Source organism: Pseudomonas sp. NBRC 111139, from assembly GCF_001753955.1.
Taxonomy (GTDB): Bacteria; Pseudomonadota; Gammaproteobacteria; order Pseudomonadales; family Pseudomonadaceae; genus Aquipseudomonas; species Aquipseudomonas alloputida.
In genome coordinates, this window is sequence record NZ_BCBP01000027.1 from 57,672 (window position 1) to 111,917 (window position 54,246).

The 54,246-nt window shown below is 62.1% G+C and carries 56 protein-coding genes (2 of these 56 running past the window's edge); 22 read left to right on the forward strand and 34 right to left on the reverse strand.

The window, feature by feature from the left end:
• Positions 1-940, forward strand: the end of a protein-coding gene (locus BJQ17_RS10050) for a molybdopterin-dependent oxidoreductase (RefSeq protein WP_070095978.1). It extends 1,169 nt beyond the left edge of the window; 940 of the gene's 2,109 nt are visible here — the last part of the coding sequence; its start codon lies off the left edge, out of view; it ends in the stop codon at positions 938-940.
• A gap of 91 nt (positions 941-1,031) precedes the next feature.
• Positions 1,032-1,367 carry a Grx4 family monothiol glutaredoxin gene (gene grxD / locus BJQ17_RS10055; RefSeq protein ID WP_003254949.1) on the forward strand — a complete coding sequence of 112 codons (336 nt, stop codon included), beginning with the start codon at positions 1,032-1,034 and terminating at the stop codon, positions 1,365-1,367.
• A gap of 57 nt (positions 1,368-1,424) precedes the next feature.
• Here grxD and bfr read toward each other — a convergent pair whose 3' ends face one another.
• The gene (gene bfr / locus BJQ17_RS10060; protein WP_003254948.1) at positions 1,425-1,898 is read right to left on the reverse strand and encodes a bacterioferritin; all 474 of its coding nucleotides are present in this window, start codon (positions 1,896-1,898) and stop codon (positions 1,425-1,427) included.
• Between the two features lie 199 nt (positions 1,899-2,097).
• Entirely contained in the window at positions 2,098-2,316 is a 219-nt protein-coding gene (locus BJQ17_RS10065) for a bacterioferritin-associated ferredoxin (protein ID WP_003254947.1), read from the reverse strand.
• Between the two features lie 224 nt (positions 2,317-2,540).
• Here BJQ17_RS10065 and BJQ17_RS10075 point away from each other — a divergent pair, with 224 nt between their 5' ends.
• The gene (locus tag BJQ17_RS10075) at positions 2,541-3,143 is read left to right on the forward strand and encodes a peroxiredoxin (protein WP_003254945.1); all 603 of its coding nucleotides are present in this window, start codon (positions 2,541-2,543) and stop codon (positions 3,141-3,143) included.
• Between the two features lie 97 nt (positions 3,144-3,240).
• On the opposite strand, the gene rnt is transcribed toward BJQ17_RS10075, so the two are convergent.
• Together rnt and pyrC are read right to left on the reverse strand one after the other, a co-directional pair.
• Complete coding sequence (gene rnt / locus BJQ17_RS10080) at positions 3,241-3,852, reverse strand: ribonuclease T (protein WP_010952252.1); 612 nt, start codon at positions 3,850-3,852, stop codon at positions 3,241-3,243.
• A 59-nt stretch (positions 3,853-3,911) separates the two neighbouring features.
• Positions 3,912-4,958: a dihydroorotase gene (gene pyrC, locus BJQ17_RS10085; RefSeq protein ID WP_003254943.1), complete on the reverse strand. Its 1,047-nt coding sequence runs from the start codon at positions 4,956-4,958 to the stop codon at positions 3,912-3,914.
• Positions 4,959-5,088: 130 nt separating this feature from the next.
• On the opposite strand from pyrC, the gene BJQ17_RS10090 reads away from it, so the two are divergent.
• Positions 5,089-6,030, forward strand: coding sequence for an OmpA family protein (locus tag BJQ17_RS10090; protein WP_070095979.1), 942 nt, complete (start codon positions 5,089-5,091; stop codon positions 6,028-6,030).
• Between the two features lie 448 nt (positions 6,031-6,478).
• Complete coding sequence (locus tag BJQ17_RS10095; protein WP_003254941.1) at positions 6,479-7,696, forward strand: argininosuccinate synthase; 1,218 nt, start codon at positions 6,479-6,481, stop codon at positions 7,694-7,696.
• 67 nt (positions 7,697-7,763) lie between these two features.
• Here BJQ17_RS10095 and BJQ17_RS10100 read toward each other — a convergent pair whose 3' ends face one another.
• Positions 7,764-8,246: a hypothetical protein gene (locus BJQ17_RS10100; protein ID WP_003254940.1), complete on the reverse strand. Its 483-nt coding sequence runs from the start codon at positions 8,244-8,246 to the stop codon at positions 7,764-7,766.
• Between the two features lie 368 nt (positions 8,247-8,614).
• Here BJQ17_RS10100 and BJQ17_RS10105 point away from each other — a divergent pair, with 368 nt between their 5' ends.
• The gene (locus BJQ17_RS10105; protein ID WP_003254939.1) at positions 8,615-9,238 is read left to right on the forward strand and encodes a response regulator transcription factor; all 624 of its coding nucleotides are present in this window, start codon (positions 8,615-8,617) and stop codon (positions 9,236-9,238) included.
• A gap of 70 nt (positions 9,239-9,308) precedes the next feature.
• On the opposite strand, the gene BJQ17_RS31615 is transcribed toward BJQ17_RS10105, so the two are convergent.
• The 7 genes from BJQ17_RS31615 to metG all read right to left on the reverse strand — a co-directional run bounded on the left by BJQ17_RS31615 (position 9,309) and on the right by metG (position 15,011).
• Complete coding sequence (locus BJQ17_RS31615) at positions 9,309-9,485, reverse strand: PA3496 family putative envelope integrity protein (RefSeq protein WP_003254937.1); 177 nt, start codon at positions 9,483-9,485, stop codon at positions 9,309-9,311.
• A 104-nt stretch (positions 9,486-9,589) separates the two neighbouring features.
• Positions 9,590-10,228: an endonuclease III gene (nth, locus tag BJQ17_RS10110; RefSeq protein WP_003254935.1), complete on the reverse strand. Its 639-nt coding sequence runs from the start codon at positions 10,226-10,228 to the stop codon at positions 9,590-9,592.
• Positions 10,229-10,232: 4 nt separating this feature from the next.
• The gene (locus BJQ17_RS10115; RefSeq protein WP_003254934.1) at positions 10,233-10,757 is read right to left on the reverse strand and encodes an Rnf-Nqr domain containing protein; all 525 of its coding nucleotides are present in this window, start codon (positions 10,755-10,757) and stop codon (positions 10,233-10,235) included.
• Positions 10,750-11,352, reverse strand: a complete 603-nt coding sequence (locus BJQ17_RS10120) for an RnfABCDGE type electron transport complex subunit G (RefSeq protein WP_003254931.1) — start codon at positions 11,350-11,352, stop codon at positions 10,750-10,752. The genes BJQ17_RS10115 and BJQ17_RS10120 overlap by 8 nt, the downstream gene beginning before the upstream one ends.
• Entirely contained in the window at positions 11,349-12,320 is a 972-nt protein-coding gene (locus BJQ17_RS10125) for an RnfABCDGE type electron transport complex subunit D (protein ID WP_060546245.1), read from the reverse strand. Before BJQ17_RS10125 ends, BJQ17_RS10120 begins: the two co-directional genes overlap by 4 nt.
• Positions 12,317-12,865, reverse strand: coding sequence for an Rnf-Nqr domain containing protein (locus BJQ17_RS10130; RefSeq protein WP_003254927.1), 549 nt, complete (start codon positions 12,863-12,865; stop codon positions 12,317-12,319). Before BJQ17_RS10130 ends, BJQ17_RS10125 begins: the two co-directional genes overlap by 4 nt.
• Positions 12,866-12,971: 106 nt before the next feature.
• Positions 12,972-15,011, reverse strand: coding sequence for a methionine--tRNA ligase (metG, locus tag BJQ17_RS10135; protein ID WP_070095980.1), 2,040 nt, complete (start codon positions 15,009-15,011; stop codon positions 12,972-12,974).
• A gap of 158 nt (positions 15,012-15,169) precedes the next feature.
• On the opposite strand from metG, the gene apbC reads away from it, so the two are divergent.
• Positions 15,170-16,264 (forward strand): iron-sulfur cluster carrier protein ApbC, encoded by a 1,095-nt coding sequence (apbC, locus tag BJQ17_RS10140; RefSeq protein WP_003254924.1) that lies wholly within the window; start codon positions 15,170-15,172, stop codon positions 16,262-16,264.
• A 251-nt stretch (positions 16,265-16,515) separates the two neighbouring features.
• On the opposite strand, the gene BJQ17_RS10145 is transcribed toward apbC, so the two are convergent.
• The gene (locus BJQ17_RS10145; protein WP_003254922.1) at positions 16,516-16,725 is read right to left on the reverse strand and encodes a cold-shock protein; all 210 of its coding nucleotides are present in this window, start codon (positions 16,723-16,725) and stop codon (positions 16,516-16,518) included.
• Positions 16,726-17,052: 327 nt separating this feature from the next.
• On the opposite strand from BJQ17_RS10145, the gene dcd reads away from it, so the two are divergent.
• Positions 17,053-17,619 (forward strand): dCTP deaminase, encoded by a 567-nt coding sequence (gene dcd, locus BJQ17_RS10150; protein ID WP_003254920.1) that lies wholly within the window; start codon positions 17,053-17,055, stop codon positions 17,617-17,619.
• 94 nt (positions 17,620-17,713) lie between these two features.
• On the forward strand, positions 17,714-17,941 hold the full coding sequence (locus BJQ17_RS10155; RefSeq protein ID WP_003254918.1) for a hypothetical protein: 228 nt from the start codon (positions 17,714-17,716) through the stop codon (positions 17,939-17,941).
• Between the two features lie 6 nt (positions 17,942-17,947).
• Here the strand turns inward: BJQ17_RS10155 and pdeM are convergent, their stop codons facing one another.
• The 7 genes from pdeM to BJQ17_RS10190 form a co-directional block, all read right to left on the reverse strand.
• The gene (gene pdeM, locus BJQ17_RS10160) at positions 17,948-18,598 is read right to left on the reverse strand and encodes a ligase-associated DNA damage response endonuclease PdeM (RefSeq protein ID WP_003254916.1); all 651 of its coding nucleotides are present in this window, start codon (positions 18,596-18,598) and stop codon (positions 17,948-17,950) included.
• Positions 18,595-21,045, reverse strand: a complete 2,451-nt coding sequence (locus tag BJQ17_RS10165; RefSeq protein WP_003254914.1) for a ligase-associated DNA damage response DEXH box helicase — start codon at positions 21,043-21,045, stop codon at positions 18,595-18,597. The genes pdeM and BJQ17_RS10165 overlap by 4 nt, the downstream gene beginning before the upstream one ends.
• 67 nt (positions 21,046-21,112) lie before the next feature.
• Positions 21,113-22,228 (reverse strand): succinylglutamate desuccinylase/aspartoacylase family protein, encoded by a 1,116-nt coding sequence (locus BJQ17_RS10170; protein WP_004576221.1) that lies wholly within the window; start codon positions 22,226-22,228, stop codon positions 21,113-21,115.
• A 113-nt stretch (positions 22,229-22,341) separates the two neighbouring features.
• On the reverse strand, positions 22,342-24,000 hold the full coding sequence (locus tag BJQ17_RS10175) for an ATP-dependent DNA ligase (RefSeq protein WP_070095981.1): 1,659 nt from the start codon (positions 23,998-24,000) through the stop codon (positions 22,342-22,344).
• Entirely contained in the window at positions 23,997-25,013 is a 1,017-nt protein-coding gene (locus BJQ17_RS10180; protein ID WP_012051409.1) for a ligase-associated DNA damage response exonuclease, read from the reverse strand. Before BJQ17_RS10180 ends, BJQ17_RS10175 begins: the two co-directional genes overlap by 4 nt.
• Before the next feature lie 126 nt (positions 25,014-25,139).
• A complete protein-coding gene (locus BJQ17_RS10185; protein WP_070095982.1) occupies positions 25,140-27,581 on the reverse strand; it encodes a penicillin acylase family protein in 2,442 nt (813 codons plus the stop codon).
• A 103-nt stretch (positions 27,582-27,684) separates the two neighbouring features.
• On the reverse strand, positions 27,685-29,025 hold the full coding sequence (locus BJQ17_RS10190; protein WP_070095983.1) for a PLP-dependent aminotransferase family protein: 1,341 nt from the start codon (positions 29,023-29,025) through the stop codon (positions 27,685-27,687).
• A gap of 172 nt (positions 29,026-29,197) precedes the next feature.
• On the opposite strand from BJQ17_RS10190, the gene BJQ17_RS10195 reads away from it, so the two are divergent.
• The 4 genes from BJQ17_RS10195 to BJQ17_RS10210 are packed head-to-tail and all read left to right on the forward strand — an operon-like array spanning position 29,198 to position 32,803.
• Positions 29,198-29,911 carry a serine O-acetyltransferase gene (locus tag BJQ17_RS10195; RefSeq protein WP_003254905.1) on the forward strand — a complete coding sequence of 238 codons (714 nt, stop codon included), beginning with the start codon at positions 29,198-29,200 and terminating at the stop codon, positions 29,909-29,911.
• Entirely contained in the window at positions 29,908-30,696 is a 789-nt protein-coding gene (locus BJQ17_RS10200) for an alanyl-tRNA editing protein (RefSeq protein WP_004576216.1), read from the forward strand. The genes BJQ17_RS10195 and BJQ17_RS10200 overlap by 4 nt, the downstream gene beginning before the upstream one ends.
• On the forward strand, positions 30,693-31,904 hold the full coding sequence (locus BJQ17_RS10205) for an MFS transporter (RefSeq protein WP_019750615.1): 1,212 nt from the start codon (positions 30,693-30,695) through the stop codon (positions 31,902-31,904). Before BJQ17_RS10200 ends, BJQ17_RS10205 begins: the two co-directional genes overlap by 4 nt.
• Positions 31,901-32,803 (forward strand): pyridoxal-phosphate dependent enzyme, encoded by a 903-nt coding sequence (locus BJQ17_RS10210; protein ID WP_070095984.1) that lies wholly within the window; start codon positions 31,901-31,903, stop codon positions 32,801-32,803. The genes BJQ17_RS10205 and BJQ17_RS10210 overlap by 4 nt, the downstream gene beginning before the upstream one ends.
• Before the next feature lie 167 nt (positions 32,804-32,970).
• Here the strand turns inward: BJQ17_RS10210 and BJQ17_RS10215 are convergent, their stop codons facing one another.
• From BJQ17_RS10215 to BJQ17_RS10230, 4 genes are read right to left on the reverse strand one after another with little or no spacing between them, the layout of a single operon-like run.
• Entirely contained in the window at positions 32,971-33,168 is a 198-nt protein-coding gene (locus BJQ17_RS10215) for an SEC-C metal-binding domain-containing protein (RefSeq protein WP_003254900.1), read from the reverse strand.
• 7 nt (positions 33,169-33,175) lie between these two features.
• Positions 33,176-33,649 (reverse strand): LEA type 2 family protein, encoded by a 474-nt coding sequence (locus BJQ17_RS10220; RefSeq protein ID WP_003254899.1) that lies wholly within the window; start codon positions 33,647-33,649, stop codon positions 33,176-33,178.
• A gap of 2 nt (positions 33,650-33,651) precedes the next feature.
• Positions 33,652-34,128 (reverse strand): YchJ family protein, encoded by a 477-nt coding sequence (locus BJQ17_RS10225; protein ID WP_004576212.1) that lies wholly within the window; start codon positions 34,126-34,128, stop codon positions 33,652-33,654.
• 2 nt (positions 34,129-34,130) lie between these two features.
• Positions 34,131-34,625, reverse strand: coding sequence for a DUF6231 family protein (locus tag BJQ17_RS10230; protein ID WP_004576211.1), 495 nt, complete (start codon positions 34,623-34,625; stop codon positions 34,131-34,133).
• Positions 34,626-34,784: 159 nt separating this feature from the next.
• Here BJQ17_RS10230 and BJQ17_RS10235 point away from each other — a divergent pair, with 159 nt between their 5' ends.
• The 3 genes from BJQ17_RS10235 to BJQ17_RS10245 all read left to right on the forward strand — a co-directional run bounded on the left by BJQ17_RS10235 (position 34,785) and on the right by BJQ17_RS10245 (position 36,660).
• Positions 34,785-35,477 carry an OmpA family protein gene (locus BJQ17_RS10235; protein WP_003254894.1) on the forward strand — a complete coding sequence of 231 codons (693 nt, stop codon included), beginning with the start codon at positions 34,785-34,787 and terminating at the stop codon, positions 35,475-35,477.
• An 89-nt stretch (positions 35,478-35,566) separates the two neighbouring features.
• On the forward strand, positions 35,567-36,286 hold the full coding sequence (locus tag BJQ17_RS10240; protein ID WP_070095985.1) for an OmpA family protein: 720 nt from the start codon (positions 35,567-35,569) through the stop codon (positions 36,284-36,286).
• Between the two features lie 98 nt (positions 36,287-36,384).
• The gene (locus BJQ17_RS10245; protein ID WP_003254892.1) at positions 36,385-36,660 is read left to right on the forward strand and encodes a DUF1145 domain-containing protein; all 276 of its coding nucleotides are present in this window, start codon (positions 36,385-36,387) and stop codon (positions 36,658-36,660) included.
• A gap of 122 nt (positions 36,661-36,782) precedes the next feature.
• Here BJQ17_RS10245 and BJQ17_RS10250 read toward each other — a convergent pair whose 3' ends face one another.
• Positions 36,783-37,247, reverse strand: coding sequence for a CopD family protein (locus tag BJQ17_RS10250; RefSeq protein WP_003254890.1), 465 nt, complete (start codon positions 37,245-37,247; stop codon positions 36,783-36,785).
• A 98-nt stretch (positions 37,248-37,345) separates the two neighbouring features.
• Here BJQ17_RS10250 and dinG point away from each other — a divergent pair, with 98 nt between their 5' ends.
• The 5 genes from dinG to pdxH all read left to right on the forward strand — a co-directional run bounded on the left by dinG (position 37,346) and on the right by pdxH (position 44,827).
• Positions 37,346-39,490: an ATP-dependent DNA helicase DinG gene (gene dinG, locus BJQ17_RS10255; RefSeq protein ID WP_003254889.1), complete on the forward strand. Its 2,145-nt coding sequence runs from the start codon at positions 37,346-37,348 to the stop codon at positions 39,488-39,490.
• 79 nt (positions 39,491-39,569) lie between these two features.
• The gene (locus tag BJQ17_RS10260) at positions 39,570-41,804 is read left to right on the forward strand and encodes a beta-galactosidase (protein ID WP_060538669.1); all 2,235 of its coding nucleotides are present in this window, start codon (positions 39,570-39,572) and stop codon (positions 41,802-41,804) included.
• A 133-nt stretch (positions 41,805-41,937) separates the two neighbouring features.
• Positions 41,938-43,083 carry an EstA family serine hydrolase gene (locus BJQ17_RS10265; protein WP_003254887.1) on the forward strand — a complete coding sequence of 382 codons (1,146 nt, stop codon included), beginning with the start codon at positions 41,938-41,940 and terminating at the stop codon, positions 43,081-43,083.
• Positions 43,084-43,182: 99 nt separating this feature from the next.
• The gene (locus BJQ17_RS10270) at positions 43,183-44,160 is read left to right on the forward strand and encodes an OmpA family protein (RefSeq protein WP_003254886.1); all 978 of its coding nucleotides are present in this window, start codon (positions 43,183-43,185) and stop codon (positions 44,158-44,160) included.
• A 19-nt stretch (positions 44,161-44,179) separates the two neighbouring features.
• Positions 44,180-44,827 (forward strand): pyridoxamine 5'-phosphate oxidase, encoded by a 648-nt coding sequence (gene pdxH / locus BJQ17_RS10275; protein WP_003254885.1) that lies wholly within the window; start codon positions 44,180-44,182, stop codon positions 44,825-44,827.
• Between the two features lie 39 nt (positions 44,828-44,866).
• Here the strand turns inward: pdxH and BJQ17_RS10280 are convergent, their stop codons facing one another.
• Positions 44,867-45,100, reverse strand: a complete 234-nt coding sequence (locus BJQ17_RS10280; RefSeq protein WP_003254884.1) for a hypothetical protein — start codon at positions 45,098-45,100, stop codon at positions 44,867-44,869.
• A gap of 147 nt (positions 45,101-45,247) precedes the next feature.
• Here BJQ17_RS10280 and BJQ17_RS10285 point away from each other — a divergent pair, with 147 nt between their 5' ends.
• Positions 45,248-45,712: a glycine zipper 2TM domain-containing protein gene (locus BJQ17_RS10285; protein WP_003254883.1), complete on the forward strand. Its 465-nt coding sequence runs from the start codon at positions 45,248-45,250 to the stop codon at positions 45,710-45,712.
• A gap of 69 nt (positions 45,713-45,781) precedes the next feature.
• Here BJQ17_RS10285 and nhaA read toward each other — a convergent pair whose 3' ends face one another.
• From nhaA to BJQ17_RS10325, 8 genes are all read right to left on the reverse strand, one after another.
• Positions 45,782-46,975: a Na+/H+ antiporter NhaA gene (gene nhaA / locus BJQ17_RS10290; RefSeq protein WP_029380530.1), complete on the reverse strand. Its 1,194-nt coding sequence runs from the start codon at positions 46,973-46,975 to the stop codon at positions 45,782-45,784.
• Between the two features lie 293 nt (positions 46,976-47,268).
• Positions 47,269-48,876: an NAD(P)/FAD-dependent oxidoreductase gene (locus BJQ17_RS10295; protein WP_003254881.1), complete on the reverse strand. Its 1,608-nt coding sequence runs from the start codon at positions 48,874-48,876 to the stop codon at positions 47,269-47,271.
• A gap of 103 nt (positions 48,877-48,979) precedes the next feature.
• Positions 48,980-49,654 carry a COG3650 family protein gene (locus BJQ17_RS10300; RefSeq protein WP_070095986.1) on the reverse strand — a complete coding sequence of 225 codons (675 nt, stop codon included), beginning with the start codon at positions 49,652-49,654 and terminating at the stop codon, positions 48,980-48,982.
• Positions 49,655-49,742: 88 nt separating this feature from the next.
• Positions 49,743-50,444 carry an ABC transporter ATP-binding protein gene (locus tag BJQ17_RS10305; protein ID WP_003254879.1) on the reverse strand — a complete coding sequence of 234 codons (702 nt, stop codon included), beginning with the start codon at positions 50,442-50,444 and terminating at the stop codon, positions 49,743-49,745.
• Positions 50,445-51,212, reverse strand: a complete 768-nt coding sequence (gene livG / locus BJQ17_RS10310) for a high-affinity branched-chain amino acid ABC transporter ATP-binding protein LivG (protein WP_003254878.1) — start codon at positions 51,210-51,212, stop codon at positions 50,445-50,447. It abuts the gene before it with no gap.
• Positions 51,209-52,465 carry a high-affinity branched-chain amino acid ABC transporter permease LivM gene (locus BJQ17_RS10315; protein WP_003254877.1) on the reverse strand — a complete coding sequence of 419 codons (1,257 nt, stop codon included), beginning with the start codon at positions 52,463-52,465 and terminating at the stop codon, positions 51,209-51,211. The genes livG and BJQ17_RS10315 overlap by 4 nt, the downstream gene beginning before the upstream one ends.
• Positions 52,462-53,385, reverse strand: a complete 924-nt coding sequence (gene livH / locus BJQ17_RS10320; RefSeq protein WP_008097482.1) for a high-affinity branched-chain amino acid ABC transporter permease LivH — start codon at positions 53,383-53,385, stop codon at positions 52,462-52,464. Before livH ends, BJQ17_RS10315 begins: the two co-directional genes overlap by 4 nt.
• A 185-nt stretch (positions 53,386-53,570) precedes the next feature.
• Positions 53,571-54,246, reverse strand: partial view of a branched-chain amino acid ABC transporter substrate-binding protein gene (locus tag BJQ17_RS10325; RefSeq protein WP_070095987.1) — the 3' portion only. The gene runs 440 nt beyond the window's last position; 676 of the gene's 1,116 nt are visible here — the last part of the coding sequence; its start codon lies off the right edge, out of view — the gene reads right to left on this strand; its stop codon occupies positions 53,571-53,573.

Below are 54,246 nucleotides of genomic sequence, written 5' to 3' on the forward strand. Positions count from 1 at the left end.
CGTTGCCGGTAACCCTGTGTTGTCCACGCCTAACGGCCGCCAGTTGGATACGGCGCTGGAGGGGCTGGAGTTCATGCTCAGTATCGATCTCTACATCAACGAAACCACCCGCCATGCCGACTTGATCCTGCCCTCCACCTCAGCGCTGGAGAACGACCATTACGACAGCACCTTCAACTTGCTGGCAGTGCGCAATGTCACGCGCTTCAACCGGGCGATCCTGGCCAAGCCGGAGGGGGCACTGCATGACTGGGAGATCTTCGTCGGCCTGGCCCAGGCGTTTGCCAAGCGTGCCGAGTTGGCGTTGAAGCCGACCTGGTCGCCTGCGCAGATGATTGACCAAGCCCTGCGCAAAGGGCGCTATGGTGAAGCAACGCCTTGGCAGCTCTCCCTGGCAACACTGGACGATCACCCGCACGGGCTTGACCTGGGGCCGTTACGCAGCAACCTCGCTGGACGCTTGACGACCGTCAGCAAGGCTGTCGAAGCAGCTCCTCAGGTCTTGCTGGACGACTTGCACCGCCTGGCGCAAATGACGCCCCCAGTGCCGGGCGAGCTGCTGCTGATCGGGCGCCGCCATGTGCGCAGCAACAACTCGTGGATGCACAACTTCCATCGCCTGGTGAAAGGCAAGCCACGGCATCAGTTGTTGATGCACCCGCAAGATTTACAGCAGCGGCAACTGCAGGATGGCCAGCGCGTGCGCATCCGTTCGCGTACTGGCTCACTGGAGGTCGAGGTGCAGGCCTGCGAGGACATGATGCCCGGTGTGGTCAGCTTGCCCCATGGTTATGGTCATGGTCGTCACGGCGTGCACCTGCAGATCGCCCAGGCGCAACCCGGCGTGAGTGCCAATGACCTGACCGATGAGCGCTTTCGGGACCAGGTTTCCGGGAACGCTGCGCTCAATGGCGTACCCGTGCAGGTCGAGGCCGCTTGAGGAACGGCAAGGCCGAGCACGGCGCTCGGCTTTCCGATACAATGCGACACCGTGCCGACGACTGTGTCGGATAGTTCAGCCGAGGTGCTACATGGATATCATCGAAACGATCAAAGAGCAGATTGCCAACAACACCATTCTGCTTTACATGAAAGGCTCGCCGAATGCCCCGCAGTGCGGCTTCTCTGCGCGTGCATCGCAGGCCGTGATGGGTTGTGGCGAAAAGTTCGCCTACGTCGACATCCTGCAGAACCCGGAAATTCGCGCCAACCTGCCAAAATACGCCAACTGGCCGACCTTCCCGCAACTGTGGGTAGCCGGTGAGCTGGTTGGCGGCAGCGACATCATGCTGGAAATGTTCGAGAAGGGTGAGCTGCAAACCCTGATCAAGGAAGCGGCTGCCAAGGCCAAGGCTTCTGAAGCCTGATCTTCCGGCAAGCATAAAAAAACCCGCGATCAGCGGGTTTTTTTATGGGGCGAATAGTTACTCTTCGCCCATCTGCGACTGCAGGTAGTTCTCGATACCGATCTTGTCGATCAGCCCCAGTTGGGTTTCCAGCCAGTCGATGTGTTCTTCCTCGGACTCGAGGATATCTTCGAGCACGTCACGCGAGCCGAAGTCGCCAGCGGTTTCACAATGGGCGATGGCGGCCTTCAGGTCGACCAGGCCTTGCTGTTCAATCTTCAGGTCACACTCGAGCATTTCCTTGGTGTGCTCGCCGATCAGCAGTTTGCCCAGGTCCTGAACGTTAGGAATACCTTCGAGGAACAAAATACGCTTGATCAGTTTGTCAGCGTGCTTCATTTCATCGATGGATTCTTTGTACTCGTGCTTGCCGAGTTTGTTCAGCCCCCAATCTTCGTACATGCGTGCGTGCAGGAAGTACTGGTTGATCGCGACCAGCTCGTTTCCGAGGATCTTGTTGAGATGCTGGATGACGCTTACGTCGCCTTTCATGTCGGGTTCCTGCCCTGTAGAAGTGTGTCAATCCACTGAAGTTTGAGCCCGATACTTAGGTGTGTCAAACCTAAGTTCTTGAATACTAAGTGAAAATTAATAGGAATAAGAATGTTTGTGAACCGCGTTGCAACGCTAACTTGTTGAATTGCGGGCATAAAAAAACCGGACACCAGGTCCGGTTCTTGAAATTCTGCGTTCAGGCAGCGGTAAATTCGACGGGGTAGGGCAAGGCCGCCTGGCTGACCTGAAGCTCGGTCAGGGTCTCGCGGACCACCTGCTTGGCCACGCAGGCGCATTTCCCACACTGGCTGGCGACATTGGTGGCGGCTCGCACTTCCTTGTAACTGCAGCATCCTTCATAGATCGCATCGCGGATCTGTCCGTCGGTAACGCCGACACAAAGACACACATACATAAGGGCTGACCATCGCTGGTTGGGTCGATGGGTTGGAGCTTAATGTTAATGAGAATGCTTGTCAAAGATCTTTCTGAGGGTGCTGTGCTTGAGCGACCGGTGGTCGCTTTGTCGACGGAGTCGGCCTGTCATGAGAAGCCGTGTATGATGGTCGGCCTTTGTTGGATGTCGGGCAAGCCCGTCTGGCCCGGCAAACGGTTTTTCACCCTCATCAGGAGATTACAATGAGCGTACTCGTTGGTAAGAAAGCCCCCGATTTCACCGTTCCGGCCGTGCTGGGCAATGGCGAGATCGTCGATAGCTTCAACCTGGCCTCGGCCATCAAGGGCAAGTACGGCCTGGTGTTCTTCTACCCGCTGGACTTCACCTTCGTCTGCCCGTCCGAGCTGATCGCCCTGGACAACCGCATCCCTGACTTCCAGGCGCGCAACGTGGAAGTGATCGGCGTGTCGATCGACTCGCACTTCACCCACAACGCCTGGCGTAACACCCCGGTCAACAACGGCGGCATCGGTCAGGTGAAGTACACCCTGGCTGCCGACATGACCCACGAAATCTGCAAAGCCTACGACGTCGAGTCCGAAGGCGGCGTGGCCTTCCGTGGTGCCTTCCTGATCGATACCAACGGTGTTGTCCGTTCGCAGATCGTCAACGACCTGCCACTGGGCCGTAACATGGACGAGCTGCTGCGTCTGGTCGACGCTCTGCAGTTCCACGAAGAGCACGGCGAAGTGTGCCCTGCCAACTGGAAAAAAGGCGACAAGGGCATGAACGCTTCGCCTGAAGGCGTTGCTGCCTACCTGAGCGAGAACGCTGGCAAGCTGTAATTGCTGCGTGCATGAAAAAACCGGCCTTCGTGGCCGGTTTTTTTATGCCTCACTGTGCAGGTCTCTTACGGACGCGCTCGCGAATGCTTTTGGCAGATCAATCGTTGAAATCGCGCCAGCCGCCCATTTCTTTCCAGCGGTTGACGATGCCGCAGAACAGCTCAGCGGTTTTCTCGGTGTCATAACGTGCCGAGTGCGCCTCACGCCCGTCGAAATCGATGTCAGCGCTCTGGCAGGCTCGTGCCAGCACGGTCTGGCCATACGCCAGGCCCGCCAGGGTGGCGGTGTCGAAGCTGGAGAACGGGTGGAACGGGTTGCGCTTCAGGTCATTGCGCGCCACTGCTGCATTGAGGAAACCCAGGTCGAAGCTGCTGTTGTGGCCGACCAGAATCGCCCGCTTGCAGCCGTTGGCCTTGAGTGCCTTGCGCACGCCGCGGAAGATGTCGGTCATCGCGCTTTCCTCGCTGACCGCCATGCGCAGCGGGTGGTCCAGCTTGATCCCGGTGAACTCAAGTGCGGCCGGCTCGATGTTGGCGCCCTCGAACGGCTCCACGCGGTGGAAGTAGGTATGTTCGGGGAACAGGAAGCCTTTCTCGTCCATGCCGATGGTGACGGCGGCAATTTCCAGCAATGCATCGGTAGCGCTGTTGAAACCACCGGTTTCAACATCCACCACGACCGGCAGATAGCCGCGGAAGCGCTCGGCCATCGGATGGCGAGGACCGCTGCTGCCTTGGGTGTCCAGGTCGTCTTCGTAAAGGTCTTCGCTCACGCGTTTTTCTCCAGCAGGCGCCAGCGCAGTTTTTCGCCAGCGCGCAGCGGGACTACGGTTTGCTCGCCAAATGGCAGGCTTTCCGGAGCGGTCCATTCTTCGCGGACCAGGGTAATGGTGTCGGTGTTCGCCGGCAGGCCATAGAAGGCCGGGCCGTGCAGGCTGGCGAAGCCTTCCAGCTTGTCCAGCGCGTTACGCTGCTCGAACGCTTCGGCGTACATCTCGATGGCCGCATAGGCGGTGTAGCAACCCGCGCAACCGCAGGCTGCTTCCTTGGCGTGACGGGCATGAGGTGCCGAGTCGGTGCCGAGGAAGAACTTCGGATTGCCGCTGGTGGCTGCGTCCAGCAAGGCCACCTGGTGGGTGTTGCGCTTGAGGATCGGCAGGCAGTAGAAGTGCGGGCGAATGCCGCCGACCAGCATGTGGTTGCGGTTGTACAGCAGGTGCTGGGCGGTGATGGTCGCACCCACGTTGGCCGGGGCCTCGGTGACGAACTGCGCGGCATCGCTGGTGGTGATGTGTTCGAACACCACTTTCAGCGTCGGGAAGCGCTCGACCACACGGCGCATGTGCTCGTCGATGAAGCGCTTCTCGCGGTCGAACACGTCGATCTCGCTGCGGGTCACTTCGCCATGCACCAGCAGCGGCATGCCCACTTCCGCCATTGCCTCTATGGCCGGGAAGATGTTGTCGATGCTGGTCACGCCGGAATCGGAGTTGGTGGTGGCGCCGGCCGGGTACAACTTGGCGGCGTACACGAAACCGCTGGCCTTGGCCGCGCGGATGTCCTCGGGGCTGATGTTGTCGGTGAGGTACAGCACCATCAGCGGCTCGAAGCGGCTGCCAGCCGGGCGGGCAGCCAGAATGCGCTCACGGTAGGCGCCGGCCTCGGTGGCATTGCGCACCGGCGGCACGAGGTTGGGCATGATGATGGCACGGGCGAAGGTACGCGCCACGTCGCCAACGGTGTGGGGCAGGACGGCACCATCGCGCAGATGGATGTGCCAGTCGTCGGGGCGCAGGAGGGTCAGGCGATCGGACATTGGGGATTCCAGGCGGGTCGAACTCAAGCCCCAATCCTACCGGAAAACCCCGGGGCGAGCACGGCTATCAAGTTTTCCGGACAGCGTCCGATAGCCTGCAGGTAAGCCGTCAGAATTTGTGGAGCCGCCCGTGCGCCAGCGTTACCTAGCCCTGTTGACCCTGTTCGCCAGCCTGCCGGCCGGCGCACTGACTTTCCAGACGCGCATGGAGAACATTGCCTGGAAGGTCGAGGGTGACCAGTTCGAGTGCCGTCTGAGCCAGCCGATCGAAGGTTTCGGCAGCGGTACGTTCGTGCGTCGGGCAGGCGAGCAGCCGGTGTTTCAGCTGCGGTCGGACAGCAACGCACTGGGTGCCGGCACCGCCAGCCTGCTGGCTGCGGCAGCGCCGTGGCAACCTGGGCGTGGCGATATCAACCTGGGCAATGTGCGTATGGCCCGCAGTGGCGTGCTGTTCAGCTCCTCCCAAGGGCAGGCCAGCCGGCTGATCAACGGCTTGCTCGACGGGCGTAGCACCGTCGTGCGCAACTACACCGGTGAGGCGGGCAGGCCGATGGAAGTGCGTGTGCTGCCGGTCAGCTTCGCCAAAGCCTACAATGACTATCAGGTCTGTGCTGGCAAGCTGTTGCCGATGAACTACGACCAGGTGCGCCAGACCCAGGTGGGTTTCCCCGGGGGCGGTATCGAGCTGGATGCAGCAGCCAAGGCGCGGCTGGACGTGATCCTCGATTACATGAAAGCCGACCCGACGGTGAATCATGTCGAGCTCAATGGGCATTCCGACAACAGTGGCAACCGCCTGGCCAACCGCGACCTGTCACGCCGCCGTGCATTGGCCGTTGCCGATTACTTCAAGGCTAACGGTGTGCCGGAGGAGCAGATCACTGTGCGCTTCCATGGCGAACGTTATCCGCTCGCGAAGAACAACAGTGCGTCGAATCGGGCGCGTAATCGGCGGGTGAATATCGAGCTGGATCGGGTAGCGGTGGTTGAGAAACCGGTGGAAAAGCCGGTTGAGCAAGCGGCGCCGGTTGTTGCACCTGCCTCGGGCGTCCCGGGGGCGAAGGCGCCCTGATATCTGGTCGGTGCATGTCATGGGCTCGCATCAAGGCCACCAGGGGTTCGTCACAACATTTTCAGCGCCTGTGAGATCGAGCGCCGCCCGCGCGGCGCTCGATCTCGCAGGCGCAGAATGTGTCGAGGCGGACACCTGGCGGCGCTCGGTCTCACAGGCGCAGAATGTGTCGAGGCGGACACCTGGCGGCGCTCGGTCTCACAGGTGCAGAATGTGTCGAGGCGGACACCTGGCGGCGCTCGATCTCACAGGCGCTGAACTCCTCAAGGCATGCACGCTGCGGCTCGACGCCCCTCCATGGTCCTCATGCCACATCCCGCAACCGACCGCCCGTCGCCCCTACGAAAGTTCCTGTCGCTTTGTCGTCAGAAGCTGTCGCCCCACTGTAAATTTATCCGCAACGCCGGTAGAATCGGTCCCTTTCCGTACAACCCCGTGGAGTGATGGCATGGCGGACGTAAAAAAGGTCGTACTGGCGTATTCCGGCGGCCTTGATACTTCGGTGATTCTCAAGTGGCTGCAGGATACCTACAACTGCGAAGTGGTGACCTTCACCGCTGACCTGGGGCAGGGCGAAGAGGTCGAACCGGCCCGTGCCAAGGCCCAGGCAATGGGCGTTAAAGAGATCTACATCGACGACCTGCGCGAAGAATTCGTGCGTGATTTCGTGTTCCCGATGTTCCGCGCCAACACCGTCTACGAAGGCGAGTACCTGCTGGGTACTTCCATCGCCCGTCCGCTGATCGCCAAGCGTCTGATCGAAATCGCCAACGAAACCGGCGCTGACGCCATTTCCCATGGCGCCACCGGTAAGGGTAACGACCAGGTGCGCTTCGAGCTGGGTGCCTATGCCCTGAAGCCAGGCGTCAAGGTCATCGCCCCATGGCGTGAGTGGGACCTGCTGTCCCGCGAAAAGCTGATGGACTACGCCGAGAAGCACGGCATCCCGATCGAGCGCCACGGCAAGAAGAAGTCGCCGTACTCGATGGACGCCAACCTGCTGCACATCTCCTACGAAGGCGGTGTCCTGGAAGATACCTGGACCGAGCACGAAGAAGACATGTGGCGCTGGAGTGTCTCGCCTGAGAACGCCCCGGACCAGGCTACCTACATCGAGCTGACCTACCGCAATGGTGACATCGTTGCCATCGACGGCGTCGAGAAATCCCCGGCCACCGTCCTGGCAGACCTGAACCGTATCGGTGGTGCCAACGGCATCGGCCGTCTGGACATCGTCGAAAACCGTTACGTCGGCATGAAGTCGCGCGGTTGCTACGAAACGCCTGGCGGTACCATCATGCTCAAGGCACACCGTGCCATCGAGTCGATCACCCTGGACCGCGAAGTCGCTCACCTGAAAGATGAGCTGATGCCAAAGTATGCCAGCCTGATCTACACCGGCTACTGGTGGAGCCCGGAGCGTCTGATGCTGCAGCAGATGATCGATGCTTCGCAGGTCAACGTGAATGGTGTAGTGCGCCTGAAACTGTACAAGGGCAATGTGACCGTGGTTGGCCGCAAGTCGGACGATTCGCTGTTCGATGCCAACATCGCCACCTTTGAAGAAGATGGTGGTGCCTACAACCAGGCAGATGCTGCTGGCTTCATCAAGCTCAATGCACTGCGTATGCGCATTGCCGCCAACAAGGGCCGTTCGCTGCTCTGATTGCTGGTGTGTGCGAAAACCCCGGCTCAGTCCGGGGTTTTTTTATGCCCGCGCAAAGGTGGGTCGTTCAACTTCGATGGCTCGCATCATCGCCCTCAAGTGCGCTGATCGAAAGCTGCGCACATTGACGTCTGTCCAGATTACAAAAGCGCCAGACTCGCGTTGGCTCGGGCGGTTGGGCAAGTGCGTGCAAGAGTTGCTGCTCCATCATGCGATAGGCGTCTGGGCCGGAGAACATGAACGTGACAGGCTCGCCCTGTACCGCCTCACGGGCATCATTGGAAATCGCGGGTGTGGCCACACTGTTCAGTGCTGGCGTGTTGGGCTGTGCTGTGCTGTCGGGTAGCGGGTTGTAGAACGACTTGTAATTGAAGTTGAGCGTCAGAAAGAACAGTGCCGTCAGAAAGAATGGAAAGCCTACCAGGAACCAGGTGTAGAGCTTTTGGCTGGACTCGCCGAGAAATGGCAGTGTGGCAAGGGCGGAGGCTTCGATGATCCCCGCGAAGATGGCAATGATCGTCAGCGGGGCGACAGGTTGTGCTTGGGTCATATGGGCCGTCTCCAGCGGTTTTGTCCATCTTTACCTTACTGCTGTACTCAACTAAAGGCTGGATTGTTTCCCGGGGGAGGAATGATCGTCAGAGAACCTCGTTGTATGGCTTTTTCAACGTGTTTGAATCGGAAGTTTTCCTCTGCTCAAGATCAGTATTCAACTGGTACGTTTATGTCTGTGGGTGGTACCGTTTCTTTCGGTAATAAGTAATTTGTTTGTTACAACCCTAGTCATTATGTGTAGGAAGTTTCTGTAAGTTCTGTAGGCTTTTTCTGTCCATCGCTTTCGCTGGTAAATCGCCGCGCCAGCAAGCGTCCTGTCGGTTATCGTGGCGTGCCAAAGCAACAACAATGTATGGATATCGCATGAATAAAGTGCTTATCGTGGATGATCATCCGGTCATACGCCTGGCCGTACGCATGCTGATGGAGCGGCATGGGTATGACGTTGTGGCGGAGACTGACAATGGGGTAGCTGCGCTGCAGCTGACGCGGCAACACCTGCCGGATATTGTGGTGCTGGATATCGGTATCCCGAAGCTGGATGGCCTGGAGGTGATCGCCCGCATGGCGACATTCAGCCCGGGTAGCAAGGTACTGGTGCTGACGTCGCAGGCCCCCGGCAACTTTTCGATGCGCTGCATGCAGGCAGGGGCGGCGGGTTACGTGTGCAAGCAGCAGGAGCTTACCGAACTGCTCAGCGCTATCAAGGCTGTGTTGTCGGGTTACAGCTACTTCCCCAACCAGGCCTTGCATGCGTCACGTGGCAGGGGGGCGGGCAGCGAGACGGATATGGTGAATCGCCTGTCTGCGCGAGAAATGACGGTGCTGCAACAACTGGCGCGAGGGCGTTCGAACAAGGAGATTGCCGACAGCATGTACCTCAGTAACAAGACGGTCAGTACCTACAAGTCACGGCTGCTGCTCAAGCTCAATGCACGGTCATTGGTTGACCTGATCGAGCTGGCGCAACGGCAAGGTCTGAACTGATCGCCAAGCCTTGAAGCCTCCAGCCAGGAGGCTTTGCCAGGGCTATCGGTCCTTGACTACGGGACCCGCACTACAGGTCGTAATCGAAATCGGCCAACTGCTTTTGCAGGCGCCGTTCTTCCAGCATGTTGTCGATGGTGCGGCGTTTGCTCAGGTTGGTTTTTGCTGTTTCAACCTGTGGCTCCGCGTCATCGTCTGCGGCAACAAAATCATCATCGATCGACAGGTCGTCTTTATCGGTACTCATGAGTCGCTCCAAGCCAAGGGGCCATTGGCCGTCCTTATAACCAGAAAGCAGACGCTGGTAAAAAAGATTTTTTCAATCGACGTGAGTGGTTTTTGGCAATCGGCTCAATCGTCGGAGGTTTTGTGCTTGTACTCGCACAAATCTTCGATCCTGCAGCTGCCGCACCTTGGCTTGCGCGCCTGGCATACGTAGCGCCCGTGCAGGATCAGCCAGTGGTGGGCGTCGAGCAGGTAGTCCTTGGGTACAAACTTGACCAGTTTCTTTTCCACTTCCAGCACCGTTTTGCCTGGCGCGATGCCCGTGCGGTTACTCACCCGGAAAATATGAGTATCCACGGCCATGGCCGGTTGGCGAAACGCCGTGTTAAGCACCACATTGGCGGTTTTGCGGCCGACGCCGGGTAGCGCCTCCAACGCTTCGCGGGTTTGCGGTACCTGGCTGTCGTGGCGCTCGATCAGCAGCCGGCACGCTTCTATGACATTCTTGGCCTTGCTGTTGTAAAGCCCGATGGTCTTGATGTATTCGCTGAGGCCTTCAACGCCCAGGGCATAGATGGCCTCGGGGGTGTTGGCGACGGGGAACAGGCGGGCAGTGGCCTTGTTGACGCCGACGTCGGTGGATTGCGCGGACAGTGTCACGGCGACCAGCAGTTCAAACGGGGTCGTGTAGGCCAGTTCGGTCTTGGGGTCGGGGTTGTCTTCGTGCAGCCTGCGAAAAATCTCCAGGCGTTTGGCGGCATTCATGAAATCAGGGCTTTCCTTGACGATGTGGGTGGGCAGGGCCCGGAAGCAGGCGATTGTACAAGGCCAACAGCAGTCCCAGCAGCAGTAGCGCACCAGGGGCGAGGCTGGCCAGGTGCAGCTCGGCATGGTCAGCCAGCCATTGGCGGCTGGCGCCCAGCAGCAGGCAACTGGCAAAGACAGCGCCGAGGTGCGTTGCGAGCAGGCGCCAGCGGTGTTGGTCAGGCAACAGGTGGTCACTGGCCAGGCATTGCAGGCACAACAATGCGGGATAGTGGCCCAGGGCAATGGCCAGCGGTAGCAGCCAGGCCCGCATGGCCAACTGCAGGCAACTGGCCAAGGCTGCCAGCAGCAGCAGGCTAGCCAGTACATAGGCCCAGCTGGCCATGTGTTTACGCAGTGGCGCCAGCAACAGTTGGTGCAGGCACCCCATCACTACTGCGCACAGGCCGATGGCCGCGCCTTCAGCCAGCGTTCGGGTGGCACCCAGCAGTGGCGCCAGGCTCATGGCCAGCAGGCAGAACCTATTCATGGGTGGTGCCCTCCAGCAATACACTACGCTGCTCGTCGAAATAGCTCAGCGCATCCTGCAATGCGGCGATCACCGCTCGCGAGGTCACGGTTGCGCCGGCCAATTGGTCAAAGTCACCCTGGTCCCGCTTCAGTGCCCAGTGATCGCCCTGATCGCGGTTGTTGAACTGACTCAGCCAGTGCAATCGCGGATCTCCCAGGCGGTCGCCCAGCCCGGGGCTTTCCTGTTGTTCGACAACCTGGCTGCCGATCAGCCGGCCGTCCGTGGTGATGGCGACGCTCAGTACGATCGGCCCGGCATACCCCTGGGTCTGTGTGATCAGGATAATGGCGCTTGGCTTACCTGCCAAAGTGGCACGGTAAGCCGCCAGGATACGGCTGTTGGGCCGCTGTGCGGCGGGCCTTGGCAGCGGGCTTTCCAGCGGCTGGTTGTCATAGCTACCGTCGGGCAGCACGGCCAGCCGCTGGCGGCTTTGCAGCTGCTTTTCAGCGCCTGCGATGGCCGGACCGGTCCACTGCCGCCAGGCCAGGGTGGCAGACACTGCCAATACTCCAGTCAGCAGCAGCAGGCCCACATCCCGAACCCCGCGCTTCATCGGGCTGCCTGCTGACGCCGCACAGCCATACGATCGAGCGCCGGTGCCAAAAGGTTCATCAGCAGGACGGCGAACGCGGTGCCATCCGGGTAGCTGCCCCAGGTACGAATCAGGTAGATGAGCACCCCTGTCCCCACGCCGAAGCACAGCTTGGCCCAGTCGTCTCTGGGGCCGGACACTGGCTCGGTCGCAATGAAGAAGGCTGCCAGCATGGTCGAGCCGGAAAACAGGTGCAGCAAAGGCGAGCCATTGGAGTCCGACCCCGAACCGTTCCAGCCCAACAGGCTGAATACCACTAGCCCTGCCAGCAAACCTGCCGGCGCATGCCAACTGATCACCTTGCGTTGCATCAAGAACAGGCCGCCAAGCAGGAATGCCAGGTTGACCCATTCGCTGCCTGCCCCGCCAATGTTGCCAAAGCCTGGATGGCTGGCGAACAGCTCGTCGATGGTCAGGCTGCGGTTGTGGCGCAAGCCGTCGAGCAATGTCGGACGGGCCCAGGCATCGATCTGTTCGCCCCCAGCGAACACCTGCTGCACGCTGTCGAGCAGGCCTGGGGCCTGCCCAGGCCAATGGTTCATCTGCAACGGGAAGCTGAGCAGCACGAAGGCATAACCCACCATGGCCGGATTGAACAGATTTCGCCCGACCCCACCGTAGGCCTGCTTGCCGATACCGATCGCGACACTTGCCGCGATGACCGGCAGCCACCATGGCGCCAAGGTGGGCAGGGCGGCCGCCAGCAGCACGGCGGTCACCAGTGCGCTGCCGTCGTTTAGCGCCTGGCTAAGTGATTGGCTGCGCAGTGCCAGCAGCAATGCCTCGCACAGCAGCGCGGCGCTGGCGCACAGCAACAGGTTCAGCATCATGCCCCAGCCATGCAGCCAAAACAGCGCCAGCAGTCCAGGCGTGCAGGCGAGCAAGACCAGGCGCATGCTGGTGCGTAGGCGCGGATCGGGGCTGCTCATTGGCCAAACATTCCGTTGAAACCGGAAAACGCCATGGCCATTACCCCGGCGCCGATCAATTCGATGGGCAGGCCGCGCAGCGCGTTGGGAATATCCGCGTGGGCGCTGCGCTGGCGCAGGTCGGCGAACACCATCAGCGCCAGCCAGAAGCCGCCCCCGGTCAGCAAGCCTTGGAGCAGCATGGTTGGCCAGGTGCCGTCGTCGCTTGTCTGTTGCAGGGCCAGCCCAAGCACTGCTGCATTGCTCAACAGCAACGCTGGCAACCCCACTACAGGCCAGGCCGGGCGCCACTTGGCCAATAGCCACGGCAGGCCCCAGGCGAGCAAAGCCAGCCAGGGCAATAGCAGAAACAGGGCAAGATCGTGGATGTGCAACGGGGCAAGTACCGCGTGCACCAGCAACTGCGCGCCGATTACGCCCAGGGCGATGCACAGGGCGCAGGCCAGGCCGTGCACCTGCAGTTGCAGCCCGGAGAGTGGCTGTCGGAGCAGGCACAGGTGATTGATCAGTGCGGCGCTGATCAGGACCAGGATGTAGTCATTCATGAGATGACGATAGCCGGGAATCGGGCCGATTGTCCGGGTTTGGCATGAAGGGGCCTGCGTAATTGTGGGAGCGGGCAGGCCGCTCCCACAATGGCCCGCAGGGCGGTTACTTGATGCGCTGGCCTGGCTTGGCGCCGCTGTCCGGGCTCAGCAGGTAGATTTCTTCACCGCCAGGGCCGGCAGCCATGACCATGCCTTCGGACACGCCAAAGCGCATCTTCCGGGGTTTGAGGTTGGCTACCATCATGGTCAGGCGGCCTTCCAGCTTGGACGGGTCTGGGTAGGCTGACTTGATGCCGGAGAACACGTTGCGGCGCTCGTCACCAATGTCCAGGGTCAGTTGCAGCAACTTGTCGGCACCCGCCACGGCTTCAGCCTTGACGATCAGCGCCACACGCAGGTCGACGGCATTAAAGGTATCGAACTCGATCTCTGCCGACAGCGGGTCCTTGGCCAGCTCGCCATTGCCCGCCGGGGCCTTGGCTTCGGCAGCCAGCAGGTCTTCCTTGCTGGCAGCGACCATGGCTTCGACCTTGGCCGGCTCGATACGGCTCATCAAGGCCTTGAACGGGTTAAGCGCGTGGTTTTCCAGGCGTGTCAGGTGGTCGTTCCAGGTCAGCGGGGCCACGTTGAGGAAAGCCTCGGCGTCAGCGGCCAGCACCGGCAGTACCGGTTTGAGGAAGATCACCAGCTGGCGGAACAGGTTGATGCCTTGGGCGCAGATGGCCTGGACTTCATCCTGCTTGCCTTCCTGCTTGGCCAGTGACCACGGTGCCTTGTCGGCGATCCAGGCGTTGGCGCGGTCGGCCAGTGCCATGATTTCGCGCATGGCGCGGCCAAAATCACGGGCTTCATAGGCTTCGGCGATGGAAGGTGCGGCAGCCAGGAAGGCTTCGGTCAGCTCAGGCGCGGCATCACCGCTTACCATCACACCTTCGTTGCCCTTGTGGATGAAACCGGCGCAGCGGCTGGCAATGTTGACGACCTTACCGACCAGGTCGGAGTTGACCTTCTGCACGAAGTCTTCCAGGTTCAGGTCCAGGTCGTCGACGCCACGGCCCAGCTTGGCCGCATAGTAGTAACGCAGGTATTCCGGCTGCAGGTGATCCAGGTAGGTGCGGGCCTTGATGAAGGTACCGCGCGACTTGGACATCTTGGCGCCGTTGACCGTCAGGTAGCCGTGCACGTTGACCGCGGTCGGCTTGCGGAAGCCGGCGCCTTCGAGCATGGCAGGCCAGAACAGGGCGTGGAAGTTGACGATGTCCTTGCCGATGAAGTGGTACAGCTCGGCCTTGGAGCCTTCGTTCCAGAAGGCGTCGAAGTCCAGCTCCGGGCGGCGTGCGCAGAGGTTCTTGAAGCTGGCCATGTAGCCGATTGGCGCATCCAGCCATACGTAGAAGTATTTGCCAGGCTCACCCGGGATTTCGAAGCCGAAGTACGGCGCGTCGCGGGAGATGTCCCACTCCTGCAGGCCGGAGTCCAGCCATTCAGCCAGCTTGTTGGCTACCGCGTCCTGCAGGGTGCCGCTTCGGGTCCACTGCTGCAGCATGGCCTGGAAGTCTGGCAGCTTGAAGAAGAAGTGCTGGGAATCACGCAGTACCGGGGTGGCACCGGAGATCGCTGACTTGGGGTTCTTCAGCTCGGTGGGTGCGTAGGTGGCGCCGCATTTTTCGCAGTTGTCGCCGTACTGGTCTTCGGCCGCGCACTTCGGGCAGGTGCCCTTGATGAAGCGGTCGGCAAGGAACATGCCTTTTTCCGGGTCGAAGTACTGGGTCACCGAACGGGTGGCGATGTGCCCGGCTTCACGCAGGCGCGAGTAGATCAGGCTCGACAGCTCGCGGTTCTCTTCGCTATGAGTGGAGTGGAAATTGTCGAAGTCCACCAGGAAGTCGGCGAAATCGCTGCTGTGCTCGGCCTGGACGTTGGCGATCAGCTGTTCCGGGGTGATGCCTTCCTTTTCGGCACGCAGCATGATGGCCGAACCGTGGGCGTCGTCGGCGCAGACATAGATGCACTGGTTGCCGCGCAGCTTCTGGAAGCGCACCCACATGTCCGTCTGGATGTACTCCAGCATATGGCCGAGATGGATCGATCCATTGGCATAGGGCAGGGCGCTGGTGACGAGAATCTGGCGTGGCTCGGACATGGTGGCTCGGCTACTTATCTGGCTACGGGGTAAAAATGAGGGTGATCGGCCACTATAAAGGGCTGGCGAAGATATTTCACCCCGCAAGCGCATCTGCTGACGATTGACGGGTTAGGATAGGCGGCTGTTTTACATTCAGTTTGCCAATGGGAGTCTCCATGAGTGCCGTCACCCGTGCCGCCGTTGAAGGCGTGCTTCGCCAGTACACCGACCCCTACCTGAACCAGGACCCGGTCAGCGCCGGCTGCGTGCGCGCCATCGATATCCAGGGCGGGCAGGTCAGCGTGCAGTTGCAGTTGGGTTATGCCGCAGGGCTGTTCAAGAACGGCTGGGCCCAGGTGCTGCAGACCGCCATTGGCAGCCTCGAGGGAGTCACTGGCGCCCAGGTTTCGATCGATTGCGTGGTGGCTGCGCACAAGGCCCAGGCCCAGGTGCCAGCCATGGCCAACGTCAAGAACATCATCGCCGTGGCCTCGGGCAAGGGCGGTGTGGGCAAGTCGACCACCGCTGCCAACCTGGCCTTGGCCCTCGCCCGTGAAGGTGCGCGGGTAGGTATTCTCGATGCCGATATCTACGGCCCCAGTCAGGGGGTGATGTTCGGCATCGCCGAGGGTACCCGTCCACAGATTCGTGAGCAGAAGTGGTTCGTGCCGATCAAGGCCCACGGCGTGGAAGTCATGTCCATGGCCTTCCTCACCGACGACAACACGCCGATGGTATGGCGTGGCCCGATGGTCTCTGGCGCGCTGCTGCAACTGGTCACCCAGACCGCCTGGGATGACCTGGATTACCTGGTGATCGATATGCCGCCGGGTACCGGTGACATCCAGCTGACCCTGGCACAAAAGGTGCCGGTGGTCGGTTCGGTGATCGTCACCACGCCACAGGACCTGGCGCTGCTGGATGCCAAGAAGGGCGTGGAAATGTTCCGCAAGGTCAACATTCCGGTGCTGGGTGTGGTCGAGAACATGGCCGTGCATATCTGCTCGAATTGCGGCCATGCCGAACACCTGTTCGGTGAAGGTGGTGGCGAGAAGCTGGCCAGCCAGTATGGCGTCGACCTGCTGGCGTCGCTGCCGTTGTCGATGCTGATACGTGAGCAGGCCGACAGCGGCAAGCCGACGGCGATCGCCGAGCCGGAAAGCCAGATTGCCATGGTTTACCAGGAACTGGCCCGCCAGGTGGGCGCGCGGATCGTGCTGCAGGAAGCTGCGGCGCCGGCAATGCCCAGCATTACCATCAGCGAAGACTGACGCATTCCCTGTGGGGCAACTGTCTTGCTCAATTTCTAAAAGCTGGCGCGATCCCTGTGGGAGCGGCCTGGCGTCGCGAAAGGGCCGCGCAGCGGCCCCAGGATCTCGGCATAATGCTTAGATTGCTGGGGCCGCTTTGCGGCCCTTTCGCGACACAAGGCTCCACACACTTGCAATGCATGGCCTTCAGACAGGCATAAAAAAACCCGCCAGAAGGCGGGTTTTTTTGAAAGCTAGGAAGCTAGATCGACTTAGGCGATCTGAACTTCTTCAGCCTGCATGCCTTTCTGGCCGCGGGTAGCGACGAAAGTAACAGCCTGGCCTTCTTTCAGGGTTTTGAAGCCGTCAGCTTGGATGGCTTTGAAGTGCACGAACAGGTCATCGCCCGACTGAGGGGTGATGAAGCCGTAGCCTTTCTCATCGTTGAACCACTTAACAACACCGGATTGACGGTTGGACATTTTTCTGTCTCCTTGGACAATTTGATAACGGTCAGGAAAAACCCTGCCCGGGACTGAGCGCAAAGAGAGCAGAAAATTCAGCGATGGGCCGATCAGGATCGTGCATCAAACTAGAGATTCTCGGTGTCACGTGCAGCACAGTGGCAACACCTTACCCCACTTTCCGCAACCTGCCAATGGTCAGAAGACGCTTTAGGCAAATTCGGATCGGCGGCGGCTGCAGCCCCCACCCGGCGCGGGATGTGGGATGGAACTTTAACCTGGGCGCCGGGACCGGTAATATGCGCGTCACGATTTTCACCTCGCAACTCTTCAGGACACCCCGCCATGAGCATCAAATCGGACAAGTGGATTCGCCGCATGGCGCAGGAACACGGCATGATCGAGCCGTTCGTCGAGCGCCAGGTGCGCGGCGAGCAGGACAACCGCGTGATCTCCTTCGGCGTCTCCAGCTACGGATACGACGTACGCTGCGCCGACGAATTCAAGGTGTTCACCAACATCAACTCGGCCACCGTCGACCCGAAAAATTTCGATGCTGGCAGCTTCGTCGATATCAAGAGCGACGTGTGCATCATCCCGCCAAACTCTTTCGCCCTGGCGCGTACTGTCGAATATTTCCGCATTCCCCGTGACGTGCTGACCATTTGCCTGGGCAAGAGCACCTACGCCCGGTGCGGCATCATCGTCAACGTCACGCCGCTCGAGCCCGAGTGGGAAGGCCACGTGACGTTGGAGTTCTCCAACACCACCACGCTGCCGGCGAAGATCTACGCCAACGAAGGCGTGGCGCAGATGCTGTTCTTGCAGTCCGACGAAGAGTGCGAAGTGTCGTACAAGGACCGTGGCGGCAAATACCAGGGCCAGCGCGGCGTCACGCTGCCGCGTACCTGAGCCGACAAGCGCGGGGAATTACCCGCGCCTTTGGCACTCCAACGAAGTAACGCCGGTGTGCATGATGTACATCGGCTTTCGTCAGGAGCAGCCAATGAAACTCCATCCCGCAATCAGTGCCAAGCTGGCAGGCCTGCAGCCCAATCACGTAGGGTTGTTGCCCTGGTCACTGCTGGCGCACCCGCTGCCCATGCAAGCGGGGGGCGTGCCCCATCAACCTGACCCCGATACCCCGCAACCGCCGGAACCCGGTGAGACGCCTCCCATGGAGCCGGGTGAACCGACCTTGCCGGACGAGCCGCCTCCCGCCCCTGTCGCTTAAGCGTCGCTAAAGCGGCCAGACGCGGTCAGCGCCAACCAGGTACAGCCGGCTGGCGCTGGCGGGGGTGATTTCCCATCCTCCGGTGAACTCACCGAATGCAGGTAGCAGGCTGACTTGCTCATCGATCACGAAGCAAGGCAGGCGCAAGCGCTGACGGGCCTTGCCGCGCAGGACGAAGACGGGGTGTACGTGGCCCGCCAGTACCGGGTGTGTGTGGTGGGGCTGCGGCTCGTGCTGCAGGGCAAAGGGCTCCAGAACCCAAGGCTCGTCCACGACCTGAATATCGAGCGAGGCGGGTGGATCGCCGGCGTTGCGGTCATGATTGCCGCGTATCAGCACTATTTTCAGTTCATTGTGCCGCTTGCGCCAATCATCCACTTTGGCCAGCGTTGCCGGTGCACGGGCCGCGCGGGCATGCAGAAAGTCGCCCAGGATGATCAGTTGCTCACAGTCCTGTGCGGCCAGCAGGCGATCGAGCCTGGCGAGTGTCGCCTCAGTCGTTCCACGTGGCACCGGTTGATGCAGGGCGCGGTAGCTGGCGGCCTTTCCGATGTGCACGTCAGCCACCAGCAAGGCGCGGCGGGCGGGCCAGTAGATGGCTTTGTCGGCAAGCAGCCAGAGCGCCTGCCCCCGGTGTTCGATGGGTTGGTAATTCATCCCGCGTTCGCCGCTTGTTCCAGTTCCGCCACCATCCGCGCAATGCGGTCTGCCAGCTTCTCGGTGCTCAATGTCTCGCGCATGCCTTCCACCAACAAGGCAAACGCCAGTGGCCCTGGCCGCTCCAACGCCCGCAGGTCCAGTTGCAACTCACTCATTTTTAGCAGTTGCCGATGCAGCCGTTCGATTTCCAGCTCTTCGCTCAAGACTTCATCCCGCGCCTGGCCAAGCAGCAAATTCCCCGCGTCATGCTTGCGAAACACCTCATAGAACAGCCCGCTGGAGGCCTGGATTTGCCGCGTGCTCTTCTGCGCGGCGGGATAGCCACCAAACACCAGCCCGGCAATCTGGGCAATTTCGCGAAAGCGCCGCAGTGCCATTTCCCCGGCATTCAGGCTGGCCAGCACATCTTCCAGCAGGTCCGTGGTGCCGAGCGCTTGTGGCAAGTGCCTGGCCCAGTCCACCTGGGCAGGGCTGAGGAGTTCGAATCCGTAGTCATTGACGGCAATCGATACCGACAGTGGTTGTGCGCGGCTAACCCGCCAGGCAATCAGATTGGCCAAGCCCAGGTTGGCCATGCGCCCGGCAAAGGGATACAGGAACAGGTGCCAGCCCTGGCGGGATTTGAAGGTCTCGGCCAGCAGTGTGCCTGTGGTGGGTAAGGCTGACCACTGCGCCTGAAGCGCAAGCAGCGGGCGTACTGCCCGCATTTCCGGCCCGTCAAAGCGTTCATGGGCGGCAGCATCGAGCTGCTCGACCAGCGCCTCGGCCAGTTCGCTCGAGAGCGGCATGCGCCCGCCGTTCCAGCGCGCTACCGCAGCCTTTCGCGCCGTGCTGCGACGCACATAGGCCGTCATGTTTTCCACGCGCACCAGCTCCAGTACCCGCCCGGCAAATACCAGCGTATCGCCGGGGCGCAGGCGGGCGATGAACGCTTCTTCAACACTGCCCAGCGTTTTCCCGCCGCCGCCCTTGCTCCAGTATTTCAGTTGCAGGTTGGCATCGCTGACGATGGTCCCTATGCCCATGCGGTGGCGCCGTGCCAAGCGTTCGCTGGTAACCCGGTAAACACCGTCGGCCTGGCGCTCGACGCGCTGGTAGTCCGGGTAGGCGGTCAGTGAGCTGCCGCCGTGGCAGACGAAGTCCAGCGCCCATTGCCATTGGCTGTCGCGCAACTGGCGAAAGGCCCAGGTGCTGCGCACTTCGGCGAGCAGTTGCTCCGGGCGAAAACCGCTGCCCAAGGCCATGCTGACCAGATGCTGTACCAGCACGTCCATGCACAGGCGCGGTGAAAAGCGGGCTTCGATGTGGCCGGCTATCAGCGCCTGCCGGGCCGCCGCCGCTTCCACCAGTTCCAGGCTATGGGTGGGCACCAGGGTGACCCTGGAGCGCCGCCCAGGCGCGTGTCCTGAGCGACCCGCCCGCTGCATCAGGCGGGCGATGCCCTTGGCCGAGCCGATTTGCAGCACCCGTTCCACGGGCAGAAAGTCCACGCCCAGGTCCAGGCTGGATGTGCAGATCACCGCCTTGAGGCTGCCTTGCTTGAGGCTGCGCTCGACCCAGTCGCGGGTATCACGGGCCAGCGAGGCGTGGTGCAGGGCGATCAGCCCGGCCCAGTCCGGGCGGGCCTCAAGCAGGGCCTGATACCAGATTTCTGCCTGGGCACGGGTGTTGGTGAACACCAGGCTACTGGCACTGGCGTCGATCTCATGACTGACCTGGTCGAGCATCTTCAGGCCCATGTGTCCAGCCCAAGGGAAGCGCTCGATCGCTGCTGGCAGCAGGGTGTCGACTTGCAGTGCCTTGTCTTGCCGGCCTTGTACCAGCAGGCCGCCCTGGGGCAGCAAGACATCCCGTGCGTGTTGCAGGTTGCCGAGCGTTGCCGACAAGCCCCAGGTCGGTAGGCCTGGGTGCCAATGCCGCAGGCGCGCCAAGGCCAGCTGCAGTTGTACCCCGCGCTTGTTGCCAAGCAGCTCGTGCCATTCATCCACTACCACCAGTTGCAGCGTGGCGAAATCCTCATGTGCCTGTGCCCGGGTCAGCAGCAGGGTCAGGCTTTCGGGGGTGGTGATCAGCACACTGGGTAGCCGCCGGGCCTGTCGGGCGCGCTCGGCACTGTTGGTGTCGCCGCTGCGCACCCCTACGCTCCAAGGCAGCTGGAGCTCATCAAGCGGCGCTTGCAACGCACGTGCGGTGTCGGCGGCCAGGGCACGCATGGGCGTCACCCACACCACCTGTATGGGGGCCAACTGGCGGCTTTGGGGCCTGGGCTTGAACGCACGTAGTGCAGCGAGCCAGACCGCATAGGTCTTGCCGGCACCGGTACTGGCATGCAGCAAACCGGACTCGCCCCGTTCGACGGCAGCCCATACGCGCCGTTGGAAAGCGAAGGGCTTCCAGCCGCGCTTGGCAAACCAGGCATTGGCGAGGTCGGTAGCAGCAGGCATGAGGCAGGTGGCCCTCCGAAGGCTGTGCTTCTACAGACCACTTGCCGGCTGCAATGGTTTTACCGGATCAATTGGCCAACAGGTAGCCGCTGCGGCATACCTGTTCGCCGGCCACATGGGCGATGACCATGCCAGCCGTGGCCATGCGCCGTACGCTACGCGCATACAGCAGGCCTGGCTGGCGGTTGCGCAGGGCGGTGACTCGGTCACTGAGCGGGTCGATGACTTCGGCAATCAGTTGGCCGGCCTCCAGGTGCTGGCCCGGTTTGGCGTGGTAAACCAGCAACCCACCCAGTGGCGTTGCCACGGGTTCCACCGCGGCCAACGGCGTGGCGTGGCGTAACAGCGCGGGCAGAGCGGCGCTGGTGCCTTCGATGACACCCGCATGGGTCAGGAAGTCAAGGATCGCCTGGCAGTCCTTGCTGGCCAGATCATGGCTGACATCCGCCTGGCCACGCAGCTCGACGGTGACCGAGCAGCAGCCCAGCGGAATCGGGAAGCGTTTGCCGAAACGTTGCTGCAATTGCCACCAGACCAGGCTGAAACATTCATCGAACGACTGCCCGCCCGAGTCCGTTGCCAGCAGGCTGGCCTGGGCGCCCAGGTAACGGGCCAAGGGTTCGATCTGGGGCCAGGCATCGGGTGTGGTGTACAGGTGCTCGACTGCTTCGAAGTCGCAGTGCAGGTCCAGCACCATATCGGCATCGCAGGCCAGGCGCTGCAGTATCAGGCGCTGGGCCTGCAGGGGTGTGCGGGCCGGGTGTGCGTCCAGGCCGCGGCGCAGGTATTCGCGGATCAGTGCAAGGTTGTGCGTCGGGTCCTGGGTGAGGTGTTCTTCGATCAGGTCGCCGATGCTGTCCGACAGGTCGACGAAGTTGCGATTGAAGTTCTCGCCGCTTTGCAGTTCAAAACGCCCCAATGGCGCATCCAGCAGCACTTGCTCCAGGCCCACCGGGTTGGCCACCGGCACCAGAATGATCTCGCGCTGCAGTCGGCCTTGCTGTTCCAGCTCGACCAGACGGCGCTTGAGGTGCCAGGCTACCAGCATGCCCGGTAGCTCGTCGGCGTGCAGTGAGGCCTGTATATAGACTTTGCCACCACTGCGAGGGCCGAAGTGGAAACTGTGCAGTTGGCGGGTGATGCCCGGTACGGGGGAGAGCAGGTCATGGGTTGAATGGTGCATGTTGGTCCTGGCTGCGTGGCGAAAACGGTCTGCGACACGGGTCGGCTCAAAAATAGAAGCATAGTTTCAGCGAATGCGCCTCATCCTGCAGCAGTCGGGCATCGCAAACTTTTTCAGGCCAGTAGCGCCTGCAAGGTGGCCAGGTCATCTGCCTCCTCCACCGGCTTGTCCAGCCGCCAGCGCAGCATGCGCGGAAAGCGCACGGCGATACCGCTTTTGTGGCGCCGGGACAGGGCGATGCCTTCGAAGCCCAGCTCGAACACCAACGTTGGGGTCACACTGCGCACCGGCCCGAACGTTTCCACCGTGGTCTTGCGGATGATGGCGTCGACCTTGCGCATTTCTTCGTCACTGAGCCCTGAATAGGCCTTGGCAAAGGGCACCAACGCCCGACCGGGGGTGCCTGCCGGTGCATCCCATACGGCAAAGGTGTAGTCGCTGTACAGACTGGCCCTGCGGCCGTGGCCCCGTTGGGCATAGATCAGCACCGCATCGACGCTGAACGGGTCGATCTTCCACTTCCACCAAATGCCCATGTCCTTGGTGCGCCCCACGCCGTACAGGGCCTCGCGCTGCTTCAGCATCAGCCCTTCCACGCCCAGGCTGCGTGACTGTTCGCGCTGGCGGGCAAGGTCGGCCCAGTCCGGGCCTTGCAGCAAAGGCGACAACAGCACGGGGGCAAGTGGGTGTTCATCCACCAGGCGTTCCAGCTGGCTTCGGCGTTCGTGCTGCGGTCGGCTGCGCCAGTCATCGCCCTGCCACTCCAACAGGTCGTAGGCCTGCAACACCACGGGCGCATCGTTCAGCAGCTTTTTGCCCAACGTTTTGCGACCGATGCGCTGTTGCAGCAAGGCGAAAGGCTGCACGGCCAGTTCCGTCTCGGTTTCACCGGGTTTGCAGACCAGGATCTCGCCATCGAGCACCACGCCATCGGGCAACGTCTGTGCCAGGCCATGCAGTTCGGGGAAACGCTCGGTAACCAGTTCTTCGCCGCGTGACCACACCCACAGCTGGCCATCGCGCTTCACCACTTGCGCCCGAATGCCGTCCCACTTCCATTCGATTTGCCAATCGCTTGGTGGTCCGAGCAGGGTATCGAATTGATCGCTGGACACTTGCAGCGGATGGGCCAGGAAGAAGGGGTAGGGCTGGCCGCCACGCTGGTTGTGTTCATCGGCGGACTCTGGGGCGATCAGCCTCTGGTAACTGGCTGCAGTCGGGCGATGGCCTATATCGGTGTAGCCGACCAGGCGCTGGGCCACGCGTTTGGCGTCCAGCCCGGCCAGTTGCGCCAGGGCGCGGGTGACCAACAGCTTTGACACGCCCACGCGAAAGCTGCCAGTGATCAGTTTCAGGCATAGCATCAGGCTGGCGCGGTCCAACCGGGCCCAGAGCGGCGGCAGGCGCTGGCGGACTTGCTCAGGCGGCAGCCCGCGCAGGGGCAGCAAGTGCTGTTCCACCCAGGTGGCCAGGCCTTCCTCGTTGCCATCGGCGTGCAGCGGCAGCAGCAGCGAAATGGTCTCGGCCAGGTCGCCCACGGCCTGATAGCTTTCTTCGAAAAGCCAGTCGGGCAGGCCAGCCAGTGCCGTTGCCAGTTCGCGTAGAAGGCGGGTGGGCACCAGTTGGCGTGGGCGCCCGCCGGCCAGGAAATACACCGCCCAGGCAGCATCGTCGGCGGGCGCCATGTCAAAGTAGTCGCGCAGTGCCTCGAGCTTGGCATTGCTGGAGGTGGTCGCGTCCAGGCGCAGGAACAGCGTAGCGAAGGCTTTCATGGCGAGGGGGCGGTGTTGGGCACATCGTCTTCGTCGCCATACTCGGTGACAAAGGCGCGGGCATCCAGGCCTTGTTCGGTGAGGTAGCGCACCAGTACCTCGACCGAGCCGTGAGTGACCATCACCCGTTGGGCACCGGTCTGGCCAATGGCCCAGAGCAGGCCGGGCCAGTCGGCGTGGTCGGACAGCACAAAGCCCCGGTCCACGCCGCGCCGTCGGCGGGCGCCGCGTAGCAGCATCCAGCCGCTGGCGAAGGCATCACTGTAATCGCCAAAACGGCGCATCCAGCTACTTCCGCCGGCTGATGGGGGCGCCAGGACCAGTGCCTGGCGCAGCAGAGGATCGTTGCGCGGTATATCGCCTGCGTAGCGGGTTTCCGGCAGGCGGATACCGGCATCCCGATACACCCGGTTGAGCGGCTCCATGGCGCCATGCACGAGGATCGGGCCGATGCTGGCATCCAGCCCATGCAGAATCCGCTGGGCCTTTCCGAAGGCATAGCAGAACAGCACGCTGGCCTTGCCCTGTTCACGGTTGGCCCGCCACCAGGCATTGATGCTGGCGAAGATCTCACTTTGGCTTGGCCAGCGGTAGATCGGCAGGCCGAAGGTCGACTCGGTGATGAAGGTGTGGCACGCCACCGGTTCGAAGGGCGTACAGGTGCCATCGGGTTCTACCTTGTAGTCACCGGATGCAACCCAGACTTCACCTCGATACTCCAGGCGCACCTGTGCCGAACCCAGCACGTGCCCGGCCGGGTGCAGGCTCAACGTCACGCCTTGGTGCAGCAGGCGCTCACCGTAGGGCAGGGTCTGCAAATGGATGTCCTGGCCCAGGCGGCTGCGCAGAATGCCGGCACCGGGGCTGGCGGTCAGATAATGGCCATTGCCGCTGCGTGCGTGGTCGCCGTGGCCGTGGGTAATGACAGCCCGGTCCACGGGCCGCCAGGGGTCGATGTAGAAATCTCCGGGCGGGCAGTACAGGCCTTCGGGGCGGGCGATGACAAGGTCCATGGCACGGGCACTGGTTCTGGGGTTACCCGTTAAGAGGCATGGTGCCAGACGTTAGTTCGGATGGATTTGGGAGGGCGCTGCTGAAAAACTTCATCAAGCCCCCTCATGCACCCCTGAAGAATGCCGTTACCGCCCCGGTACCAATGTAAGCCGCTGGTTGCCATACGCCCTGCCGAAGTTCTGCTGTTGCAGTGGCAGGCTCATGAAGCGCCCTTTGAACCAGGCATCCAGCCCGTCGCGGTAATGCGCGCTGGCCGGGTTGCCGGACTGGCCGCTGCTGGTCAGTATCTGCAACGGTTCGGCCTGGCCGAAGTCGACGATCATCCGTGCCGAGGCTGGCAGATGCGTGTCGAAGTCGCTGCCCCAGGCGAATGGTGTGAGGGCCAGGGTAGTGAAGTCGCCGCCTGCGGCAAGCGGCGCACGGCTGATCGCATCACCCAGGCCATGGTAGGCCGGTGCCGGCCAGCGGTATTGGTGCAGCTGGCCCCACTGCCAGGTGCGTCGGTCGGCACCCAGCTGCGCGATCCCGGCCTCCATTGCGCCCGCCAGGCTGCGGGCGAGGATGGCGGGCTTGTCTTCTTTTTGCGGCGTGTTGCGGTCATCCCAGAAGGGGCTGTCATCGCGGCCCAGCAGATGATCGGCCTGCGCCGAGAACGACAAACGTGCATTGCTGACGAATGCCTGCCACGCCGGGCCGGCCTCCGGGCCCAGGTCATCGAGGAAGGTCTGGCGAGCGACCTCCTGCAAGAACAACTCGTACAGCGCGGCATCGGCCGACACCGGGCTCAGGCGGCCATCGAAGGCCTTGAGCCGGGCCAGCGTGTCGCGGGCCTTGTCGCGCTGCCCGGCGGGGAGGGCGTCGATCGCCTGCTTCAGTGGCTGGGCCATGCCGGGTGCGTCGAACATCTGCTTGAGCTTGTTGGCCAGCAGGGTCACTTGGTCGTTCTGCAGGGCCATCAGGCTGCGACTGTCGTGGCGACCGTTGCCGGCCAGCTGTGCCAGGCGTTCGGCACGTTCGGGGTAGTACCAGGTGCTGGACAGCTGCATGCCATAGCCGCGCGGCAGGCTGCGCTGGTTGGCGTGGCCGATCCAGCCTGCGGGCGGGTCCTGGTCGTACGGGTGCAGCATCGGGTCGGCATAGCCGTCCCAGTCGTAACGCCCGTCCCAGCCCGGCGAGGGCAGCAGGCCCTGGCCTTCGCGGCGATTGGGGTAGCGGCCACTGACTTGCCAGCCGATGTGCTCAGGCTCGGCGAAAACAAAGTTGACGGCAGCAGCCGTCACTTCACGTGTGCTGTCGAAGGCCCGCTCCACGTTCTTGGCCCGCGTCAGGTCGAACAGAGCATCCAGGCTGCGATCACCTTTGAATTGGGGCAGGTTCAGCGCCAGGCCCAGGCTGGCGTTTTCTGGCTGGGCCAGCAGGGTGCCGTGGCGGGTGTCGTACATCACTTCGCGCACGGGTCGCTGGCCACGTACAAAGTAGGTTTCGCTGCGGGCGCGGGCCGGCAGCCATTTACCATCGGCCAGGTAGCTCAGCTGATTGCCTTGGCGGCGCAGCTGCTCGAGGAACAGGTCCTGATTGTCGGCCATGACCGCGCTGCTGCTCCAGGCCAGCTTGCCATTGTAGCCGGCCAGCACAATTGGCAGGCCCGGCAAGGACAGGCCGGCAACCTGGTACTTGCTGGTATTGATTTGTACCGGGCTCAAGGCCCAGGCGGCGCGGCTGTCGCTGGCCAGCAGGCTCTTGCCGCTGCGGCTGCGCTGCGGGCCCTGGGCCAGGTTGGCCGACCCCGGGCTACCGAGCAGGTCGAGGTCGGCGAGCTTCTGGCTGGCAGCTGCCAGGGCTGGCAGCCCCGGCAACTGGCTGGCCAGGTTCAGGCCCTTGAGCTTGTCCACTTCCATTTCGGCCAGCGGCTCGTCCGGGGCCCCGGGCAGCAACCAGGCCAGCTTGTCGCTACCGGCTTTCTGCGCCAGGGTCAGGGCGCTGAGTTCCTCTTGCAGGTTGACCGACTGGCTGAACGCGTACAGGCAGAAGATCAGCGCCGAGTCTTCAGGCTTCCAGTATTCGGGGCGATAGCCACTACTGGCCAGGCCTGCTGGTAGCTTGTCGCGGTAGCGGAACAGGTAGGCGTTGACCCCGCGCGCGTACACTTCGAAGAAGCGCTTGAGCCGTGGCGATGCGTCGGCGTATTGCTGGGCGGCACTTTGCTTGAGGTTGGCGGCGCGCATGAGGCGGTCGATATCCAGCGCCTCGCTGCCGGCCAGTTCGGCCAGGCGGCCTTGGGCGAGCAGGCGCATGGCGACCATCTGTTCGATGCGGTCGCCGGCGTGCACATAGCCCAGGCTGAACAGCGCATCATGGAAGCTGCTGCTTTCGATCAGCGGCGCGCCCATGGCATTGCGCCGTACCGAAACATTCTGTGCCAGGCCTTTGAGCGGCTGCACGCCGCTGGTCGGTGGCACGCTATCCTGGTAGCCGCCCGTCTGGCAGCCGGCCAGCCCGAGCATGCCGAGCAGGGTGGCAGCGGTTGCGAACCGCAGGCGGAAGGGAGGAAAGGCGGGGGCGGCCATGGCAAGGGCTCCTGCAAGGCGAGGCTGGTTTGGAAAGGCGCTAAGGTAGTAAGCGCGCAGGCGCCATGCAAGGTCCCAGGTCGGTTTATTTGATCGCGCCGGGTCAAACCTCGAAGTGCTCGGCCAAGGCGTCGGAAAAATGCGTGCAATTGATGCGCGTGTAGCGTTGGTAGTCACGGCTCACCGCGAATGCAGAGCCCGGCATCAGCAGGATCTTGTGTTGCTCCAGTTTACGCATGAAAGGTTGCAGGTCGGGCAGGTCCGGGTGGTAGACCCAAAGGAACATACCCCCTTGCGGCGCTATATCGAACTGCCAGCCGCGCTCGAGCAGCAAGCGTTGGGTTTGCACTTGCTGGCGGATCAGGCGCTGCTGCACGTCTTTCATGTGCCGGGCATACGTGCCATCCGACAATATGGTGTTGACGAAGCGTTCGCAAAACGCAGGGACGGCGACGCAGGTCAGCAGTTTAAGGCGTGTGAGCGGTTCGATCAGGTCTTGCGAGCAGGCAATGAACCCCACGCGCAGCGAGGCCGACAGGCATTTGGAGAAGCTGCCGATGTAGATAACCCGGTCAAGGTTGTCCAGCTCGGCAAAGGTCTGGCGCACAGCAGGGCTGAAGTCCCCATAGACATCGTCCTCGACCACGAAGAACTCGTGCTCCACCGCCAGGCGCAGGACGCTGAAGGCGTTGTGCGGGCTGATGTTGCTGCCGGTCGGGTTGTGGAAGGTGCTGTTGCAGAAAAACGCCTTGACCTTGTGCCTGGCCAGGTGGCTTCTCATTTCTTCCACATCTGGCCCGTCCTGGGTCCGCCGAATGCCGACGACGTGCCCGCCAGCCAGTTGGATCAGCTTGATCAGGTTGCCGTTGCCCGGCTCGTCGACGAAAACGTGGTCGCCCGGTTTGATCAGAAACCGTGCAACCAGGTCCAGGCCTTGCGTGGCACCCAGTGTGGTCAGCAACTGGTTGGGCCGGGCTTCGACACGGGTCAGCCGTTTCATGTGCACGCACAGCTGTTTGCGCATGGGCAGGTACCCCTGGATGTCGCCGTACTCTGCCAGCGAGCTTTGCTCCAGCCGCGCCGTGCGACGAATTGCCTTGGCCAGCAGTTCGGTGTCGCGCCACGCGGGGGGCAGCCAGCCGCTGCCCAGCTTGGTGAAGTGCTGGCCGCCCTGCAGCAGCCGGAACAGGGGGTCGCCGGCCATGCATTCGGGTTCGTGGATCACGCTGGTCTGCCTGGCGCGGTTTGCCACGAAGTAGCCTCGCCCAGGTGATGCCGTCAATACCCCTTCGCTGACCAGCTGGGCATAGGCCGACACGACGTCGTGGTAACTGAAGTCCACTGCAGCGGTCAGCTTGCGGATGGAGGGCATGCGTTGCCCGGGCAACCACTCGCCTGCATCCAGGCGTTGTTTCAAAAGGTGATGAAGGCTGCAGGGGATCATGGCAGGTCCGAAACCGTTAGAAAAAAAAGCCTAACAGTTAACGGAAATGCTTGTCGACTGTTCGTTTGCAAATGGCCAGCACATGCCAATATCCCCGTGTCGGAACTTTCGGCTGCCAACAAAGGCGGCACTTTTAGCGTCTGTGCAGACCAGACAACTGGATATCAAGCCCATGCACCCTATGGACATGCAATCAGCCGTCATTGCCAGGCTTCCTGTCCCTGACGAACTGGAGTCATTCAAAGTTGTAAAGAATCTTGTGACCTCGGCGTTATTGGAGTGTTGTTCAATCGTCGAGTTCGAAGCACTGAAAGAAACACCGGTCATTGAACGTGTGACTGAACAGGCACATGCCGATTTACAGGCATTTGCCATGAAAGATCCGGCTGCCGGCCGCGACCTGGTCTTCATTGCAAAAACCTACACCTCTTATTCTGCGGTTTTGCATTATCGGCTGGCCCATTGGATCTACAACAATAGCGCCGCGACCTACGGCGCCGGCGGTCAATGCCTGGCCGCCATGATCTCCAGGCGCGGAAAAATGCTTTCGGGGGCGGAGATCCATTTCCGCAGCCGCATTGGTGCGCGCTTCATCATCGATCACGGCATGGGCACCGTCATTGGTGAAACGTCGACCATTGGTGACGATTGCTACGTGCTTGGCGGCGTAACCCTGGGCGCCCGCGGTATCAGTGACAACCCCTCGAGCCCCAGGCACCCGACGTTGGGTAACCGGGTGCAGATCGGCGCTTTCGCCAGTGTGCTGGGCGCAATTCATGTCGGTGACGGTGCGTTTATCGGGCCGGGCTGCATTGTGACCAAAGACGTCCCGGCCGCTGCCCGGGTACAGGTTAAAACATCATTGCAGGTGGTATTGGAATCATGAACGCTCTGAACTATGAAGTTTTAAGAAATACCGAAAAACTGTATTACAAAGACCAGTACCTGGCGGGCGCGAATACGCAAGTAGCGCGGGTGCACAGTGACGGCATCGAGTTGCTGAGTACGGTGGCCTATCCAGAAGGGGGGGGCCAGGAAGCGGACTTCGGCACCATTGAATTACCGGTGGGTACCGTGCGATTCGTCTGGGTTAAAAAACTCTACGGTAGCCCTATTCGCCTGGACGGTTTCAAAGGCGGAAAACTGGGCGGCATTATTATTCACAGCCTGCACCCGGATGATTTACACCTGTTGGATGAAGTCACCGTGGGCATGCCGGCCCGCGTCACTATCGATATTGAACGGCGCGAACGGCTGACGTTGTCTCACAGTGCCAGCCACTTCCTGTATGCCGCCGCCATCGGGCTGCGTGAAGAACTGAAGCAATGGACGATCGGCTGCCATATCAAGGAGGACACGGCCCGTTTCGACTTCCTGGTCGAGGACGCTTTCACGGCTGAAGACGTACTTGAAATAGAACGACGGGCGAATGAACTGATTGGCTGCGATGCGCCGATCGAGCACTACGCGGTTCAAGGCCTGGAAGACGCGCGTTTGTGGACCTACGACGGCATCGAAATCCCGTGCGGTGGTACGCACCTCGATTCGCCTCGGCGCATCGGGCGCCTTAGCGTCAAGCGCAAACGCCTGGGTAAAGGCAAGGAACGGCTGATCTGCGTGTTCCCCGAGGCCGAAATCGACTTGTCCACTTATCACGAGCACGCACTATGAACAGCACGTTACCGCGGCGCACGTACCTGTACTTCACCGCACAGTCGATCAACCTGACGACTGCCGTGATGTCGGTGACGATGGCCGCCATTGTCGGGGCTGCGCTGGCGCCTGATGCCGCATGGTCCACGGTGCCGTACGGGTTCCAGTTTCTGTGCCTGATGTTGGCAACTTATCCGGTCTCCAGGCTGATGAGCCGCATCGGCCGTAAAAAGGCGTTCATGCTGGGCGCGATTCCCCTGGCGCTGTCTGGCGTCAGCGGCTTTCTGGCGGTGGAGCACCAGCATTTTCCAACGCTGGTCCTCAGCCACTCTGCATTGGGTGTGTACATCGCGTTCGCCAACTTCAACCGGTTCGCGGCAACCGACAATCTTTCCCAGGCCTTGAAGCCCAAGGCACTTTCGCTGGTCGTGGCGGGCGGGGTCATCGCGGCTGTCGTCGGGCCGACGCTTACCGAGTGGCTGCGTGACGTGGGTGGTTACCCGCTGTTTTCGCTGTGTTATGCCGCGTTTGTCGGCCTGGCGTTGCTTTCATTGTTGATTGCGCTGTGCCTGCCCAACGATGCCGGTATGGCCAGCGCGGTCAACAGCGCAGCAAAGCCGGCCAGTGTCCGTGCCGAGCCGGCAGGCCCGAGCGTGGTTGTGGCAATGGCTGTCGCTGCGTTGGGCTACGGGATCATGAACCTGCTGATGATCCAGGCCTCGATGCACATGAAACACATGCACGAGGACTTCACTGACGTCCGCCTGGCGATCCAGTGGCATGTGATTGCCATGTTTGCCCCGTCGTTCTTCACCGGCGCCATCATCCAGCGGCTGGGTATCAAGACCACCATTTGCGCGGGCCTGGCCCTGTTGATCGGTTGCTCGGCGATGAATATCTGGTCGCACAGCTACGCCATGATGACCCTGGCACTGATTGCCCTCGGGCTGGGCTGGAACCTCACTTACGTAGGCGGAGGTGCCTTGCTGGCCCAGTCACTGCAGAACAGCCCGGCAGCGATGCAGATGCAGGGCAAGAACGACCTGGCGATTGCCATTTTTGCCACCCTCGGCGCATTCAGCCCCTCGTTGTTGCTGAGCTCGGTTGGCTGGGACGGTACCAACGCCATCTGCATGGTCCTCTGCCTGGGGCTGCTGGTTGCCACCGCCAGCCTGCTGCAGAACAAGGCCTGCCTGCAAACGTCAATGGAAGGTAGCCGCAAATGAGCGAGCTCATCAGGGTCAGCGATCGTATCTACACCAAGCTGGAAATGAACAACCCGGGCGGTAGCCACAAATACCGGGCGGCGCGGCGGATCATCGAACATGCCGTGCGCAAGGGTGACATCATTCCCGGAGTGACGAACGTCATCGAAAAAACCGGTGGCAGCTTCGGCTTTGGCTTGCTGGCGGCCTGCCACAAGTACCAGGTCGCCGTAGAGCTTGCGGTCGGGCTGAGTTTCAGCCAGACGAAGCGGGATCTGCTGGAGTGTTTCGGTGCTCGGCTGATCGGCAAGGAAATGCTGATGGCCGGTGCCACGCCCAAGGACGTGGTGATGCATCACCTGGATAACCAGGCCGCGTTGGGCAAGTCATACTTCTACACCGACCAGTTCAACAACCCGGTGGGCATCGAGGCCCATCGTTATCAGACCGCCAGTGAACTGGCCCTGCAACTGACCAACGCCGGGGCAGGGCGGCAGATCCTGTTCGTGGGCTGTGCGGGTACTGGCGCCAGTTTCACGGGTATCACTCTGGGGCTGAAAGACCATGGCTTCGACGTGTCGACGGTGCTGGTCGACCCCAATGGCTGTGATTCGAGGGCTGGCGTGTTCGCCGATCATCGTTTTGAAGGCATGGCCGTGGGCGTTTGCCCGCCGTTCATGGACTGGTCGCTGGTGGACGAGCGGGCTCAGGTGCAACATGCAGAAATGCTCGCCGCACAGCGCTGGTTCTACATGCAGAGTGGCATTTTTGTCGGTAATACAGCCGCTGCCTGCCTGGCGGTTGCCCAGCGCATGGCCCAGCACCCGCGGTATGTCGAGACCACCCTGGTGACCATCGCCTATGATGCCGGCCTTTGGTACCAGGATCTGCTGGGGGCTAACCGGCGAAAGGCCGCGTAGCCTCCTGTGTCAGGCTCATGATCCAGAGGCTGGCACGCTACCTGGGGAGCGGGCAAGCACGCGAAGCATGCGACGCGGTGTATGGCACGGGCTTCGCCCGTGTTCGCGGGCGCGCCCGCTCCCACAGTGATCGCGCAATCGATCAGATGTTGAATCGCGTCAGTCGATCAGGCGCCGTGGCACTTCTTGTACTTCTTTTCGCTACCGCACGGGCACGGGTCGTTACGGCCAACGTCCTTCAGGGCGTTGCGCACCGGCTCCTGGTGGCCGTGGTTGCAGTGCGGGCCGTGTACATGGCCGTGGTCGTGGTGGTGATCATGGTCATGGTTGCAGTCAGGGCCATGAACGTGGGGTTGTTGGGACATTGCAGGGTTACTCCGGTATGTGATCGCCGGGGATTATCTCACCACTGCGCGAGATGTGCAGGTCCTGATGGATGAGCAATCCGGTCGCCAGTTCGCCCTGCAGGGTGTAATGCAGCGGCTGCTTGCTTCTGAGCAGCTTGGCCAGTGGCTTCAGGTGCTGCCACAGGTTGGTTCGTGCGGTGATCTTGAAAGTGCGCCCTGCATGCCCGCCCACGCTGCGCCATATGCTGGCTTCATCCTGCACCAGTAGCAGGTCATTGAGGCGTATTGCATACGACACGTTACGAATGAACAGGCGGCTGTCATTGGGGTTGTCGACCCGCAGGTGCAACACGAACTCCTGTTCCAGCAACCTGGCCTTGACCGTTTCGACCTCGACCAGATGCACTTCGGGTTCGCGCCAGTCCTCACCCCAACTGGCACAGCCCGTCAGCCATGCCAGTAGCGCACCGAGCAGTAGCAGACGGGTGCGCTTGATCATGTTCAGTTCCCTACGTAGCTGGCGCAGCATTTCTTGAATTTGTGCCCGCTGGCGCAGGGGCAGGGGTCGTTGCGCCCGGCCTTCAACCCGACCGTTGGGTCGATGAAGTACCAGCGGCCGGCATGCTGGACGAACGCCGAGCGTTCGCGGTGCTGATGATCGCCGTCTTGGTCGTGCCAGCGTGCGGTGAAGGTGACGAAGCTGTGCTCGGGTTGGCCGCCCAGCACTTCTGCGCTTACCACCTCCAGGCCCAGCCAGGTGCTCTGTGCACTCCAGTCGGCCATGGCAGCACGGTCCAGGCCGGCTTGCTGGGCCGGTAGGGTGGTGGCTACCAGGTAGTCGACCAGGCCCAGCACGTAGGCACTGTAGCGTGAGCGCATCAGGGCCTGGGCATCCGGTGCCGGCGTACCGGCATGGTAATGCCCGCAGCAGGCGTCAAGCAGGTTGCCACTGCCACAAGGGCAGACCGAGACACTCATCATCACCACCAGTACTTGCCGAAGTTTTCAGGGTTGGCCCAGAACCTGGCATTGAGCCAGTCCGGGACCTGCTTATAGTCATGTAGATCATAGGTGAACAGGTTCAAAACCTGTTGCTCACGGCAGAATTTCTCGCTGGCCGACATGGCCAGGGCGAAAAAGTCGGTGTCCTGCCAGCCGCAGGCAGCCAGGTCGGCCAGCACTGCAACCCGGCTGGCATTGAGGTTGCGAATGCCGCCGAGCAGCTCCAGGCCGGTGCGCTTGGGCAAGTGCTCCAGGCAGTCCACCAGTACCGCCAGGTCAAAGCGCTTGGCGGCCAGTTCAGCCGGCAGCGGCCCGGGGGCGGCGGTGTCGATGGTTACCTGGGGGTGTGCCTGGGCGAAAGCGTCCAGCGCTGGGAAGCGCGTACCCACCAGCAGCAGCCGTTGTGGAGTGAAGCGCTCGAGCAGGGCTGCCAGGGCCTGTTGCGGGGTGCGTTTGGAGAAACCTTCGGTCATTGCCATTCCTCGTTCAAGTCATCCAAGACTAGCGGGCTGCGGCGTGCGGGCAAAGGGGCATGTGACCGTGTCGTAGCTTATTGCTGGCAGGGTTGGAATGCGCGGTCTTTACTCCCAGAGATCGGCCTTATGCCGATTCCCCCTAGGAGAAGCAATGAAATGAGCATAGTACGCACAGCGATACCCCTGGTACTGCTCACCAGTGTGTTGACTGGTTGTGCAGGTTTGCAAAAAACCGACTGGCCGAAATGTGCCGCCGTCGGGGGTGTAGGCGGCGCCGCCCTGGGCGCCATCGAAAGTTCCAGCTGGGCTGGCTGGGGTGCGTTGCTGGGCGGTGGCCTGGCGGCGGGCTATTGCTGGGCCCATGGCGATGGCGACGAGGATGGCGACGGCGTGCCCGACAGCCGTGACAAGTGCCCTGGCACCCCGCGTGGTGTGCAGGTCGATGCCAACGGATGCCCGCCTGAGCCGGTTGCGGTGGTCGAAGAAGTGGTGGTGCAGAAGGAAGAAGTCATTGTCATCCGCGATGTGCACTTCGAGTTCGATTCTGCGCGCCTGACGGCCAGTGACAAAGAGCGCCTCAATACCATTGCCACGCGCCTGAAACAGGAAGCGCCCTCTGCCCGCCTTAGCGTCAGCGGCCATACCGACAGCGTCGGTTCCGACAGCTACAACCAGAAACTGTCCGAGCGACGTGCCCATTCGGTGACCGATTACCTGGTCGAGAGCGGTGTACCGCGCAGCAGCTTCGTTTCGGTGGTCGGCGCGGGTGAAACCCAGCCGGTGGCAGACAACGCCACGGCCGAAGGGCGTGCCATGAACCGTCGTACCGAGATCAAGATCCAGCGGTAAGACGGCGGGCGCCCGTGCCTCGAGCAGTGGCACGGGCGCGTCTTCATGCCGGCCAGCCGTTTGTGGCCAATGACACAGGAGCATTCAGCATGAGTGTGACGTCGAAGGCGGCATTGCCGCTGTTGGTGGCTGCCAGCCTGCTCGCGGGCTGCGCTACGCACAGCGATGGCAGCGCGCCCCTCAATCAAAGGACCTGGCCCATCTGTAGCCTGCTGGGCGGCTTGGTCGGTGGTGGCCTTGGTGCCATCGAGAGTTCTTCCTGGGCTGCCGGTGGCGGCGCCTTGGGTGCCATCGCCGGCGGGCTGATTTGTTACGCCCAGGACGGTGACGAAGATGGTGACGGCATTTTCGACCGGCGCGATCACTGCCCCGAGACCCCTGCCAACACGGCGGTCGACCACATGGGTTGCCCACTGAAGCAGTACCCGGCCGCGCCACCTGCCAGTGCACCCGAACCCTCGCCAGAGGTGATCACCCTCGATGACAACGGCGCGGTGATGTTCGCCTTCGACTCCGCCGAACTGACGCCGGCGGCCCAGCAACGCCTGCAAGGCCTGGTGGCGAAGCTCAATTCACCGACGGTGGCCAAGGTTCGTGTGATCGGGCACACCGACGGTGTGGGCTCCGACAGCTACAACCAGGCACTTTCCGAACGCCGCGCCAGCAGCGTTGCCGAGTACCTGATCGGCCAGGGCTTGGAGATGGGCAAGGTCACCAGCCAGGGCCGTGGGGAAAGCGAACCGGTTACCGACAACGAAACCGAGGAGGGCCGCGCGCGCAACCGACGGGTGGAGCTGCACCTCAACTGAGTGGTGCTGGTGCCTGTCTTGGCATTGCCGTTAATGTTGTTCGCACGGTTTGCTCGATCAGGCCACCTCGACATGACAACTCTCTATAGGGGCGTGGTATGAAGTTCATCCTGGGCCTGGGCAAGGTCCTGACGGTCGCTTTCTGGGGGGTGGTGCTGTTCAATCAGCTGATGCCACAACCCTTGCCCTTCAATCTGCTGATCAATGCCGCAGGCATCGTCTTGTTTGGCCTGCACCTGCTAGAAGTGCTGTTTTTCAATCGCAGCCTGCGCGGGCGCAGTCACCGCTGGTTTGACCGTTTGCAAATCCTGCTGACGGGTATCTTCCATGTCATGTCCATTCCCCGTCCGCGGGAGGCGCCGCGGGTGAACTGATCTTGCAGCGCCTCTGATGCTCACTGCGATCCCTTGCCGGAGCGGGCTTGCCCACGAACACCGGCAACGCCGGCGCCATGCACCGTGGCACCGGCTTCGCTGCAGGTTGCACGCAGCGCCTGTCAGATGACCAGTCGCGAACTGGCCACCGCCACCACTGCCAGCCCCAGCAGCAGATTGATCCCCACCATCCGCCGAATGCGCCCCAGTACCGCCGCACCCGTCGGCCAGTCCTCGGCCTGCACCGCTGCCTTCAATTCCGGCAGCAGCAACGCCTGAATGCGCATGAACAAGGCAAACATGGCGATCCCGCCACCGATCATCACGTGCACGTACCGGGGCGCCGTCTCGAAACCGCTGAAGCGCATGTGCAACATGCCGATACCACTTATCGCCAAAATCGCCACCGCCAGCCAGACCCAGCCGAAGAAGCGTCGGAAAACTTCCACCCACAAGCGCAGGCGGGCAGGCCCTTCAAGGGCTGCAACCGTTGCCGGGCGCAGCACCAGCCAGGCGAAGAACATGCCGCCGACCCATACGAGTGCGGCCAGAACATGCAGGGTGTAGGGCAGGGCAAAGGCGAGCATTCGGATCTCCATGCGGCAGAAAGGGCAATAGCGGGGTATGATAGCCGCCCCATGCGAAACACTGAAAATATATCCAGCCCTCCGGGCGCCTGCAGACCATGATCAGCAACGAACTCAAAGCCACTATCCAGGGCGCCTATTCGCGTTTTCTCGAAGCCAAGAGCCTCAAGCCGCGCTATGGGCAGCGCCTGATGATCGCCGAAGTGGCCAAAGTGCTTGGCGACATTGCCTGCGACGATGAAGGCCGCCGCGCTGGCGAGCCTGCCGTGGTGGCCGTGGAAGCGGGCACCGGTACCGGCAAGACGGTAGCCTACAGCCTGGCGGCCATCCCGGCTGCCAAGGCCGCCGGCAAACGCCTGGTGATCGCCACGGCCACCGTGGCCCTGCAGGAACAGATCGTCTTCAAGGACCTGCCCGACCTGATGCGCAGCAGCGGCCTCAACTTCAGTTTCGCCCTGGCCAAGGGCCGTGGCCGCTATCTGTGCCTGTCCAAGCTCGACATCCTGTTGCAGGAAGGCCACGCCCAGTCAGCCACGGCTCAGTTGTTTGAGGAAGAAGGCTTCCGCATCGAAGTCGACGAGCGCAGCCAGAAGCTGTTCAACAGCATGATCGAGAAGCTTGCCGGCAACCGCTGGGACGGTGACCGTGACAGCTGGCCAGAGGCCCTGGAAGACCAGGACTGGGCACGGCTGACCACCGACCACAGCCAGTGCACCGGCCGCCACTGCCCCAACTTCCAGCAGTGCGTGTTCTACAAGGCCCGCGAAGGCATGGGCAAGGTCGATGTGATCGTCACCAACCACGACATGGTCCTGGCCGACCTGGCCCTGGGTGGCGGTGCAGTGTTACCCGACCCACGCGATACCATGTACGTGTTCGACGAAGGCCATCATCTGCCAGACAAGGCCATCGGCCATTTCGCCCATTATTCGCGGCTGCGTTCCACCGCCGACTGGCTGGAACAGACCGCCAAGAACCTGACCAAATTGCTGGCCCAGCATCCGCTGCCCGGCGACCTGGGCAAGTACATCGAGCAGGTGCCGGAGCTGGCGCGAGAAGTACGCACCCAGCAGCAGTTCATGTTCACCCTTTGTGAACAGGTGGCTGACTTCCGTCCCAGCGAGGACACCGAAGGCCGTGAGCGCCCGCGTTACCGTTTCGAGGGTGGGGTGGTGCCGGAGCAGATTCGTGAAGTGGGCATCGAACTGAAAAAGGGCTTTGCCCGCCTCAACGATCTGTTCACCCGCCTGGCTGACCTGCTCAAGGAAGGCATGGACGGCGAGGTCAATATCGGCATCGCCAGCCATCAGGCCGAAGAGTGGTATCCGCTGTTCGGTAGCCTGGTCACCCGTGCCCAGGGTAACTGGGAGCTGTGGACGGCCTTCACCGCCGAAGACCCGGAAGACAGCCCGCCCATGGCGCGCTGGCTGACCTTGGCCGAAAGTGGCGCGCTGTTCGACATCGAAGTCAATGCCAGCCCCATCCTCGCCGCCGATATGCTGCGGCGTAGCCTGTGGAGCGTGGCCCACGGCGCGCTGGTGACCTCGGCGACATTGACCGCGCTGGGCAAGTTCGACCGTTTCCGCATGCGCTCGGGGTTGCCGCGCGACGCAGTCACCTGCGTGGTGCCCAGCCCGTTCGTGCATGGCGATGCCGGCCTGTTGCGGGTCCCCGACCTGCAGGCCGACCCACGCGATGCAGCAGCGCACACCGCGGCGATCATCCGCGAGCTGCCGAACATCGTCGAGGATGCCCGTGGCGCGCTGGTGTTGTTCTCGTCACGCAAGCAGATGCAGGATGTGTTTGACGGTCTGGACCGTGACTGGCGCAAGCTGGTGCTCATCCAGGGTAACCTTTCAAAGCAGGAAACCCTGAACAAGCACAAGGCGCGGGTCGACGATGGCCAGCACAGCGTGCTGTTTGGCCTGGCCAGCTTTGCCGAAGGTGTCGACCTGCCGGGTGCGTATTGCGAGCACGTGGTCATCGCCAAAATTCCCTTTGCTGTGCCCGACGACCCGGTCGAAGCTGCGCTGGCCGAGTGGATCGAGGCACGTGGCGGCAATCCGTTCATGGAAATTGCCGTGCCTGACGCCTCGTTGAAGCTGATCCAGGCCTGCGGCCGCCTTCTGCGTACCGAGCAGGATCGCGGCGTTATCACCTTGCTTGACCGGCGCTTGGTCACGCAGCGCTACGGCAAGGCTATTCTCAATGCGCTGCCGCCGTTCCGGCGGGAAATTTCCTGACCGCCGGAGCACTTGCGCCGGCGCATTGTCCATCACCCGTCTTGGGCCCATCAGGGCCCTGAAGGAGAGCCCCAGCCTTATGATCCGCCGCACCCTGCCCGCCGTATTCGCCTTGTTGTGCAGTTCGCCCTTGCTGGCCGGGCAGCAGACGCTGTTCAGCTTCGTGCGCCCGGCTTCGGTGGTTAATGTGGCGACGGTGGATGCCGGCATGCCGCAGTACAACGCGGAACAAACGGCCGAGGGCGAGGTGTTGCGGCGTGTGGTGTTCAACCCGGCCCAGCAGCCGACCCTACGCCTGAGCCCGCAGAGTGGGGTGTGGGACTGGTCCGCTGGGCAGTTCCTGACCTTGCGCCTGCAAAGTGCCATGGACTGGGCATTGACCGTGGATGTCACCGTGCAAGGCAGCGATGGCCGCACCTTGACCAGCCGTATCGACCTGCCCGCGGGGCCCGCGCAAACCGTGCTGGTGCCCCTGACGGCCAGTTCGCCGCTGGACCAGGGCATGCGCGCCGGCCCGCCGATGCCCTGGAACCATGGTGGTCAGCGCCTCCTTTTGACCAGCAGTGCCGGTGCAGTCGACCTCAAGCAGGTGACCTCGGTCAGCCTGAGCATCCCCAGCCCCAAGGTGGCGCAGAGCCTGCTGATCGAGCGTGTCGGTATCCAGGATGACGACCAGGCGTACAGGGCGGCCTACCACGAGCTGATTGATGCTTATGGCCAGTCGACTCGCGGTAACTGGCCCGAGAAGGTATCCAGTGACGAGCAGCTCAAGGCGGCCGATACCCGTGAACAGCAACAGCTCAAGGGCTGGTTGGCAGAGCGCGGCAAGCAGCAGCTGGACGCTTACGGTGGCCTGGTGGGCGGTCCGGCCTTTGCAGCCAAGGGCTTCTTTCGCACTGAAAAGCGTGATGGCCGCTGGTACCTGGTAACGCCGGATGGGCACCCGTTCTATTCCCTGGGGGTAAACGCCGTGGCGGCAGACGGCGGGCGTACGTATGTCGCCGGGCGCGAAGGCATGTTCAAGGCCTTGCCCGCTGAGGGCGATGCACTGGCCGCGTTCTATGGCGAAAGCAACAACGACGATGGCAATGCCTCGTCGCAAGGGCGCAATTTCAAGCAGGGGCGCTGGTTCGACTTCTACGCCGCCAACCTGCAGCGTACCTATGGCAAACCCTGCCCGCCCGCAGTGGAGGGCCAGCCAGCCAGCTGCGCGCCGCCGGTACTGGATGCCGACCGCTGGCAGGCGCATGCGCTTGACCGCCTTCAGGCCTGGGGGTTTAACACTATTGGCAACTGGAGCGAGCCGGCGCTTGGCCAAGCCAGACGCATGCCGTATACCTTGCCGCTGTCGATCGTAGGCGACTACGCCAGCATCAGCACTGGCATGGACTGGTGGGGCCGCATGCCCGACCCGTTCGACCCGCGTTTTGCCATGGCCACCGAACGTGCCGTGGCCATCGCCGCGCGTGATCACCGTGACGACCCTTGGCTCATCGGTTACTTCGCCGATAACGAACTGGCCTGGGCAGCCCCTGGAAGCGACCCCAAGAGCCGCTATGGCCTGGCCTACGGCACCTTGCGTCTGACCACCGACGTGCCAGCCAAACGCGCATTCCTCAAGCAGTTGCGCGACAAGTATCGCAACCAGGAAGGGTTGTCCAAGGCCTGGGGCATCGAACTGACCGCTTGGGAACTCATGGAAGATCCTGGCTTCGAGGCGCCGTTGCCTGACCCGGAGCACCCGGAAATCGAACGTGACTACCAGCACTTCCAGCGGGTATTTGCCGAGACCTACTTCAAGACCATTTCCGATTCGTTGAAGTGGCATGCGCCCAATCACATGCTCCTGGGTGGCCGCTATGCGGTCAGCACACCGGAGGCGGTCAAGGCCTGCGCCGAGTTCTGCGATGTTCTGAGCTTCAACTTCTATACCCTCAAGCCGCAGGACGGCTACGACTTTGCCCGCCTGGCGGAGCTGGACAAGCCGGTGCTGGTGTCCGAGTTCCAGTTCGGCTCGCGTGATCGCGGGCCGTTCTGGCCGGGGCCATTGGAGCTGGCGCGGGAAGAGGATCGCGGCCCGGCCTACGCAAACTTCCTCAAGGCGGCCCTGGCGCAGCCGATGATCGTTGGTGCGCACTGGTTCCAGTACCTCGACCAACCGGCCAGCGGTCGCCTGCTCGATGGTGAGAACGGCCACCTTGGGCTGGTGGCGATTACCGATATGCCCTATCCAGGGTTTGTCGATGCCGTGCGCAAAAGCAATCTGCAAACCATGAACCAACTGCGTGCCGAGCTGGAAAAACCGGCCCCTTGAGATCAGGCAGATGCAGTCAACCCAGGTGAGAGCGGCCTTGTGTCGCGACCACTTGGCCCAAGCCTGTTTGCAAAACACCCAACTACTGAAACAATGCACACCTTTTTGGATATGGTCGTACGGAGAGCAGCGGGTGCAGATCCAGGGTCACTATGAGCTGAAGTTCGAAGCTGTGCGCGAAGCTTTTGCCGCACTGTTCGATGATCCCCAGGAGCGTGGCGCCGCGCTGTGCATCCAGGTGGGTGGCGAAACCGTCGTTGACCTGTGGGCTGGCAGTGCCGACAAGGACGGCCAGCAGGCCTGGCACAGCGATACCATCGCCAACCTGTTCTCCTGCACCAAGACTTTCGCGGCTGTTACCGCCCTGCAGCTGGTCGGCGAGGGCAAGCTGGCCCTCGATGTCCCGGTGGCCAACTACTGGCCCGAGTTTGCCCAGGCGGGTAAGCAGTCGATCACCTTGCGTCAGCTACTCAGCCACCGTGCCGGCTTACCGGCCATACGCAAGCTGTTGCCGGCTGAAGCCTTGTATGACTGGCAGTTCATGGTCGATGCCCTGGCAGCCGAGACACCGTGGTGGACGCCTGGCACAGAACACGGCTATGCCGCCATCACCTATGGCTGGCTGATCGGCGAGCTGATTCGCCGTGCCGACGGCCGTGGCCCTGGCGACTCGATCGTGGCCCGCACCGCCCGCCCATTGGGGCTGGATTTCCATGTTGGCCTGGCCGACGAAGAGTTCCACCGCGTGGCGCATATCGCCCGTGGCAAGGGCAATGCTGGAGACAGTGCAGCGCAACGCTTGCTGCAGGTGACCATGCGCGAGCCTGAGGCACTGTCGACCCGTGCCTTTACCAATCCGCCCGCGATACTGACCAGCACCAACAAACCGGAATGGCGGCGCATGCAGCAGCCAGCGGCCAATGGCCATGGCAACGCACGCAGCCTGGCAGGGTTCTATGCCGGGCTGCTGGACGGCAGCCTGCTTGAATCCGAACTGCTCGATGAGCTGACCCGCGAGCATAGCCTTGGCCAGGACCGTACCTTGCTCACCCAGACCCGTTTCGGCCTGGGCTGCATGCTCGACCAGCCCGATGTGGCCAATGCCACCTTTGGTCTCGGCGCCCGCGCCTTTGGCCACCCCGGTGCCGGTGGTTCAGTCGGTTTTGCCGACCCGGAGTACGATGTGGCCTTCGGTTTTGTGGTCAATACCCTCGGCCCTTACGTGCTGATGGACCCACGCGCCCAGAAACTGGTACGCGTCCTTGCCAGTTGCCTTTGATCGGGTAATGCGGGTATTGCCACACCCCTTTGACTATCCTCAATGCCAACGCCTGAAGTTCGTAGGCAAAATATCTTTCTATTTCATGGTGTATCGCTGATGTCTTCACATAAAACCTTAGCACTCGCCCTGTGCCTGACCGCCGTTACCGGCTGCGCCAGTCACTCCCCGGACGGCTCCAAGGAAGGTGGCTCCAGCTGGTGGCCTTTCGGTTCGGACAAGGTTGCCGAGCAGGAAGTGAAGTCAGCCGTCACTGAAAACGTGGCCAAAGCCGATGCCAAATCCGAAAGCTCCAGCCGCTGGTGGTGGCCGTTTGGCGGTGACGACAAGCAAGCCAAGGGGCCGGTGGTACCGAAGATCGATCAGAAGGCCACGCAGGCCTGGCTGGACGAATACGAGCCCAAGCTGCGCGAAGCGATCAAGGACAGCAAGCTGGAGCTGGAGCGTCGTGACAATGTGCTGGCGGTAACCCTGCCGGTGGACAGCTCGTACAATCCCGATCGCCCGAACATGTTGCTGCCCATGTCCCTGGGCCCGATCACCCGCGTCGCCAAGACAGTCGAAGGCGACCCCAAGACTGCCGTACTGGTACTGGGCCATGCCGACAGCAGCGGTGCCGCCGTTGCCAACCAGAAGCTCAGCCTGGAGCGCGCCGCTTCGGTATCGGCCATCTTCCGCCTCAGCGGCCTGCAGCGTGACCGCCTGACCCTCAAGGGCATGGGTTCGGTGATGCCGCGCGCTGCCAACGACAGCGCCGAGGGGCGCGCCCTGAACCGCCGCGTGGAAATGTTGCTGACCCCGCAAAACACCATGGTCGCGCTGCTGGCCAAATACCAGCAGGCCGCCCCGGCACCCGTCCCGGCCTCGATGGTGGCGGTGCAGGATGCCAAGGCACCCGCCGCCAAGGCCGCTGGCAGCAAACCGGCCGTCAAGGCTGCGGCGAAGAAACCTGTAGCCAAGGCCAAAACGCCTGCGAAGACTGCAGCCAAGAAAAAAGCTGCGCCGGCCAAGCCTGCCGCCAAGAAAGCTGCCGTTGACAAGAAAGTAGCTGCCAACAGCCCTGCGAAGACCAACTGATCGTCAAGGAACCGCAGTAATGACCCAATCCCTGGCCGATATGCGCCGCGACTACACCCGTGATGGCCTGGCCGAAGCCCAGGCACCAGGGGAGCCGTTCGCCCTGTTCCACCAGTGGTTCGCCGATGCGGTGAAAACCGAGCAGGTACCGGTAGAAGCCAACGCCATGACCTTGGCCACGGTGGACGGCGAAGGTCGCCCGCATTGCCGTGTTTTGCTGTTGAAGGGGCTCGACGAGCAGGGTTTCACCTTCTTCACCAACTATGACAGCGCCAAGGGCCAGCAACTGCAAGCCAACCCCTTTGCGGCAATGACCTTCTTCTGGCCGGCCCTGGAACGTCAGGTGCGCATTGAGGGCCGGGTGCAGAAGGTCACGGCGCAGGAGTCGGATGCCTACTACCAGGTACGCCCGCTGGGCAGTCGCCTAGGGGCTTGGGCTTCGCCACAGAGCCGCGTGATTGCCGGGCGTGAAGAGCTGGAGGGCCTGGTTAAGGCCACCGAAGCGCGTTTCTCCGACACCCAGCCGCACTGCCCTGAGCATTGGGGGGGATACCGTTTGTTGCCCGAGCGCATCGAGTTCTGGCAGGGGCGGGCAAGCCGCCTGCATGATCGTTTGAACTATCGGCTGGTGGATGGGCAGTGGCTGCGAGAGCGGCTGGCGCCCTGAGCAACTGGGGCCGCCAAGCGGCCCCAGCCATTGATCAAGCTACCCCGGATAACCTGCCGCCTCGCGCTCCAACCACCCCGCCAGTTGCTTACGCCCCACCTTCTCCTGGCGCGCCTGCGCCAACCTTTCCAGCATGAACGCGCGTTTTTCAGGATCGGCCCCTGCCAGCGACAACGCCAGGTCGCGGTCCATCCAGCGGCGCATGCGCACATACAACCACCAGTGGAAATACAGTCCCGTAACGGTGGTGACCACGACGATGAAGTAATCCATGGCTATTCTTGGTCTCACTTGAAAGGCCTTCGACACAGCCCGGCAGGCTGTACCCCGGCTGAATGAAAACAATTTTATTACGTTTGTACCGTGACAGCCGTCAATGTGCAGCGTCTAATGAGCACCTGACTTATGGAGACTTTACCCATGCGTAAATCCGCTTTGCTGGTGGCGACCTTTACCACCATGTCGCTGCTGCTGGGGGGCTGTGCCTCGAGCTTGACCGGTGACAGCTACTCTCGTGACGAAGCCCGCCGCGTGCAAACCGTGCGTATGGGTACCATCGAATCCCTGCGCCCGGTCAAGATCGAGGGCACCAAGACCCCGATTGGCGGCGGTGCCGGTGCCATTGTGGGTGGCGTAGCCGGCAGCGCCGTGGGCGGTGGTCGTGGCAGCATCGTGGCTGCCGTGATCGGTGCCGTGGCCGGTGGCTTGGCGGGTTCCGCAGCAGAAGAAGGCCTGACCCGTACCCAAGGTGTCGAAATTACCGTTCGTGAAGATGATGGCAGCATGCGCGCCTATGTGCAGGCCGTGCAGGAGAACGAAGTCTTCCGCGTTGGCGAGCGCGTGCGCATCATGACAGTTGACGGTACCAGCCGCGTTTCGCACTGACCGTAGCGCAGTAAAACAAAACCCCGACATGGCTGCTGCCAGTCGGGGTTTTTTCATGCTTCAGCCAAGTCAGGCAACGCTGGTTTTGCGGCTGGCCATTGCGGTGACGGCGTAGCCGATCACCGCGGCAAAGAACGAACCAGTAAGAATACCCATGCGGTCCATGCCGGCATACTCACTGCTACCCGGGGCGAAGGCGAGCGAGCCTACGAACAGGCTCATGGTGAAGCCAATGCCGCAGAGTATCGCCACCCCCAGAATTTGCCCCCAACCCGCACCCGCAGGCAGCGCGGCCAGGCGCAGCTTGACCGCCACCCAGGTCAGGCCGAAAACCCCCACGGTCTTGCCCAGCAACAGGCCGACCGTGATGCCCATCGGCACGGGGTGGATGAAGCTGTCTACGGTCATGCCTGCCAGCGAAACGCCGGCATTGGCGAAGGCGAAAATGGGCAGGATGGCATAGGCCACCCAAGGGTGCAGGGCGTGTTCCAGCGCCAAAAGAGGTGACGATTCAGCATTGCGTGTACGCAGCGGGATGCACAGGGCCAGGGCGACACCGGCCAGAGTGGCGTGCACGCCACTTTTGAGCACGCAGACCCACAGGATCAGGCCAACGATCATGTAGGGCCCGAGCTTGACGACGCCAAGCCGGTTCATCGCCACCAGTACCACCAGACAGGCCGCAGCCAGCAGCAGCGACACACTCGACAGGGTGCCGGAGTAGAACAGGGCGATGACAATGATCGCACCCAGGTCGTCGATGATCGCCAGGGTCATCAGGAACAACTTCAGTGACACCGGTACGCGCTTGCCGAGCAGGGCCAGGACGCCGAGGGCGAAGGCGATGTCGGTGGCGGTAGGGATCGCCCAGCCTGCCACGGCTGCAGGGTTGTCACGGTTGATGAACCAGTAGATCAGCGCTGGCACCACCATGCCGCCCACGGCTGCGGTGGCAGGCAGAATCACTTGTGAGGGCTTGGACAGGTGACCGTCGACCACCTCGCGTTTGACCTCCAGGCCGATGAGCAGGAAGAACAGGGCCATCAGGCCGTCGTTGATCCACAGTAGCAATGGCTTGGCGATGTTCAGCGCGCCGACCTGGACGGCGACGGGTACGTCGAGCAAGCCGCCGTACAGGTAGGACAGTGGCGAGTTGTTGATGATCAGGGCCAGAACGGCGGCGGCGATCAGCAGCAGCCCGCTGGCGGCTTCGAGCTGGAAGAAACGGGTAAACAGGCTACGCACGGGCTGTAGGCCCTCCATGAGCAGTTTACGAAGGGTGCGGGCGTACACCCTAGCCTGTAGAGATATGCTTTCAAACAAAAGACATATTCGTTTTTGTTATATGTTGTTGCTGACAGGCCTGGGGCAAGCCTAGATGGATTTGGGGAAGGATGGGGGAAGTCTGGAGTAGGTGCTGGAATAGCTGGAGTAGGTGCTGGAATAGACTGATGCCGGACCGGGCCCTTTCGCGGGTAAACCCGCTCCTACAGGGGACCATTGTTCCGTGTAGGAGCGGGTTTACCCGCGAAGAGGCCCTGTCAGTCGATAAAGAGTCAGAGGCCGAGCATATCCCGCGCCACCGCCTCTGCGATGCGAATGCCATCCACACCGGCTGACAGGATCCCGCCCGCGTACCCGGCCCCTTCACCCGCCGGGAACAGCCCTTTGAGGTTCAGGCTCTGGTAATCCTCACCGCGGGTAATCCGCAGTGGCGACGAGGTACGCGTCTCGATCCCGGTCAACACCGCATCATGCAGGTTATAGCCCTTGATCTGCCGGTCGAACGCCGGCAGTGCCTCCCGAATCGCCTCGATGGCGAAGTCCGGCAGGCTCGGCGCCAGGTCACCCAAGGTCACGCCCGGCTTGTAGGACGGCTCGACACTGCCCAGTGCGGTCGAGGGCCGGCCGGCGACAAAATCACCCACCAGCTGCGCCGGGGCCTGGTAGTTGCTGCCGCCCATTACATAGGCGTGCGCCTCCAGGCGCTCCTGCAGTTCGATACCGGCCAACGGGCCACCCGGGTAGTCGCGCTCGGGGTCGATGCCGACGACGATGCCGGAGTTGGCGTTGCGCTCGTTACGCGAATACTGGCTCATGCCGTTGGTGACGACCCGCCCAGGCTCGCTGGTGGCCGCGACCACGGTGCCACCCGGACACATGCAGAAGCTGTATACCGAGCGGCCATTCTTGGCGTGGTAAACCAGCTTGTAGTCGGCGGCACCCAGTTTCGGGTGGCCGGCGTACTTGCCCAGACGTGCCTTGTCGATCAGCGTTTGCGGGTGCTCGATACGGAAGCCCACCGAGAACGGCTTGGCTTCCATGTAGACACCTTTTGCGTGCAGCATGCGGAAGGTGTCGCGGGCGCTGTGGCCCAGAGCCAATACCACATGGCGAGAGTGCAGCTGCTCGCCGCTTTCGAGCACTACACCGGTCAGTTGGCCATCTTCGATCAACAGGTCGGTGACCTTCTCCTGGAAGCGCACGTCGGCCCCCAGGGCGATCATGTCCTGGCGCATCTGTTCGACCATGCCGGTGAGGCGGAAGGTGCCGATGTGCGGCTTGTTGATGTACAGGATTTCGTCTGGCGCACCGGCCTTGACGAATTCTTCCAGCACTTTGCGGCCGTGGTGTTGCGGGTCCTTGATCTGGCTGTACAGCTTGCCGTCCGAGAAGGTACCGGCGCCGCCTTCACCGAACTGCACGTTGGACTCAGGGTTGAGCACGCTTTTACGCCACAGGCCCCAGGTGTCCTTGGTGCGCTGGCGCACTTCCTTGCCGCGTTCGAGGATGATCGGCTTGAAGCCCATTTGTGCCAGCAACAGGCCGGCAAAGATGCCGCACGGGCCGAAACCGACCACGATCGGGCGCTCCTGCAGGCCTGCCGGGGCCTGGCCGACAAACTTGTAGGTGACGTCTGGGGCTGGGCCGATGTTGCGATCATCGGCGAACTTGCTGAGCAGCTCGGCTTCGTTGCTGGCTTCAAGGTCGATGGTGTAGATGAACAGCAGTTCGCTGTTCTTCTTGCGCGCATCGTAGCTGCGCTTGAACAGGTTGAAGCTGAGCAGTTGCTCGTCGCGGATGCCCAGGCGCTGGACGATGGCTTCGCGCAACGCTTCGTCGGGATGGTCCAGGGGCAGCTTCAGTTCGGTGATTCGTAGCATGGCAGGGTCCAGTATCCCGGCCATGGGCGGCCGGCGGCTTTACACAAACCGCCAAGTATAAGCTGTTAGACGCCCTGACTGGCAGGATAAAAGCGCCCGGCGATCAGTTGTCGCGCGCACCACCGTAGTAACCGCAGCCGCGCAGGGTCTGGCCGTCGATGCGCAGTTCGGCGCTCAGGTGGTGGATGGCGCCGGTGGCGCTGTCGACGCAGCGTTGCGGGGCGACCCACAGTTCCACGTGCTGGCCGTTGGCTTCGCTGGTCAGGGTCAGGCCGCCGCCGGGCACTTCTTCTTCGAGAAATGGCAGTGGCAGCGGGTCTTTGCCGATGCGGTTGAGCACCATGCCCTTGCCGCTGGCCTTGATGTCCCAGTCCGGTTCATGGCCATTGGCGCGCAGGGTCAGCTGCTTGAAGTTGGGGTCGTCGCAAGCGCGGGTGGAGGGTTCCAGGCGGTACAGGCGGCTGACTTCCAGCTGGCCGTCGTTGTCGGCCTGCTTGGCGCCCGTGAGGCGACCGCGCACGTCGGCGAACAACTTGGCATTGGCGTCCTTGGCCAGGTTGGCGGACTCCTGCAGGATGCCGGTGCCGGCGACGTCGTTGATCACGAAGCGGCGTGCTTCGCTGCAGGGCATGAACAACAGGCGGCCGCCGTTGGCGCTCAGTTCGCCCTGCATGCGTGTGGTGCCGATGTTCGGGTCACGGGGCTGCTCGGCCAGTAGCTGGCAGCCAGCGAACAGCGGCAGCAGGGCACTGAGCAGCAGGGTAGGGGTGAGGCGCATGGGGCGGGCTCCGGGGAATCTTTGCCAAAGAGCTGGCCACGATACACGTCCTGCGGGCAGAAAAAAGGGCCCGAAGGCCCTTTTTCATTCAACCCCCCAGGTAGGCATCGCGCACCTTCGGGTCGGTCAGCAGTGCCTCACCGGTGCCCTGCATCACCACCCGACCGTTCTCCAGCACATACGCCCGGTCAGCGATCTTCAGCGCCTGGTTGGCGTTCTGCTCCACCAGGAACACCGTCACGCCATCGCGGCGCAGCTGTTCGATGATGTCGAAGATCTGCTGGATGATGATCGGCGCCAGGCCCAGCGAAGGCTCGTCGAGCAGCAGCAGCTTGGGCTTGCTCATCAGCGCCCGGCCGATGGCCAGCATCTGCTGCTCGCCACCGGACATGGTGCCGCCGCGCTGGATGTAACGCTCTTTCAGGCGCGGGAACAGTTGCAGGACCTTGTCCAGTTGCTCCTGATAGTCGCCCTTGTCGGTGAAGAAACCGCCCATGGCCAGGTTTTCCTCGACCGTCAGGCGCGCGAACACGCGACGGCCTTCCGGCACTACCGCGATGCTTTTGCGCATGATGTGCGAGGAGGGCTGGCCGACCAGCTCTTCACCCAGGTACTTGATGCTGCCGCTGTGCGCCTGCGGCGAGCCGCACAGGGTCATCAGCAAGGTCGACTTGCCGGCACCGTTGGCGCCGATCAGGGTGACGATCTCGCCCTGGTTGATCTCCACGTTGACGCTGTGCAGCGCCTGGATCTTGCCGTAGAAAGTGGAAACGTTTTCGAACTTCAGCATTTACGCTTCCCCCAGGTAGGCTTTGATCACGTCAGGGTTGTCGCGGATCTCCTCCGGCGTGCCATGGGCCAGGGGGGTACCCTGGTTGATCACCACGATATGGTCGGAAATGCTCATCACCAGCTTCATGTCGTGCTCGATCAGCAGCACGGTGACGTTGTGCGACTCACGCAGGTAGGCGATCAGAGCCTTGAGGTCTTCGGTTTCCTTCGGGTTCAGGCCGGCTGCCGGTTCATCGAGCATGATGATGCGTGGCTGGGTCATCATGCAGCGGGCGATTTCGAGGCGGCGTTGCTGCCCGTAGGCGAGGGTGCCGGCCGTACGGTTGGCGAACTCGGTCAGGTTGACCTTCTCCAGCCAGTACTGCGCGCGTTCCATGGCCTCCTTCTCGCTGCGGCGGAAGCTCGGTGTCTTGAACAGGCCGGCGAAGAAGTTGGTGTTGAGGTGGCGGTGCTGGGCGATCAGCAGGTTTTCCAGTGCGGTCATTTCCTTGAACAGCCGCACGTTCTGGAAGGTCCGCACCACGCCCTTGCGGGCGATCTGGTGGCCGGCCAGGCCCTGAATCGGCTGGCCATCGAGCAGGATGGTACCGCCGCTGGGCTTGTAGAAGCCGGTCAGGCAGTTGAACACGGTGGTCTTGCCGGCGCCGTTCGGACCGATCAACGCCACCACCTGTTTTTCCTTGACGGTCAGGGCCACGCCGTTGACCGCCAACAAGCCGCCGAAGCGCATGCTCAGGCCGCTGACTTGCAGAATTTCGCGGCTCATCGACGCAGCTCCATGTGTGGACGTTGCATAGGCAGCAGGCCTTGCGGACGCCAGATCATCATCAACACCATCAGCGCACCGAACATCAGCATGCGGTATTCGCTGAACTCACGCATCAGCTCAGGCAGCAGGATCATCACGATGGCCGCGAGAATCACGCCCAGTTGTGAACCCATGCCACCCAGCACGACGATGGCGAGGATGATCGCCGACTCGATGAAGGTGAACGACTCCGGCGTCACCAGGCCTTGGCGCGCGGCGAAGAAGCTGCCGGCGAAACCGGCGAAGCAGGCACCCAGGGTGAATGCCGAGAGCTTGATCACGGTCGGGTTCAGGCCCAGTGCACGGCAGGCGATCTCGTCTTCACGCAGGGCTTCCCAGGCACGGCCGATCGGCATGCGCAGCAGGCGGTTGATCACGAACAACGCCAGCAGGGCCAGCAGCAGGGCCACCAGGTACAGGAAGATGACCTTGTTGATCGAGTTGTATTGCAGCCCGAAGAACTCGTGGAAGGTCTGCATGCCCTCGGCCGCACGGCGTTCGAAGGTCAGGCCGAAGAACTCCGGCTTGGGGATGTTGCTGATGCCGTTGGGGCCGCCGGTCCAATCGGTGAGGTTACGCAGGAACAGGCGGATGATCTCACCGAAACCGAGGGTCACGATCGCCAGGTAGTCACCACGCAGGCGCAGCACCGGGAAGCCGAGCAGGAAGCCGAAGGTGGCAGCCATCAGGCCGGCAATCGGCAGGCACACCCAGAAGCTCCAGCCCAGGTAATGCGAGAGCATGGCGTAGCTGTAGGCACCGACGGCATAGAAGCCTACGTAGCCGAGGTCGAGCAGGCCCGCCAGGCCGACCACGATGTTCAGGCCCAGGCCCAGCAACACGTAGATCAGGATCAGCGTGGCGATGTCGACCGCACCGCGAGAGCCGAAGAACGGCCATACCAGTGCCATCACGATCAACCCGATGATGACGTAGCGCTGGGTCTTGGGCAGGGTGAGGTAGTTGCTGACTGCCGGGGGGATCAGCTTGCGATCCGATCGGCGGCCCATCACCGAACTCCACTGCTTGTCGAACAGCACGCGCAGGAACATCAGCACCGAACACACGGCGATGATGCTGATGGTGAACGAGCCCTGACTGTGCACGACCAGGCTGATCCCGTCGATGCTCAGTTTCAGGCCCAGTACCGGGAAGGCCACGGCCCACACCAGCAAGGCGCTGAAGAACGCCTGTTTGAGATTTCTGTTCATACTTTTTCAACCTCCGGGCGGCCCAGGATGCCGGTCGGCCGGAATAGCAGGACAAGAACCAACAAGCCGAATGCCACCACGTCCTTGTACTGGTCGCCGAAGATATCGGCACCGAACGCTTCGGCCACGCCCAGCACCAGCCCGCCGAGCATGGCGCCCGGGATGCTGCCGATGCCACCCAGTACCGCCGCGGTGAAAGCCTTCAGACCCACCAGGAAACCGGCGTTGGGGTTGATCACCCCGTACTGCATGCTCAGCAGCACGGCCGCCACGGCAGCCAGGGCGGCACCGATGACGAAGGTGAGGGCGATGATGTTGTTGGTGTTGATGCCCAGCAGGTTGGCCATCTTGATGTCCTCGGCACAGGCGCGGCAGGCGCGGCCCAGGCGGGAACGAGAGATGAACAGGGTGAGCAGGGTCATGGCCACCAGGGTGACAACGAACACCAGGATTTGCATGTAGCTGATCAGTACTTCTTCAGCACCGCCTGGCCCGAAGGAGAAGCTCCCGGGGATCAGGTTGGGGATGGACTTGTCCTTGGAGTCCTGCGAAAGCAAGACCGTGTTCTGCAGGAAAATCGACATGCCGATGGCGGAAATCAGCGGGATCAGACGGTTGCTGTTGCGCAGGGGGCGGTAGGCAACCCGTTCGATGCTGTAGCCATAGGCACTGGTGACGAAGATCGTCGCGACGAAGGCGACGGTCATCAGGATCGGCAGCGAATGGATACCCATCATGGCCAGGCCCGCCAGGGCAATGAAGGCCACGTAGGAACCGATCATGTACACCTCGCCGTGGGCGAAGTTGATCATGCCAATGATGCCGTACACCATCGTGTAGCCGATGGCGATCAAGGCATAGGTGCTGCCGATGGTCAATCCATTAACCAGTTGTTGGAAGAAATGGTAGATCTCAGGCATTACAGCGCTCCTAAAAACCTGATTTGCATTTCACTGGCAGGGGTACGGCCAGGAAACCGCGGGTGACGGTTTTAAGATTTTCAGGTGAGCCTGCCCCCGGATCGCGGGGATCGGGCCCATGAACCTCATAAAACGAAGCCCACTGCTCGCACAGTGGGCTCGTAGGTCAGCTATTAGTCACGCAGTTACTGAGGGGAGACTTCGGTCTTCGGCTTGCCGAAGTGCCATTCGTAGACCACGAACTTGAAGTCTTTCAGGTCGCCTTTGTCGTCGAACGACAGTTCGCCGGTCGGGGTCTTGAAGGTGCCTTTGTGGATGGCCTCGGCCACCTTGTCGGTATCATCGGAACCGGCTTTCTTGATGCCTTGAGCGATCAGCTCGACAGCCGAGTAGGCAGGGAATACGAACGGGCCACTTGGGTCCTTGCCGTCAGCCTTGATGGCGTCGACGATCTTCTTGTTCGCCGGGTCTGCGTCGAACGATTTCGGCAGGGTGACCAGCAGGCCTTCGGAAGCGTTCTGGGCGATCTGCGAAATGGAGTCGTTGCCCACGCCTTCCGGCCCCATGAACTTGGCTTTCAGGCCTTTTTCCTGAGCCTGGCGCAGGATCAGGCCCAGCTCTGGGTGATAGCCGCCGTAGTAGACGAAGTCGACGTTGTTCTGCTTGAGCTTCTGGATGATCGAGGAGAAGTCCTTGTCACCGGCATTCAGGCCTTCAAAGACGGCAACCTTGGTGCCTTTCTTCTCAAGGGTTTGCTTGACGGCGGTGGCCATGCCTTCACCGTACTGCTGCTTGTCGTGCAGGACGGCAACGACCTTCGGCTTGACGTGGTCGGCGATGTAGTTGCCGGCGGCCGGGCCC

What these genes read in the sequence shown, in the direction of transcription:
- grxD (WP_003254949.1), top strand. Translation starts at nt 1,032, where the DNA reads ATGGATATCATCGAAACGATCAAAGAGCAGATTGCCAACAACACCATT.
- bfr (WP_003254948.1), bottom strand. Translation starts at nt 1,898, where the DNA reads ATGAAAGGCGACGTAAGCGTCATCCAGCATCTCAACAAGATCCTCGGA.
- BJQ17_RS10065 (WP_003254947.1), bottom strand. Translation starts at nt 2,316, where the DNA reads ATGTATGTGTGTCTTTGTGTCGGCGTTACCGACGGACAGATCCGCGAT.
- BJQ17_RS10075 (WP_003254945.1), top strand. Translation starts at nt 2,541, where the DNA reads ATGAGCGTACTCGTTGGTAAGAAAGCCCCCGATTTCACCGTTCCGGCC.
- rnt (WP_010952252.1), bottom strand. Translation starts at nt 3,852, where the DNA reads ATGGCCGAGCGCTTCCGCGGCTATCTGCCGGTCGTGGTGGATGTTGAA.
- pyrC (WP_003254943.1), bottom strand. Translation starts at nt 4,958, where the DNA reads ATGTCCGATCGCCTGACCCTCCTGCGCCCCGACGACTGGCACATCCAT.
- BJQ17_RS10095 (WP_003254941.1), top strand. Translation starts at nt 6,479, where the DNA reads ATGGCGGACGTAAAAAAGGTCGTACTGGCGTATTCCGGCGGCCTTGAT.
- BJQ17_RS10100 (WP_003254940.1), bottom strand. Translation starts at nt 8,246, where the DNA reads ATGACCCAAGCACAACCTGTCGCCCCGCTGACGATCATTGCCATCTTC.
- BJQ17_RS10105 (WP_003254939.1), top strand. Translation starts at nt 8,615, where the DNA reads ATGAATAAAGTGCTTATCGTGGATGATCATCCGGTCATACGCCTGGCC.
- BJQ17_RS31615 (WP_003254937.1), bottom strand. Translation starts at nt 9,485, where the DNA reads ATGAGTACCGATAAAGACGACCTGTCGATCGATGATGATTTTGTTGCC.
- nth (WP_003254935.1), bottom strand. Translation starts at nt 10,228, where the DNA reads ATGAATGCCGCCAAACGCCTGGAGATTTTTCGCAGGCTGCACGAAGAC.
- BJQ17_RS10115 (WP_003254934.1), bottom strand. Translation starts at nt 10,757, where the DNA reads ATGAATAGGTTCTGCCTGCTGGCCATGAGCCTGGCGCCACTGCTGGGT.
- BJQ17_RS10120 (WP_003254931.1), bottom strand. Translation starts at nt 11,352, where the DNA reads ATGAAGCGCGGGGTTCGGGATGTGGGCCTGCTGCTGCTGACTGGAGTA.
- BJQ17_RS10125 (WP_060546245.1), bottom strand. Translation starts at nt 12,320, where the DNA reads ATGAGCAGCCCCGATCCGCGCCTACGCACCAGCATGCGCCTGGTCTTG.
- BJQ17_RS10130 (WP_003254927.1), bottom strand. Translation starts at nt 12,865, where the DNA reads ATGAATGACTACATCCTGGTCCTGATCAGCGCCGCACTGATCAATCAC.
- metG (WP_070095980.1), bottom strand. Translation starts at nt 15,011, where the DNA reads ATGTCCGAGCCACGCCAGATTCTCGTCACCAGCGCCCTGCCCTATGCC.
- apbC (WP_003254924.1), top strand. Translation starts at nt 15,170, where the DNA reads ATGAGTGCCGTCACCCGTGCCGCCGTTGAAGGCGTGCTTCGCCAGTAC.
- BJQ17_RS10145 (WP_003254922.1), bottom strand. Translation starts at nt 16,725, where the DNA reads ATGTCCAACCGTCAATCCGGTGTTGTTAAGTGGTTCAACGATGAGAAA.
- dcd (WP_003254920.1), top strand. Translation starts at nt 17,053, where the DNA reads ATGAGCATCAAATCGGACAAGTGGATTCGCCGCATGGCGCAGGAACAC.
- BJQ17_RS10155 (WP_003254918.1), top strand. Translation starts at nt 17,714, where the DNA reads ATGAAACTCCATCCCGCAATCAGTGCCAAGCTGGCAGGCCTGCAGCCC.
- pdeM (WP_003254916.1), bottom strand. Translation starts at nt 18,598, where the DNA reads ATGAATTACCAACCCATCGAACACCGGGGGCAGGCGCTCTGGCTGCTT.
- BJQ17_RS10165 (WP_003254914.1), bottom strand. Translation starts at nt 21,045, where the DNA reads ATGCCTGCTGCTACCGACCTCGCCAATGCCTGGTTTGCCAAGCGCGGC.
- BJQ17_RS10170 (WP_004576221.1), bottom strand. Translation starts at nt 22,228, where the DNA reads ATGCACCATTCAACCCATGACCTGCTCTCCCCCGTACCGGGCATCACC.
- BJQ17_RS10175 (WP_070095981.1), bottom strand. Translation starts at nt 24,000, where the DNA reads ATGAAAGCCTTCGCTACGCTGTTCCTGCGCCTGGACGCGACCACCTCC.
- BJQ17_RS10180 (WP_012051409.1), bottom strand. Translation starts at nt 25,013, where the DNA reads ATGGACCTTGTCATCGCCCGCCCCGAAGGCCTGTACTGCCCGCCCGGA.
- BJQ17_RS10185 (WP_070095982.1), bottom strand. Translation starts at nt 27,581, where the DNA reads ATGGCCGCCCCCGCCTTTCCTCCCTTCCGCCTGCGGTTCGCAACCGCT.
- BJQ17_RS10190 (WP_070095983.1), bottom strand. Translation starts at nt 29,025, where the DNA reads ATGATCCCCTGCAGCCTTCATCACCTTTTGAAACAACGCCTGGATGCA.
- BJQ17_RS10195 (WP_003254905.1), top strand. Translation starts at nt 29,198, where the DNA reads ATGCACCCTATGGACATGCAATCAGCCGTCATTGCCAGGCTTCCTGTC.
- BJQ17_RS10200 (WP_004576216.1), top strand. Translation starts at nt 29,908, where the DNA reads ATGAACGCTCTGAACTATGAAGTTTTAAGAAATACCGAAAAACTGTAT.
- BJQ17_RS10205 (WP_019750615.1), top strand. Translation starts at nt 30,693, where the DNA reads ATGAACAGCACGTTACCGCGGCGCACGTACCTGTACTTCACCGCACAG.
- BJQ17_RS10210 (WP_070095984.1), top strand. Translation starts at nt 31,901, where the DNA reads ATGAGCGAGCTCATCAGGGTCAGCGATCGTATCTACACCAAGCTGGAA.
- BJQ17_RS10215 (WP_003254900.1), bottom strand. Translation starts at nt 33,168, where the DNA reads ATGTCCCAACAACCCCACGTTCATGGCCCTGACTGCAACCATGACCAT.
- BJQ17_RS10220 (WP_003254899.1), bottom strand. Translation starts at nt 33,649, where the DNA reads ATGATCAAGCGCACCCGTCTGCTACTGCTCGGTGCGCTACTGGCATGG.
- BJQ17_RS10225 (WP_004576212.1), bottom strand. Translation starts at nt 34,128, where the DNA reads ATGAGTGTCTCGGTCTGCCCTTGTGGCAGTGGCAACCTGCTTGACGCC.
- BJQ17_RS10230 (WP_004576211.1), bottom strand. Translation starts at nt 34,625, where the DNA reads ATGACCGAAGGTTTCTCCAAACGCACCCCGCAACAGGCCCTGGCAGCC.
- BJQ17_RS10235 (WP_003254894.1), top strand. Translation starts at nt 34,785, where the DNA reads ATGAGCATAGTACGCACAGCGATACCCCTGGTACTGCTCACCAGTGTG.
- BJQ17_RS10240 (WP_070095985.1), top strand. Translation starts at nt 35,567, where the DNA reads ATGAGTGTGACGTCGAAGGCGGCATTGCCGCTGTTGGTGGCTGCCAGC.
- BJQ17_RS10245 (WP_003254892.1), top strand. Translation starts at nt 36,385, where the DNA reads ATGAAGTTCATCCTGGGCCTGGGCAAGGTCCTGACGGTCGCTTTCTGG.
- BJQ17_RS10250 (WP_003254890.1), bottom strand. Translation starts at nt 37,247, where the DNA reads ATGCTCGCCTTTGCCCTGCCCTACACCCTGCATGTTCTGGCCGCACTC.
- dinG (WP_003254889.1), top strand. Translation starts at nt 37,346, where the DNA reads ATGATCAGCAACGAACTCAAAGCCACTATCCAGGGCGCCTATTCGCGT.
- BJQ17_RS10260 (WP_060538669.1), top strand. Translation starts at nt 39,570, where the DNA reads ATGATCCGCCGCACCCTGCCCGCCGTATTCGCCTTGTTGTGCAGTTCG.
- BJQ17_RS10270 (WP_003254886.1), top strand. Translation starts at nt 43,183, where the DNA reads ATGTCTTCACATAAAACCTTAGCACTCGCCCTGTGCCTGACCGCCGTT.
- pdxH (WP_003254885.1), top strand. Translation starts at nt 44,180, where the DNA reads ATGACCCAATCCCTGGCCGATATGCGCCGCGACTACACCCGTGATGGC.
- BJQ17_RS10280 (WP_003254884.1), bottom strand. Translation starts at nt 45,100, where the DNA reads ATGGATTACTTCATCGTCGTGGTCACCACCGTTACGGGACTGTATTTC.
- BJQ17_RS10285 (WP_003254883.1), top strand. Translation starts at nt 45,248, where the DNA reads ATGCGTAAATCCGCTTTGCTGGTGGCGACCTTTACCACCATGTCGCTG.
- nhaA (WP_029380530.1), bottom strand. Translation starts at nt 46,975, where the DNA reads ATGGAGGGCCTACAGCCCGTGCGTAGCCTGTTTACCCGTTTCTTCCAG.
- BJQ17_RS10295 (WP_003254881.1), bottom strand. Translation starts at nt 48,876, where the DNA reads ATGCTACGAATCACCGAACTGAAGCTGCCCCTGGACCATCCCGACGAA.
- BJQ17_RS10300 (WP_070095986.1), bottom strand. Translation starts at nt 49,654, where the DNA reads ATGCGCCTCACCCCTACCCTGCTGCTCAGTGCCCTGCTGCCGCTGTTC.
- BJQ17_RS10305 (WP_003254879.1), bottom strand. Translation starts at nt 50,444, where the DNA reads ATGCTGAAGTTCGAAAACGTTTCCACTTTCTACGGCAAGATCCAGGCG.
- livG (WP_003254878.1), bottom strand. Translation starts at nt 51,212, where the DNA reads ATGAGCCGCGAAATTCTGCAAGTCAGCGGCCTGAGCATGCGCTTCGGC.
- BJQ17_RS10315 (WP_003254877.1), bottom strand. Translation starts at nt 52,465, where the DNA reads ATGAACAGAAATCTCAAACAGGCGTTCTTCAGCGCCTTGCTGGTGTGG.
- livH (WP_008097482.1), bottom strand. Translation starts at nt 53,385, where the DNA reads ATGCCTGAGATCTACCATTTCTTCCAACAACTGGTTAATGGATTGACC.